At 69.1% G+C, this 56,827-nt stretch carries 53 protein-coding genes and 1 tRNA gene (2 of these 54 only partly in view); 30 read left to right on the top strand and 24 right to left on the bottom strand.

What is annotated here, in order from left to right:
- A protein-coding gene (locus tag JWS13_RS09445) for a sigma-70 family RNA polymerase sigma factor (protein ID WP_124390409.1) crosses the window boundary here: on the top strand, nt 1-730 show its 3' portion. Its footprint begins 5 nt before the window's first position; 730 of the gene's 735 nt are visible here — the last part of the coding sequence; the start codon falls outside the window, past its left edge; its stop codon occupies nt 728-730.
- Entirely contained in the window at nt 727-1,008 is a 282-nt protein-coding gene (gene rsrA / locus JWS13_RS09440) for a mycothiol system anti-sigma-R factor (RefSeq protein ID WP_072937642.1), read from the top strand. The genes JWS13_RS09445 and rsrA overlap by 4 nt, the downstream gene beginning before the upstream one ends.
- Nucleotides 1,009-1,078: 70 nt before the next feature.
- Here the strand turns inward: rsrA and JWS13_RS46425 are convergent, their stop codons facing one another.
- Nucleotides 1,079-1,153 (bottom strand): 50S ribosomal protein bL37, encoded by a 75-nt coding sequence (locus tag JWS13_RS46425; protein WP_022597109.1) that lies wholly within the window; start codon nt 1,151-1,153, stop codon nt 1,079-1,081.
- Nucleotides 1,154-1,247: 94 nt separating this feature from the next.
- Here JWS13_RS46425 and JWS13_RS09435 point away from each other — a divergent pair, with 94 nt between their 5' ends.
- Nucleotides 1,248-1,463: a biotin/lipoyl-binding carrier protein gene (locus tag JWS13_RS09435; protein ID WP_005240095.1), complete on the top strand. Its 216-nt coding sequence runs from the start codon at nt 1,248-1,250 to the stop codon at nt 1,461-1,463.
- A 20-nt stretch (nt 1,464-1,483) separates the two neighbouring features.
- A complete protein-coding gene (locus JWS13_RS09430; protein WP_206005381.1) occupies nt 1,484-2,986 on the top strand; it encodes a sensor histidine kinase in 1,503 nt (500 codons plus the stop codon).
- Between the two features lie 60 nt (nt 2,987-3,046).
- On the opposite strand, the gene JWS13_RS09425 is transcribed toward JWS13_RS09430, so the two are convergent.
- Together JWS13_RS09425 and JWS13_RS09420 are read right to left on the bottom strand one after the other, a co-directional pair.
- Complete coding sequence (locus JWS13_RS09425; RefSeq protein ID WP_073359278.1) at nt 3,047-3,301, bottom strand: WhiB family transcriptional regulator; 255 nt, start codon at nt 3,299-3,301, stop codon at nt 3,047-3,049.
- Nucleotides 3,302-3,540: 239 nt separating this feature from the next.
- Nucleotides 3,541-4,497, bottom strand: coding sequence for a diacylglycerol/lipid kinase family protein (locus tag JWS13_RS09420; protein ID WP_124390368.1), 957 nt, complete (start codon nt 4,495-4,497; stop codon nt 3,541-3,543).
- 76 nt (nt 4,498-4,573) lie between these two features.
- Here JWS13_RS09420 and JWS13_RS09415 point away from each other — a divergent pair, with 76 nt between their 5' ends.
- Nucleotides 4,574-5,011, top strand: coding sequence for a hypothetical protein (locus JWS13_RS09415; RefSeq protein ID WP_124390367.1), 438 nt, complete (start codon nt 4,574-4,576; stop codon nt 5,009-5,011).
- Between the two features lie 42 nt (nt 5,012-5,053).
- On the opposite strand, the gene JWS13_RS09410 is transcribed toward JWS13_RS09415, so the two are convergent.
- Together JWS13_RS09410 and JWS13_RS09405 are read right to left on the bottom strand one after the other, a co-directional pair.
- Nucleotides 5,054-5,533, bottom strand: coding sequence for a GNAT family N-acetyltransferase (locus JWS13_RS09410; protein WP_206005380.1), 480 nt, complete (start codon nt 5,531-5,533; stop codon nt 5,054-5,056).
- A complete protein-coding gene (locus JWS13_RS09405; protein WP_160097588.1) occupies nt 5,530-6,141 on the bottom strand; it encodes an acid phosphatase in 612 nt (203 codons plus the stop codon). Before JWS13_RS09405 ends, JWS13_RS09410 begins: the two co-directional genes overlap by 4 nt.
- A gap of 69 nt (nt 6,142-6,210) precedes the next feature.
- Here JWS13_RS09405 and JWS13_RS09400 point away from each other — a divergent pair, with 69 nt between their 5' ends.
- Nucleotides 6,211-7,008 carry a ParA family protein gene (locus JWS13_RS09400; RefSeq protein ID WP_124390364.1) on the top strand — a complete coding sequence of 266 codons (798 nt, stop codon included), beginning with the start codon at nt 6,211-6,213 and terminating at the stop codon, nt 7,006-7,008.
- Here the strand turns inward: JWS13_RS09400 and JWS13_RS09395 are convergent.
- Both JWS13_RS09395 and JWS13_RS09390 read right to left on the bottom strand, forming a co-directional pair.
- On the bottom strand, nt 6,980-7,810 hold the full coding sequence (locus JWS13_RS09395; protein WP_206005379.1) for an SDR family oxidoreductase: 831 nt from the start codon (nt 7,808-7,810) through the stop codon (nt 6,980-6,982). The genes JWS13_RS09400 and JWS13_RS09395 overlap by 29 nt on opposite strands.
- An 18-nt stretch (nt 7,811-7,828) precedes the next feature.
- On the bottom strand, nt 7,829-8,650 hold the full coding sequence (locus JWS13_RS09390; protein ID WP_206005378.1) for an NAD(P)H-dependent oxidoreductase: 822 nt from the start codon (nt 8,648-8,650) through the stop codon (nt 7,829-7,831).
- A gap of 100 nt (nt 8,651-8,750) precedes the next feature.
- Between JWS13_RS09390 and JWS13_RS09385 the strand changes: the two genes are divergently transcribed.
- Both JWS13_RS09385 and JWS13_RS09380 read left to right on the top strand, forming a co-directional pair.
- On the top strand, nt 8,751-9,737 hold the full coding sequence (locus tag JWS13_RS09385) for a GlxA family transcriptional regulator (RefSeq protein ID WP_206005377.1): 987 nt from the start codon (nt 8,751-8,753) through the stop codon (nt 9,735-9,737).
- Between the two features lie 95 nt (nt 9,738-9,832).
- Nucleotides 9,833-10,207: a VOC family protein gene (locus tag JWS13_RS09380; RefSeq protein ID WP_206011554.1), complete on the top strand. Its 375-nt coding sequence runs from the start codon at nt 9,833-9,835 to the stop codon at nt 10,205-10,207.
- A gap of 9 nt (nt 10,208-10,216) precedes the next feature.
- Here JWS13_RS09380 and JWS13_RS09375 read toward each other — a convergent pair whose 3' ends face one another.
- Nucleotides 10,217-11,431, bottom strand: a complete 1,215-nt coding sequence (locus JWS13_RS09375; protein WP_206005376.1) for an Rv3212 family protein — start codon at nt 11,429-11,431, stop codon at nt 10,217-10,219.
- Between the two features lie 9 nt (nt 11,432-11,440).
- Nucleotides 11,441-13,045, bottom strand: a complete 1,605-nt coding sequence (locus tag JWS13_RS09370; RefSeq protein WP_124390359.1) for a DEAD/DEAH box helicase — start codon at nt 13,043-13,045, stop codon at nt 11,441-11,443.
- Between the two features lie 322 nt (nt 13,046-13,367).
- Here JWS13_RS09370 and JWS13_RS09365 point away from each other — a divergent pair, with 322 nt between their 5' ends.
- Nucleotides 13,368-14,048, top strand: coding sequence for a ferritin-like fold-containing protein (locus JWS13_RS09365; protein WP_124390358.1), 681 nt, complete (start codon nt 13,368-13,370; stop codon nt 14,046-14,048).
- 146 nt (nt 14,049-14,194) lie between these two features.
- Nucleotides 14,195-14,425, top strand: a complete 231-nt coding sequence (locus tag JWS13_RS09360) for a DUF3107 domain-containing protein (RefSeq protein ID WP_015890119.1) — start codon at nt 14,195-14,197, stop codon at nt 14,423-14,425.
- A gap of 85 nt (nt 14,426-14,510) precedes the next feature.
- Here the strand turns inward: JWS13_RS09360 and JWS13_RS09355 are convergent, their stop codons facing one another.
- On the bottom strand, nt 14,511-15,182 hold the full coding sequence (locus JWS13_RS09355) for an HTH-type transcriptional activator FasR (RefSeq protein ID WP_015890120.1): 672 nt from the start codon (nt 15,180-15,182) through the stop codon (nt 14,511-14,513).
- Between the two features lie 224 nt (nt 15,183-15,406).
- Between JWS13_RS09355 and JWS13_RS09350 the strand changes: the two genes are divergently transcribed.
- The 3 genes from JWS13_RS09350 (at nt 15,407) to JWS13_RS09340 (ending at nt 18,816) form a co-directional block, all read left to right on the top strand.
- Nucleotides 15,407-16,543 carry a DUF3152 domain-containing protein gene (locus JWS13_RS09350; protein ID WP_206005375.1) on the top strand — a complete coding sequence of 379 codons (1,137 nt, stop codon included), beginning with the start codon at nt 15,407-15,409 and terminating at the stop codon, nt 16,541-16,543.
- 135 nt (nt 16,544-16,678) lie between these two features.
- Nucleotides 16,679-17,863 carry an adenylyltransferase/sulfurtransferase MoeZ gene (gene moeZ, locus JWS13_RS09345; RefSeq protein ID WP_015890122.1) on the top strand — a complete coding sequence of 395 codons (1,185 nt, stop codon included), beginning with the start codon at nt 16,679-16,681 and terminating at the stop codon, nt 17,861-17,863.
- A gap of 98 nt (nt 17,864-17,961) precedes the next feature.
- A complete protein-coding gene (locus tag JWS13_RS09340; protein ID WP_072937656.1) occupies nt 17,962-18,816 on the top strand; it encodes a TIGR02569 family protein in 855 nt (284 codons plus the stop codon).
- Here the strand turns inward: JWS13_RS09340 and JWS13_RS09335 are convergent.
- Nucleotides 18,813-19,481, bottom strand: a complete 669-nt coding sequence (locus JWS13_RS09335) for a FadR/GntR family transcriptional regulator (RefSeq protein ID WP_206005374.1) — start codon at nt 19,479-19,481, stop codon at nt 18,813-18,815. The two genes, JWS13_RS09340 and JWS13_RS09335, sit on opposite strands and share 4 nt — an antisense overlap.
- Before the next feature lie 11 nt (nt 19,482-19,492).
- Between JWS13_RS09335 and JWS13_RS09330 the strand changes: the two genes are divergently transcribed.
- The 6 genes from JWS13_RS09330 (at nt 19,493) to JWS13_RS09305 (ending at nt 27,188) form a co-directional block, all read left to right on the top strand.
- The gene (locus JWS13_RS09330; protein WP_206005373.1) at nt 19,493-20,743 is read left to right on the top strand and encodes a CynX/NimT family MFS transporter; all 1,251 of its coding nucleotides are present in this window, start codon (nt 19,493-19,495) and stop codon (nt 20,741-20,743) included.
- 131 nt (nt 20,744-20,874) lie between these two features.
- Nucleotides 20,875-22,287, top strand: a complete 1,413-nt coding sequence (locus JWS13_RS09325) for an MFS transporter (RefSeq protein ID WP_206005372.1) — start codon at nt 20,875-20,877, stop codon at nt 22,285-22,287.
- A 52-nt stretch (nt 22,288-22,339) separates the two neighbouring features.
- Nucleotides 22,340-24,850, top strand: a complete 2,511-nt coding sequence (gene nirB, locus JWS13_RS09320) for a nitrite reductase large subunit NirB (protein WP_206005371.1) — start codon at nt 22,340-22,342, stop codon at nt 24,848-24,850.
- An 81-nt stretch (nt 24,851-24,931) separates the two neighbouring features.
- A complete protein-coding gene (gene nirD, locus JWS13_RS09315; protein ID WP_043825757.1) occupies nt 24,932-25,333 on the top strand; it encodes a nitrite reductase small subunit NirD in 402 nt (133 codons plus the stop codon).
- Nucleotides 25,330-26,487, top strand: a complete 1,158-nt coding sequence (locus tag JWS13_RS09310) for a uroporphyrinogen-III synthase (protein WP_206005370.1) — start codon at nt 25,330-25,332, stop codon at nt 26,485-26,487. Before nirD ends, JWS13_RS09310 begins: the two co-directional genes overlap by 4 nt.
- Nucleotides 26,484-27,188 (top strand): sirohydrochlorin chelatase, encoded by a 705-nt coding sequence (locus JWS13_RS09305; protein ID WP_206005369.1) that lies wholly within the window; start codon nt 26,484-26,486, stop codon nt 27,186-27,188. Before JWS13_RS09310 ends, JWS13_RS09305 begins: the two co-directional genes overlap by 4 nt.
- A gap of 9 nt (nt 27,189-27,197) precedes the next feature.
- Here JWS13_RS09305 and JWS13_RS09300 read toward each other — a convergent pair whose 3' ends face one another.
- Together JWS13_RS09300 and JWS13_RS45970 are read right to left on the bottom strand one after the other, a co-directional pair.
- Entirely contained in the window at nt 27,198-28,946 is a 1,749-nt protein-coding gene (locus JWS13_RS09300; RefSeq protein WP_206005368.1) for an NTP transferase domain-containing protein, read from the bottom strand.
- A 22-nt stretch (nt 28,947-28,968) separates the two neighbouring features.
- A complete protein-coding gene (locus JWS13_RS45970; protein WP_257890675.1) occupies nt 28,969-29,094 on the bottom strand; it encodes a hypothetical protein in 126 nt (41 codons plus the stop codon).
- 61 nt (nt 29,095-29,155) lie between these two features.
- Here JWS13_RS45970 and yczR point away from each other — a divergent pair, with 61 nt between their 5' ends.
- Together yczR and JWS13_RS09290 are read left to right on the top strand one after the other, a co-directional pair.
- A complete protein-coding gene (yczR, locus tag JWS13_RS09295; RefSeq protein ID WP_206005367.1) occupies nt 29,156-30,601 on the top strand; it encodes a MocR-like transcription factor YczR in 1,446 nt (481 codons plus the stop codon).
- 140 nt (nt 30,602-30,741) lie between these two features.
- Complete coding sequence (locus JWS13_RS09290; protein WP_206005366.1) at nt 30,742-32,007, top strand: lipase family protein; 1,266 nt, start codon at nt 30,742-30,744, stop codon at nt 32,005-32,007.
- 12 nt (nt 32,008-32,019) lie between these two features.
- On the opposite strand, the gene JWS13_RS09285 is transcribed toward JWS13_RS09290, so the two are convergent.
- Nucleotides 32,020-32,328, bottom strand: coding sequence for an MGMT family protein (locus JWS13_RS09285; protein ID WP_072937666.1), 309 nt, complete (start codon nt 32,326-32,328; stop codon nt 32,020-32,022).
- Complete coding sequence (locus JWS13_RS09280) at nt 32,328-33,113, bottom strand: alpha/beta fold hydrolase (RefSeq protein WP_206005365.1); 786 nt, start codon at nt 33,111-33,113, stop codon at nt 32,328-32,330. Before JWS13_RS09280 ends, JWS13_RS09285 begins: the two co-directional genes overlap by 1 nt.
- 56 nt (nt 33,114-33,169) lie before the next feature.
- On the opposite strand from JWS13_RS09280, the gene JWS13_RS09275 reads away from it, so the two are divergent.
- Together JWS13_RS09275 and JWS13_RS09270 are read left to right on the top strand one after the other, a co-directional pair.
- Nucleotides 33,170-36,466, top strand: a complete 3,297-nt coding sequence (locus tag JWS13_RS09275) for an ATP-dependent helicase (RefSeq protein ID WP_206005364.1) — start codon at nt 33,170-33,172, stop codon at nt 36,464-36,466.
- Nucleotides 36,463-39,834, top strand: a complete 3,372-nt coding sequence (locus JWS13_RS09270) for an ATP-dependent helicase (protein WP_206005363.1) — start codon at nt 36,463-36,465, stop codon at nt 39,832-39,834. Before JWS13_RS09275 ends, JWS13_RS09270 begins: the two co-directional genes overlap by 4 nt.
- On the opposite strand, the gene JWS13_RS09265 is transcribed toward JWS13_RS09270, so the two are convergent.
- On the bottom strand, nt 39,812-40,210 hold the full coding sequence (locus tag JWS13_RS09265) for a DoxX family protein (RefSeq protein WP_124390343.1): 399 nt from the start codon (nt 40,208-40,210) through the stop codon (nt 39,812-39,814). The two genes, JWS13_RS09270 and JWS13_RS09265, sit on opposite strands and share 23 nt — an antisense overlap.
- Before the next feature lie 121 nt (nt 40,211-40,331).
- Between JWS13_RS09265 and JWS13_RS09260 the strand changes: the two genes are divergently transcribed.
- Entirely contained in the window at nt 40,332-41,399 is a 1,068-nt protein-coding gene (locus JWS13_RS09260) for a potassium channel family protein (RefSeq protein WP_124390342.1), read from the top strand.
- A 20-nt stretch (nt 41,400-41,419) separates the two neighbouring features.
- The gene (nudC, locus tag JWS13_RS09255; RefSeq protein WP_206005362.1) at nt 41,420-42,331 is read left to right on the top strand and encodes an NAD(+) diphosphatase; all 912 of its coding nucleotides are present in this window, start codon (nt 41,420-41,422) and stop codon (nt 42,329-42,331) included.
- Here the strand turns inward: nudC and JWS13_RS09250 are convergent.
- Complete coding sequence (locus tag JWS13_RS09250; RefSeq protein WP_015890142.1) at nt 42,328-42,582, bottom strand: mycoredoxin; 255 nt, start codon at nt 42,580-42,582, stop codon at nt 42,328-42,330. The two genes, nudC and JWS13_RS09250, sit on opposite strands and share 4 nt — an antisense overlap.
- A gap of 80 nt (nt 42,583-42,662) precedes the next feature.
- On the opposite strand from JWS13_RS09250, the gene JWS13_RS09245 reads away from it, so the two are divergent.
- Nucleotides 42,663-44,801 carry an ATP-dependent DNA helicase UvrD2 gene (locus JWS13_RS09245; RefSeq protein ID WP_206011553.1) on the top strand — a complete coding sequence of 713 codons (2,139 nt, stop codon included), beginning with the start codon at nt 42,663-42,665 and terminating at the stop codon, nt 44,799-44,801.
- 451 nt (nt 44,802-45,252) lie between these two features.
- Nucleotides 45,253-45,594, top strand: a complete 342-nt coding sequence (locus JWS13_RS09240) for a WhiB family transcriptional regulator (RefSeq protein WP_241032143.1) — start codon at nt 45,253-45,255, stop codon at nt 45,592-45,594.
- Between the two features lie 41 nt (nt 45,595-45,635).
- On the opposite strand, the gene JWS13_RS09235 is transcribed toward JWS13_RS09240, so the two are convergent.
- The 3 genes from JWS13_RS09235 to JWS13_RS09225 form a co-directional block, all read right to left on the bottom strand.
- On the bottom strand, nt 45,636-46,973 hold the full coding sequence (locus tag JWS13_RS09235; RefSeq protein WP_206005361.1) for an ABC1 kinase family protein: 1,338 nt from the start codon (nt 46,971-46,973) through the stop codon (nt 45,636-45,638).
- Complete coding sequence (locus JWS13_RS09230; protein WP_241032142.1) at nt 46,973-47,863, bottom strand: hypothetical protein; 891 nt, start codon at nt 47,861-47,863, stop codon at nt 46,973-46,975. Before JWS13_RS09230 ends, JWS13_RS09235 begins: the two co-directional genes overlap by 1 nt.
- 119 nt (nt 47,864-47,982) lie before the next feature.
- On the bottom strand, nt 47,983-49,398 hold the full coding sequence (locus tag JWS13_RS09225) for a zinc-dependent metalloprotease (protein ID WP_206005359.1): 1,416 nt from the start codon (nt 49,396-49,398) through the stop codon (nt 47,983-47,985).
- Between the two features lie 113 nt (nt 49,399-49,511).
- On the opposite strand from JWS13_RS09225, the gene JWS13_RS09220 reads away from it, so the two are divergent.
- Nucleotides 49,512-50,534, top strand: coding sequence for a YlbL family protein (locus JWS13_RS09220; RefSeq protein WP_206005358.1), 1,023 nt, complete (start codon nt 49,512-49,514; stop codon nt 50,532-50,534).
- Between the two features lie 3 nt (nt 50,535-50,537).
- Here JWS13_RS09220 and JWS13_RS09215 read toward each other — a convergent pair whose 3' ends face one another.
- Nucleotides 50,538-51,149: a PPA1309 family protein gene (locus tag JWS13_RS09215; protein ID WP_206005357.1), complete on the bottom strand. Its 612-nt coding sequence runs from the start codon at nt 51,147-51,149 to the stop codon at nt 50,538-50,540.
- A 154-nt stretch (nt 51,150-51,303) separates the two neighbouring features.
- Between JWS13_RS09215 and JWS13_RS09210 the strand changes: the two genes are divergently transcribed.
- Nucleotides 51,304-54,285: a UPF0182 family protein gene (locus tag JWS13_RS09210; protein WP_206005356.1), complete on the top strand. Its 2,982-nt coding sequence runs from the start codon at nt 51,304-51,306 to the stop codon at nt 54,283-54,285.
- A gap of 78 nt (nt 54,286-54,363) precedes the next feature.
- Here the strand turns inward: JWS13_RS09210 and JWS13_RS09205 are convergent, their stop codons facing one another.
- Together JWS13_RS09205 and JWS13_RS09200 are read right to left on the bottom strand one after the other, a co-directional pair.
- Complete coding sequence (locus JWS13_RS09205; RefSeq protein ID WP_206005355.1) at nt 54,364-54,936, bottom strand: transglycosylase family protein; 573 nt, start codon at nt 54,934-54,936, stop codon at nt 54,364-54,366.
- 478 nt (nt 54,937-55,414) lie between these two features.
- Nucleotides 55,415-55,747 carry a transglycosylase family protein gene (locus JWS13_RS09200; protein ID WP_124390333.1) on the bottom strand — a complete coding sequence of 111 codons (333 nt, stop codon included), beginning with the start codon at nt 55,745-55,747 and terminating at the stop codon, nt 55,415-55,417.
- Nucleotides 55,748-56,186: 439 nt separating this feature from the next.
- Here JWS13_RS09200 and JWS13_RS09195 point away from each other — a divergent pair.
- Nucleotides 56,187-56,263, top strand: a tRNA-Met gene (locus JWS13_RS09195).
- 105 nt (nt 56,264-56,368) lie between these two features.
- Here JWS13_RS09195 and JWS13_RS09190 read toward each other — a convergent pair.
- On the bottom strand, nt 56,369-56,827 hold the 3' end of the coding sequence (locus JWS13_RS09190; protein WP_206005354.1) for an acyl-CoA synthetase. It continues 1,176 nt past the right edge of the window; only the last 459 of its 1,635 coding nucleotides appear in the window; the start codon falls outside the window, past its right edge; it ends in the stop codon at nt 56,369-56,371.

The raw sequence follows: 56,827 nt of genomic DNA, 5'->3' as shown, positions 1-56,827 counted from the left end.
CTCGGTAATCGAGCCCACGTCGCGTCTGCAGTTGGCGGTAACGTTGACGCCCACGGCGACCGAAGGGATCAGCGTGCAGGAACATGACCGTCCGACGGCAGAGAAGGCCGAGCCACAGGACGAGTTGATCGCGCGTTTCGAAAGGGATGCGCTCCCACTTCTGGATCAGCTGTACGGCGCTGCTCTGAGGATGACCCGGAACCCGGCGGACGCCGAGGACCTCGTGCAGGAAACGTACGTGAAGGCCTACACGGCGTTCCGTTCGTTCCGTGAGGGCACCAACCTCAAGGCGTGGCTGTACCGGATTCTCACGAACACGTACATCAACTCGTACCGCAAGAAGCAGCGCCAGCCCGCGCAGTACCCGACCGACGAGATCACCGACTGGCAGCTGGCGGCGACGGCGGAGCATTCGTCGACCGGGCTGCGGTCCGCCGAGGTCGAGGCACTGGACGCGCTTCCCGACGACGACATCAAGGAAGCCCTTCAGGCGTTGCCGGAGGAATTCCGGATGGCCGTCTACTACGCCGATGTCGAGGGCTTCCCCTACAAGGAGATCGCCGAGATCATGGGCACCCCGATCGGGACCGTGATGTCGCGACTGCACCGCGGGCGCAAGCAGCTCCGGGGTCTGCTCGCCGACGTCGCACGCGAACGAGGCTTCAACCGTGGCGGCACCGACGTGGCCGGCGACAGTGTAGTGAGTGCGGAGCAGGAGGTTTCTCGGTGAGCGAGCAGGACGAATTCGAGCAGCTCGACTGCTCCGCCGTCATCGCGGACGTCTGGCTGATGCTGGACAGCGAATGCGACGAGGCCTCGCGGGCGCGGCTGCAGCGGCACCTCGACGAGTGCGGGTCGTGTCTCGAGGCGTACGGGATCGAGGAGAAGGTCAAGAGCCTTGTGAACCGCAAGTGCGGCGGTGAGCACGCACCGGAGAGCCTGCGTCAGAGGCTCTCCATCGAGTTGCGGCGGACGATCCTCATCACGAATACCGAACCCGAGTCGTAACCCGTCAGAACAGCAATCAGGGGCCGGAAAGCATCGCTGCTTTCCGGCCCCTGGTGCGTTCTACGGCGCGTCAGGCGTTGGGACGCTTGCCGTGGTTTGCGGCGTTGCCCTTGCGGCTGCGCTTCTTACGACCACGCTTACCCATGAGTAGATCTCCCTTCTTTTCACCACAGTCTTCCACGTGTGGTTGGGTGTCCTTGCAACAGGGCTTTCTCGACACCCGGGAGTGAAGGATCACAATGGCAGAAGACGTGCGCGCCGAAATGGTTTCGACGGTGTATCAGGTTGTGGTGAGCGCGGGTGACGAGGTGAAGGAAGGCGACACCCTCGTCATCCTCGAGTCGATGAAGATGGAGATCCCCGTCATCGCCGAAGAGCCCGGCACGGTCACCTCGGTGGACGTCAAGGTCGGCGACGTGATCCAGCAGGGTGACCTGATCGCAGTCATCTCCTGAGCTGACTGACACACCCCACGATGTCGACCCTGAGCGATCTGCTCGCCGAACACACCGACCTGCCCGGCGAGGCCGTCGACCACCTCCAGCGCGTCGTCGGCGAATGGCAGTTGCTCGCCGACCTCTCCTTCGCGGACGTTCTGCTGTGGGTCGGCGCGGACTCCGCGGCCACCAACCCGGCCGGCACCGTGATCTGCGTCGCGCACTGCAGGCCCACCACCGCGTCGACCGCGTTCCCGGAGGACGTCGTCGGGACCGTCGTGTCGGAGTCGGAACACCCGCAGGTGCTGCAGGCGCTGCTCGAGGGCAATGTCGTGCGCCCCGAGGACGGCGGCGGGCACGCGGGTCTGCCGCCCCGCGGCGAAGCGGTCCCCGTCCGGTGGAACGGCGAGGTGATCGCCGTCCTGAGCCGGGACACCAACCTGTCGCACCAGCGGGCGCAGAGTCCGCTCGAGGTCGCGTATCTCGACTGCGCCGAGGACCTGTGCCAGATGATCAGCGACGGCACGTTCCCGATCCGTGAGGCCCGCTCGGACACCAACTCGAGCCCCCGCGCCGGCGACGGCTTCATCCGCCTGGACACCGACGGCAGCGTCGTCTACGCCAGTCCCAACGCGCTGTCGGCGTACCACCGGATGGGCCTGAGCTCGGACCTGATCGGCCAGAACCTCGCCGCCACCACGCGATCACTCGTGACGGATCCGTTCGAGTCGCAGGAGGTCGCCGGGTACATCCGCGACACGATCGCCGACAAGCCGGGCCGCCGGATGGAGATCGAGGCCAGGGGAGCGACCGTCCTGCTGCGGGCCCTGGTTCTCAAGCCCGGCGGGAAGCGGGTCGGCGCCGCCGTCGTCGTGCGGGACGTCACGGAGGTGAAGAGGCGGGATCGCGCCCTGCTCAGCAAGGATGCGACGATCCGCGAGATCCACCACCGGGTGAAGAACAATCTGCAGACCGTGGCGGCGCTGCTGCGGCTGCAGGCCCGCCGCACCAACAACGAGGAGGCCCGTCAGGCGCTCAGCGAATCGGTGCGGCGTGTCACGTCGATCGCCCTCGTGCACGACACGCTGTCGATGTCGGTGGACGAGGAGGTGGACCTCGACGAGGTCGTCGACCGGCTCGTGCCGATCCTGTCCGACGTGGCGACGGTGAGCACGCCGATCAAGGTCCGCCGGGAGGGCAGCTTCGGGGTGTTCTCCGCGGAGCGGGCCACACCGCTGGTGATGGTGCTGACCGAACTAGTGCAGAACGCGATCGAGCACGCCTTCGAACCGGGCGCGGCCGGCACGGTCACTATGCGGGCGGAGCGGTCGGCGCGCTGGCTGGACGTCGTGATCCACGACAACGGCAGAGGATTGCCGCCCGGTTTCAGCCTCGAGCGGTCCGACCGGCTCGGCCTGCAGATCGTCCGGACCCTGGTGGCCGCCGAGCTGAACGGTTCGCTGGGGCTGCACCCGGGCGCGGAGGGTGGAACGGATGCCGTGTTACGCGTACCGCTGGGCCGTCGTGGACCGCGGTACTGACCGGCGGGCAAGCAAAAGGCCCGGCACCATGTGGTGCCGGGCCCGTCTCCTTCTCAAGTATCAGACGGTGGTGCGGGCACGCGTCCGAGCGTTGCGGCGCTTGAGTGCGCGACGCTCGTCTTCGCTCATGCCGCCCCACACACCGGCGTCCTGGCCCGACTCGAGTGCCCACGAGAGGCAGTCGGCGGTCACCGGGCAGCGGTTGCAGACAACCTTGGCATCAGCAATCTGCGCGAGAGCCGGACCGCTGTTGCCCACAGGGAAGAACAACTCGGGGTCTTCGTCGCGACAGATTGCCTTGTGGCGCCAGTCCATCCTTCTGCTCCTTAACTGGGTGCGTCGTGCACCGTTTCGTCTTCATGAGTTCATGTGTGCGTAGAGAATGTTTCCGCACTGTTGCTTGTGAATGCTTTCACGAACTGGCGGGATGTCAATAGAAAACCGCCGCACCGTGGGGGAGCTCACGTAGTTAGGCTGCCCTTCGAGGCGCGCCGTCCTTTTTACCCTGCGCCGGTGCTTCCCGCTAGGTGAAAACGGGGATTCTCGAGAATTGTTCAGGGTCGCGGCGGCGCGACGACATCCAGCGCGTCGGGCACCGACACGAACTCCACCACGTTCCGAAGTCCGATGTAGTCGCCGTCCATCTGCAGTCCGATCGGCTCCGACGCGGAGATCCGCACGCACGGCACGTCGTCGACCCGGACGAGTTTCTTCGCCTTCGGGCGGGTGCCGGGGGACAGCAGTTGGCGGGCCACCCGCAGGGTGGTGAGGATCGCGGTGGACCGCATCGCGAACACACCGAGGCCGGTGTCGTAAGTGGTGTCGGGATTGGTGTGGACTTCCCGCTTGTTCAGATACGTCCAGGGACTCGCGTTCGACACGAAGGCGTAATGAACGCCCTCGACGGGATCGCGGTCGGGAACCTCGACGGTGAGGGTCGGCTCCGCGTACTTCGACCGGAAGAACACGCGCACCGCCGCGCGGACGTATTGCGCCGGTGTGGCGGGGCGCCCGTTCTTGCGGTGCATGTCGACCGCCTCACACACCTGGGCGTCCCAGCCGACGCCCGCGTTGAACGTGAACCAGCGGTGGTCGCAGTGGGCGAGCCCGATCCTGCGCCGCTGCCTGTTGGAGAGGAGATCGATGAGCTGGTTGGTGGCGTCCACGGGGTCGGGCGCGATGCCGAGCGAGCGGGCGAACACGTTCGCAGACCCGCCGGGGACGACGGCGATCGGGGGTATCGGCCCCACCGTCACCGCGCTCATCGACTTCGGGTCCGGGGTGCCGAGGAGCCCGTTGACCACCTCGTTCACGGTGCCGTCGCCGCCGTGGACGATGATCAGGCCCATTCCGTCGACGCAGGCCTGCTGCGCCAGTTCGGCGGCGTGCCCACGGTGCGTCGTGTGCGCGACCGTCAACCGCACCCGGCTCGACAGCGCGTGCGCGAGCAGGTCCCGCCCGGCCGGGGTCGTCGATGTGGCATTGGGGTTGACGATCAGCAGCGCGCGCACGGGGCCCAAGCCTAGCCGGGGCGGCACGTGTCACCGTCCGAGGCCGCCGGCGGCTGGGTGTTCTAGGCTGGCCGACGTGCCGAAGCCGTCTCTCAGCAAGTCCACGCCCACCACGGTCCGCGCGGCGGGCGCCCTGGTGTCGCTCGAGGGCGCGGTGGCGGTCGGTGTCGCCGTGGTGCTGGTCGTCCGGGGGCTGCTCGGGCACGACCAGAGCGTCAGCAGCGGATACGGCACCGCGGCCTGGTTCGCCATTCTCGGTGGCGCCGTGCTCGCTGCCGGGCTCGCCCTGATCTTCGGCAGGCGCTGGGGGCGGGCGATCGCGATCGTCGCCCAACTGCTGCTGCTTCCCGTAGCGTGGTCGCTGCTCACCGATTCGCACCAGCCGTTTTTCGGCGTGCTGCTCGGCGTCGTCGTAGTGGGAGCCCTCGGGTGCCTGTTCAGCAGCCCGACATCGAAATGGATGGCGGCCGAGTACGGCGAGGAAGCCGACGCCGACAACCCGTCGGAGCGCTGACTCACCGGGCGCGGAGCGCTAACTCACCGCGCGCGCGGAGCGCTAATCCACCTCGGACGCGAGGCGGCCGAGCGGATCGCCGGTGAGCCGGTACGTGGTCCACTCGTCCTGCGGGTGCGCGTCGAGGGACTCGTAGAACGCGATCGACGGCTTGTTCCAGTTGACCACCGACCACGACAGCCGCGTGTAGCCGTTGTCGACGCACTCCTTCGCGAGTGTGGCGAGCAGGGCCTTGCCGTGACCGGACCCGCGTTCGGATGGGCTGACGAACAGGTCCTCGAGGTAGATCCCGTGCGTTCCGTCCCATGTGGAGAAGTTCCGGAACCACACCGCGATCCCGACGACCCGGTCGTCGTCGTTCGTCGCGACGTGGGCGAACGTGGACGGCTGCGGACCGAACAGGGCGTCGTCTATCTGGTCGTCGGTGACGGTGCACTTGTCGCGGGCCCGCTGATGTTCGGCCAGTTCGTAGATCATCGCGGTGATCGCGGAGACGTCCTCGGGTACAGCGCGTCTGATCATCGGGCACCTTCCGTCGTCACGTTGTGGCTGACCACCTGTTGCGCCCCGTGCTCGAAGCCGAGGACGGAGTACGCGCCGGGTGACATGGCGAACCGTCGCCCCTCGCTGATGGGGAGCTCCGCCCAGCGGGCGATGAGCGCGCGGGAGAAGTGGCCGTGTCCGACGAGGATCACGTCGCGGTCGACGAGTTGCGAATGCGCGACGGACAGGACGAGGTCGCAGCGGGTGTGCACCTGCTCGGCCTGTTCGCCGCGCGGACACGGGTGCGTCCACACGGTCCAGTCCGGCACCTGCTGCCTGATCTCGGGCGTCGTCATGCCTTCGTAGATGCCGTAGTCCCATTCGGCGAGCGCGTCCCAGGTGCGCTGAATTTTCAAACCCGCCAGCTGCGCCGTCTCCTGGGCGCGTTGCCGCGGGCTGACGATGACGAGGGGGTCGCGCAGGGCGAGGGCGTCCATCGCCGGACCCACCTGCCGCGCCTGGGACTCACCCAGTTCGGTGAGGTGGACGTCGGTCCGGCCGGTGTGTTTGCCCCAACGGGCCCATTCCGTTTCGCCGTGCCGGAGGAGGACGATCCGACGGCCGCGCGGCGAATCACTGGGTGGCATCCATCCATCATGTCAGTCAATCTGCGTGTATGGCTCGCCTCCGGCGACGAAGTAGGTAAGGATCGAGCCGTGACAACGGTTCTTGCAGTGGCAAATCAGAAGGGTGGGGTCGCGAAGACCACCACGGTCGCCTCTCTCGGCGCAGCGCTCGTCGGGCTGGGCCAGAAGGTTCTGGTGGTGGATCTCGACCCGCAGGGGTGCCTGACCTTCTCCCTGGGGCACAACCCGGACCGCCTGGACGCCTCCGTCCACGAGGTGCTGACGGGTGATCTGGGGGCGCGCGAAGCGGTGATCGACACCGAGGACGGGGTCGCGCTCCTGCCCGCGACGATCGACCTCGCGGGCGCGGAAGCGTTGCTGCTCATGCGTCCCGGTCGTGAGTTCGCGCTCAAACGCGCTCTGGCGCCGCTGCTGGACGACTACGACACGGTCATCATCGACTGTCCGCCGTCGCTCGGTGTGCTCACGCTCAACGGGCTCACGGCGGCGCAGTCGGTGCTGGTGCCGCTGCAGTGCGAGACGCTCGCCCACCGCGGTGTGGGGCAGTTGTTGCGGACGGTCACCGAGGTGCAGCAGATCACCAACCCCGACCTGGTGCTGCTCGGCGCGCTGCCGACGCTGTACGACGCGCGCACGACCCACAGCCGCGACGTGCTGTCCGATGTGTCCGACCGCTACAACCTGCCGGTCCTCGCGCCGCCGATCCCGCGGACGGTGCGGTTCGCGGAGGCGACGGCGTCGGGTGCCACGGTCCTGGCGGGGCGCAAGAACAAGGGTGCCCAGGCGTACCGGGACCTCGCCGAGAACCTCGCCAAGCACTGGGCGGGATCCGAGCTCGCTACGTTTTCGCCTGGAAGTGCCGAGTAAGTTCCTCCGGCGTGGGATTCCACGCGGCGGGCCAATCCTGTTGGCGTAGTTGGGCATCCGTGCCTCCGTCGGCGAACACGACGCTTCCGCAGAACAGTGTCGACCCCGGTCCCAGCAGGAATTCGACGAGTGCGGCGATCTCGTCCGGGCGGCCGCGTCTGCCGAGCGGCACCGGATAGAAGTCGAGGGCTTTCGCCAGTTCGGGGTCGAGGTCGTCCCCGCTGGTCATCGGCGTGTCGATCATGCCCGGCGCGATTGCGTTGAGCCGGATTCCGTTGCCGATCCAGTCGGGCCGCACCGCTTCCCGTCTGATCCACCAGGCCAGCGCCAGCTTGGATGCCGGGTACGCGGGGATGGCGGTCACCTCGTCGCCGATCCGCACCGCCTCCGCCTCGTCGCCGCGCAGGCATGCGGTCACCAGATCTTCGGGAACGCCGGGCTGGGTGGTGGTGCTGCTCGACGAGATCACCACCACCGAGGCGCCGTCGGCGCGTTCGAGCGCGGGTTTCAGGGACATCACGAGTTCCACGGCCCCGAAATAGTTGACGGCGATCAGCTTGCCGCCGGGGACGTGGGACAGCGATCCGAGTCCGGCGCAGCAGACGAGGCCGTCCACGACGCCGCCGCTCCTTTCGGTCACGGCGGCGGCGGCCGCGGCCCGGCCGCCGGGGGTCGACAGGTCGGCTGTCACGTCGGTGTGTGCGAGGTCGACGCCGATGACGGTGTGGCCGCCGGCCTCGAGGGTGCGGCGACTCGCCGCCCCGATGCCCGAGGCCGCGCCGGTGATTACATAGGTTGCCATGACGTGAATTAGAACACGTTACACCGCGCAGTGGGTGGGGACTTCGGCGTCCGATCCGCGTGTCCCGGACTCCGCGTCGGTGTAGTGGGCGCGCAGACCCGTGACGCCGGGTGCCCGGTCCTCGCGGAGCACGAACCGGTCGTCGTAGTCGCCGCCGTTCTGTGAGCGGAAGGGCAGCGGCGTGTCGGTGAACAGGCCGGACACGCGCTCGATCAGGCGGGCCGCGACGCCGGGGTAGTGCTCGGCGGGCAACCGGTCCGCGCTGTCGATCAGGACGGGCGGCAGCACGGACATCCCCGTGTACCAGAAGATTCCGTGGTGGATGGGGAACAGGACCTCGTCCATCTGGCCGTTGATTCCGCGTGGGCCCGCGCTGTCGGCGCTGCCGCCGAAACTGACGACGGTCATCGCCCGCTTGCCGGCCAGGGTCCCCTCGCCGTACCGCCGGGTGGAACCGTCCTCGCGGCGGATCCCGTATCCGTAGCCTTCGACGAACACCCGGTCGAACCAGCCCTTGAGGATCGCGGGCATGCCGTACCACCACAGCGGGAACTGCACGATCACCGCGTCGGCCCACCCGAGTTTGCGCTGCTCGGCGAGGATGTCGGGAGCCAGGGTGCCCTCGGCCAGTGCCCGCCCGGACCGCGCCCCGACCAGGAGGCGGCCGCTCGGATCGTGCGCGAAGTCGTCCGCGGTCACGACGGGGTTCCATCGCATCTCGTACAGGTCGGAGGTCCGGATCTCGTGGCCGGCGCCGCGCAGGGCCGCGAGGGCGTCGCTGCGCAGTGCCGCGTTCAGGGACTTCGGTTCGGGATGTGCCGATACCCACAGGATCTTCATGGTTCACCTTTCGCTCGGTCGCCTTCGACCCTTCCGATCATGGATCCGCGTACGTCGCCGCACCAGTGGCCGGTGAGACACTATGTGAAATAATCGGGCCATGTCCGAATCGAGAGGTGACCGGGCCGGGCGACGGCATCGCGTGGTCGTGTTCGTGCGCGACGGCCTGCTCCCGATCGAATTCGGAATCGTCCACCGACTGTTCGGCGAAGCGCGATCGCGGGACGGCGAACCGCTGTACGAGGTCCTCACGTGCGCCCTCGCTCCCGGCCCCGTCCGGACCGACACCGACGTAACGCTGTCGGTCGAGCACGGCCCGGCGCTGCTCGGCACCGCCGACACGGTCGTCGTCCCGGCATCCGATCAGGATTACGACCCGCCGGCGGACGGCGGGCTGCCCCGCCACCTCGCGGACGCCTTCGCACACATCCGGCCGGGCACCCGGGTGGCCTCGATCTGCACGGGTTCGTTCGTCCTCGCGGCCGCCGGCCTGCTGGAGAACCGGCGTGCCACGACGCACTGGAAGTCGGCGGACGCGTTCCGGCGGCTCTACCCGGACGTGCACCTGGACCCCGGCGTGCTCTACACCCACGACGGCCCAGTACTCACCGCCGCCGGCGTCGCATCTGGAATCGATCTGTGCCTGTACATGATTCGTGTCGACCACGGCGCGTCGGTGGCCAACGAGGTGGCGCGCGGAACGGTCGTGCCGCCTCATCGCAGCGGCGGTCAGGCGCAGTTCGTCGCGGCGCCGGTCCCGGAGGCCGACGGTGCGTCGACGTCGGGAGCGCGGGCTCGCGCGCTGGCCCGGCTCGATCAGCCGGTGTCGCTGCGGGAACTGGCTGCGGGGGAGTCGATGAGCGTGCGCACATTCACCCGGCGATTCCGCGCCGAGACGGGGATGTCGCCGACGCAGTGGATTCTCGAGCAGCGGATCACCCGCGCCCGTGAACTGCTGGAGAACACCGACCTGCCGGTGGACGACGTGGCCGGGGCCGCGGGATTCGGCACCGCGACCTCCTTGCGGCAACACCTCGCGCGCACCGTCGGCGTCTCACCCTCCGCGTACCGCGCTACCTTCCGCTGACGGGAGAGCGGCGTGCCCATTCGTCCAAGTGCAGCGCGGTGCCCGGCGCTAACGTCGGGACCATGACGGACACGCCTCGGAACAACACCCTGACGATGCGGGCTCAGCCGCTCCTCGCCGTCGACGACGTCGAACGCGCAGGCGAGTGGTACCGGAAGGTCCTGAACGCGCGCAGCGGCCACGGTGGACAGGACTACGAGCAACTCCTCGTCGACGGGCACATGATCCTGCAACTGCACCGACTCGACGAGGGCCACCACCACGGCACCATCGGCGATCCGTCGCTTGCGCGGGGAAACGGGGTGGCGATCTGGTTCGAGACGACCGACTTCGACGGCACCGTCGCGCGGGTGCGGGAGGCGGCAGCCGACGTGGTCACGGACGTGCACGTCAATCCCAATGCAGGACATCGCGAGATCTGGCTCCGCGATCCCGACGGCTACCTCGTGGTGTTCGCCGAACCCGCCTGAGCGGCGACCTCAGCGCAGCGCCGCCACACCGTCGCCGCGCTGTTCGAGCACGACGTCGCCGGCCACGGTCGTGATGATCGGCCCGGTCGTGGTGTCCCGCGCGACCGGGATCGTGCGCAGCAACGCGCCGTTCGACAGATCGAGCACGGCGATCCCGGATTCCACCGGAACCAGCAGGTTCCCGGCCATGACGGCGCCCGGGCCGAGAGCGCCGGGGAAGGTCCAGCGGGGAACGAGATCGGACGCGCCGAGCGCGACGACATCCGAACCGGTCCACCAGGTGACGATCGAACTGCTCGCCGACGTGACCGGATCCGGTCCGATCTTCAGGGCGAGCGCGTATTCCGACACGGCGTTGCCGGTGCCGTCGAACAAGCCGATCCGTGGTCCGGTCGTCCTGCCCGCGGGCAGGTAGACGGCCGTGGTCTCGCCCGACACCCCGAGGATGCGCGCACCCTCGACGCCGGCGTCGACACCCGCCAGGACGCTGGACCCGTACTCCTCGGGTTCCTGATTGTCCTTCGGCGAGGGATTCATGACTGTCAGCCGATCGGCCACCTCGCCGGGGCAGCGCTCGAGCACGGACAGCTTGCTGCTGCTCGAACCGGCGTCGATCAGCGTGCATCCGCTGCGGGGCTGCTTCTTGGGGTTCACCGGTGCGTCCACCCGCCCGTACTCGACGGTGCGCACGAGGTCGGAGCGCCACAGTTCCAGACGGCGGTCGCCGAGCGACGCCACATAGGTTCCGTCGGCCGTCAGCGTCACCGCGGGATCGGCGTCGCTGTTCCGCTGCGCCAAACGCTCACCGGTGCCGCCGTCGAGTTCGGTGACCTGGGAGCATCCGCGGTCGTCGCGGTAGACGGCCACGACCTTCTCCCACGACGCCGTCACACCACACAGGTCGAGGTCACGCTCGTACCGCCACAGTTCGGTACCCGACATCCGGTCCCGGCCCACGACGTCGCCGCCCTCGGCGGTGACGACGGCACCGCCGACGACGAGAGGCGCGGTGGTGGCGGAACTGGCGGAGTCCCAGATCGGGCTCAGTGTCTCCGGGACCGTCAGGGCCGTGACGAGCGCGGGCGGCGGCTCGGCGGCGGTGACCGAGGTGGTGCCCCGGGCATCGCTGCGGAACCACACCACGGTGAGGGCGACCACGACCGCGACGGCGATTCCGGCAGCGACGACGAGATCGGCGCGCGAGCGCCGCTCAGGTGCGAGCACGGTGGTTGGTTACTCCGCGTTCGTCGCGGCGGCGCCGACCTTCGTGGTTCGGCGGCGCCGGCGCCGGCGGGGCTTGGAACCCTCGCCGTCGGCGTCCGTGCTCGGCGCTGCGGATTCGGGTGCCGTCGGCTCCGGCGACTTGGGGCCCACGGAATCCGCGGGACGGCCACCACGCGTGCGGCGACGGGTGCGGGTGCGTGCCGGACGCTCCGTGCGCTCGGCCTTCTCACCCTGCTCGGTATCGGTGTTCTCGCTCTGCGCGGGCGCGGCCTTCTCGACCCGGGGGCGCTTGATCGTGCCGGTCGCCTCGGCCGGGATCGACAGTTCCTCGTACAGGTGCGGGGAGCTCGAGTACGTCTCGACCGGATCCGGGATACCGAGGCCGAGAGCCTTGTCGATGAGCTGCCAGCGGGGGATGTCGTCCCAGTCCACGAGCGTCACGGCGATGCCGGTGCGGCCCGCGCGGCCGGTGCGGCCGATCCGGTGGACGTACGTCTTCTCGTCCTCCGGGCACTGGTAGTTGATGACGTGGGTGACGTCGTCGATGTCGATACCGCGGGCCGCGACGTCCGTCGCGACGAGCACGTCGATCTTGCCCGACCGGAACGCCTTGAGAGCCTTCTCGCGGGCAACCTGGTTGAGGTCGCCGTGCACGGAACCGACGGCGAAACCGCGCTCGGCGAGTTCGTCCGACACCTTCTGCGCGGTCCGCTTGGTGCGGGTGAAGATCATCGTCGCGCCGCGGCCGTCGGCCTGCAGCACGCGGGCCACCATCTCCGCCTTGTCGAGCGCGTGCGCCCGGTAGATGTGCTGGCTCGTGCGGTCGTGGACCGCCGAGTCGTCGGCCTGCTCGGCGCGGATGTGCGTCGGCTGGGTGAGGAACGTGCGGGCGAGCGTGATGATCGGTCCCGGCATGGTCGCCGAGAACAGCATCGTCTGGCGCTTGTCCGGCACCATGTTCAGAATGCGCTCGATGTCGGGCAGGAAGCCGAGGTCGAGCATCTCGTCGGCCTCGTCGAGAACGAGCACCTCCACCTTGCCGAGGATCAGATGACCCTGGTTGGCGAGATCGAGCAGACGGCCGGGGGTGCCCACGACGACGTCGGCGCCCTTCTGGAGCGTCGCGATCTGGGTCTCGTACGGGCGGCCACCGTAGATGGCGAGGACCTCGAGCGGCTTGTTCTTCTCGCCCTTCAGGTACTTCGCGGCACCCTCGAGGTCCTTGGTGACCTGGATGCACAGCTCGCGGGTGGGGACGATGACCAGCGCGCGGGGAGTGCCGTCGAGTGCGGCCGTCCCGGTGGTGCCGGTGGAGATGCGGTGGAGCAGCGGGACGCCGAAACCGAACGTCTTGCCCATGCCCGTGCGGGCCTGACCGATCAGGTCGTCGCCGGCGAGGGCGAGGGGGAGCGTCAGCTCCTGGATGGCGAACGTCCGCTCGATGCCGATCTCGTCGAGAGCGCGGACGATCTCGTCGCGAACTCCGAGTTCGGCGAAAGTGGGGGCGACGTGCGTGGAGTCGAGTTGCGCCGACAGTGTGGTCTCGGTGGCGTCGTCTTCATGGTCGACAGTGATCTTGCTCAGGGGTCTGGCCTTCCTCGTAGCTGCACGCACGCACGAGGTAAGGGCCAGGCCGCTGGTCGGCCCGATTTCCCAGTCGACGCTCGTCGATGTCCTCTTCCGAGTCGATCCTGCCTCTGCCTCAGCGCTGAAATCGAAGATTTCGGCGAGGCGCGGCTGGGACCGTCGATCAGGTGCGCGCACATTATCGGTGGGAACCGCCGATCGGATCGTGATAGATCATCACTCGAACCGCGTTCTCCATGGAGACGAACGTGGTGACGAGCGGTTGCCCACGATCATTGTAGCCGGAGAACGCTCCACAACTGGTTACGCATGGCAAACATCACTGCCCGACGCACTAGGCTGTGGCGCCATGGAGCCCAACACCCCTGCATCCACTGATTCCACGATTCCCGCTGATCACCCCGGTGTCAGTGAACTCTTCGCGGTCCTCGCGTACGGCGAGATCTCCGCGTTCTACCGGCTGTCCGAAGACGCGCAGATGGCGCGGACCCTGCAGGGCAAAGTGGCGCTCGCAAGCATGGCGGCCGCCGAGATGGGCCACTTCGAGATGCTCGAGAAGGCGCTGACCGCACTCGGCTTCGACATCTTCGAGGCGATGGATCCGTTCGTCCGCGCCCTCGACAACTACCACGCGTCCACCACCCCCTCGACGTGGCTCGAGGCACTGGTGAAGGCGTATGTCGGTGACGGGATCGCGGCGGACTTCTACCGCGAGATCGGCCACTCGATGCCCGCCGAGGTCTCGCGGACCATCGAGGAGGTGCTCTCGCAGACCGGCCACTCCGAGTTCGTCGTCCACGAGGTGCAGCAGGCGATCAAGGCCAGCAACCGCGACAAGGACCGCCTCATGCTGTGGGGCAGGCGACTGCTCGGCGAGGCCATCACCCAGGCGCAGTTCGTCCTGGCGCAGCGGGAGGCGCTGACCGAACTCGTCATCTCCGCGTCCGGCGACCTCAACGGCGTCGTCGCACTGTTCGACCGCATGCAGGAGATGCACGCCGAACGCATGGCCGTGCTGGGGCTCGTCTAGACGGCACCGCCGTCGGGGCTGGTCTAGACGGCACCGCCGTCGGGCGTGTTCGCTCAGGGCACAGCCCACAGACGCGCACCGGCGGCGGCCACTGCATTAGCCTGGCCAGGACAGCTGATGTTTCTCGGAGAGTTCGGAGGTTGACCGTGGAGGTCAAGATCGGTGTAATCGACAGCCCGCGTGAGCTCATCGTCAGCAGCGAGCAGACCCCGGACGAGGTCGAGACATTGGTCTCGGGCGCCCTCACCGGTGGCGACGGGATCTTGTCTCTGGAAGACGACAAGGGGCGTAAGTACCTCATCCAGTCCAGCAAGATCGCCTACGTGGAGATCGGCCCGTCCGATATCCGCAAGGTCGGGTTCGCACCGACGAAGTGAACGCAGTCGGAGTCGCTCCGACCACGTGAACACACGAGAAAGGGCCCGCAGTCGAATCGACTGTCGGGCCCTTTCTCGTGGGATGTCAGCGCTGTTCGGGATGCAGCGGCACGCGGGACAGACCGCCCCACGCGAGCGTGACCGTCGTGTCGACCGCTTCTTCCTTCGGGATCGGGCGCGCCGCCTCGAGCCAGTACCGCGCGGTGAACTGGCTGGCGCCGACGAGGCCGACGGCGAGGATGCGGGCCCGGTAGGGGTCGAGACCGGAGTCGTGGCTGACGAGGTCGAACACGGCGTCGACGCACGCCTCGGTGGCCTGCTCGACGCGGCTCTGCACCTGCGGCTCACCCATGAGGTCGGACTCGAACACGAGCCGGAAGCCCTGCGAGTCGTTGTCGACGAAGTCGAAGAACGCCTGCACCGCGGCACGGACACGCTGCTTGTTGTCGGTGGTCGAGCGCAGCGCCTGCCGGACACCCGAGATCAGGCTGTCGACGTAGCTCTGCAGCACGGCCACGTACAGCTCGAGCTTGCCGGGGAAGTGCTGGTAGAGGACGGGCTTGCTCACACCGGCGCACTCGGCGATCTCGTCCATACCGGCAGCGTGGTATCCGCGTGTGACGAAGACCTCGCTGGCTGCGGCGAGTAGCTGCAGTCGCCGGGCGTCGCGGGGGAGTCGCGTGCTGCGACGGGCCCCGGTGCCCTTTCCGGTGTTGGCATCGCGATCGGAGTTCGTCCGATCCGCGAGTTCAGTCATAGCGCTTCCAATCTGCACAAGTATTCCGCGTCACATTCTGTGTAACTGTGTGAACGATACCCGCGCGTAGTGAACCGTTCATGGTGGACTCGCAGGACTCGCCCGGTCAAGGATATTGCCTGTCCGGTAACTGGGGTACCGCAGGGGTTCGGGGCACCTGGTGATCCGGGTAGCCGCGACGTTGCGGGTCGCATCCACGTGACACGCCGAATGACCTGCGGACGGTGCACTGGGACGAGGCGGTGCCGGACTGTGAGATTCTGGGCTGCGTGACTGACCGAGGAGGACCGCGTGTTCGCGGCCGGGCTCCCCAGAGTTCCGAGGACGGGGAGCGACGACCGCGAAGCATCGACCAACGTGACGTCGGTCCCCGCGCCTCGCAGTCGGCACCGGAGGCGCAGTCGCATCAGCCGCTCCGCGCGCAATGGGACCCGACCAGCCGCGACGTCGGCCGTCCCCGCAACCCGCGCCCCGAACGGCAGGCCCGGAAGCAGAGCCGGATCGGCCGGTTCGTCTCCACCTACGGCTGGCGGGCGTACGCGATCCCGATCCTGCTGGTGGTCACCGTGCTCGTCGTGTTCGACGCGGTCCGGGACACCGGCGGCGGCGAGACGACAGCGGAGACCGATTCCCCCGGATTCGGCACCCTGTCTCGCGACACCGACGGTTCCAGCGTCATCGGGGTCCCGCCGGAGGCCGACGGAAACTTCGCCGCCGAACTTCCCTCGGGCGCGTTGCCCGAGGGCGGTCCGTTCACGGCGGTGGGCGCCGGCACCTGGCACGTGGTTCCCGGCAACGGAGTGAAGGTCGGGCAGGGGACCGAACGCGAATTCACGTACAGCGTCGAGATCGAGGACGGCGTCGACACGTCCGGATTCGGCGGCGACGAGTCGTTCGGCCGGATGGTCGACCAGACGTTGTCGAATCCGAAGAGCTGGACGAAGGACCCACGTTTCGCGTTCCGGCGCGTCGACCAGGGGGATCCCGACTTCCGGGTGTCGCTGACGTCGCAGATGACCATTCGCGAGGCGTGTGGCTACGACATCCAGTTGGAGGTGTCCTGTTACAACCCGGGCATCGACCGTGTCGTCCTCAACGAGCCGCGCTGGGTGCGCGGCGCCATCGCGTTCCAGGGCGACATCGGGTCGTACCGGCAGTACCAGATCAACCACGAGGTCGGGCACGCCATCGGCTACCAGGACCATCAGCCGTGCGAGACCGAGGGCGGCCTCGCGCCGGTGATGATGCAGCAGACGTTCGGGACGGCCAACAACGACATCGCGCAGCTCGACCCCGAGGGTGTCGTGCCGATGAACGGGCTGACCTGCCATTTCAATCCCTGGCCCTTCCCGCGGGCATGAGTCTGGACCGGTCCCGCGCGACTGCGGGCGGGAGGGGAAGAATGGACCTTGTCGGGGCGTTGAAGTCAATGCTGTCCGACACATCGGAAGCCGTCGCGCAATCGTCAGGAGTGGGCCGTGTCGCTTGACCGTTCTGTGAAGACCACCGAGGCGCTGCCGCCGCTGGTGGAACCGGACGCCGAACTTTCCCGCGACGAGGTGGCGCGGTACAGCAGGCACCTGATCATTCCCGACGTCGGCATGGCCGGCCAGAAGCGCCTGAAGAACGCGAAGGTCCTCGTCATCGGCGCGGGCGGCCTCGGCTCACCGGCGCTGCTGTACCTCGCCGCCGCCGGGGTCGGGACGCTCGGCATCGTCGAGTTCGACGAGGTCGACATGTCGAATCTGCAACGCCAGGTGATCCACGGCCGCTCCGACGTGGGCCGCCCCAAGGGGGAGAGTGCGCGCGACTCGATCCGCGAGATCAACGACAACGTCGACGTCCGGTTGCACGAGTTCCGGCTCGAGCCCGACAACGCCGTCGAACTGTTCGAGCAGTACGACCTGATCCTCGACGGCACCGACAACTTCGCCACCCGGTACCTAGTCAACGACGCTGCCGTCCTCGCGCACAAGCCGTACGTGTGGGGCTCGATCTACCGCTTCGAAGGCCAGGCGTCCGTGTTCTGGGAGGACGCGCCGAACGGCCGCGGACTCAACTACCGCGATCTGTACCCGGAGGCGCCCCCGCCGGGGATGGTGCCGTCGTGCGCCGAGGGCGGCGTGCTCGGTGTGCTGTGCGCGTCGATCGGCTCGATCATGGCCACCGAGGCGGTCAAGCTGATCACCGGCATCGGCGAATCGCTGCTCGGACGGCTGATGGTCTACGACGCGCTCGACATGACGTACCGCACCATCGCGTTGCGCCGGGATCCGGCGCGGACTCCCGTCACCGAACTGATCGACTACGACGCGTTCTGCGGGGTGGTGTCCGACGAGGGGCAGGCCGCGGCGGCCGGTTCGACGATCACGGCCACGGAGCTGCGCGACCTCCTCGACTCCGGCAAGGAGATCGAACTGATCGACGTGCGCGAGCCCGTCGAATGGGACATCGTGCACCTCCCCGGTGCGGTGCTGATCCCCAAGGACCGCATCCTGTCGGGGGAGGCGCTGTCGGAGCTCCCGCAGAACAAGCCGATCGTGCTGCACTGCAAGACCGGCGTCCGGTCGGCGGAGGCGCTGGCCGCGCTGAAGAAGGCCGGGTTCTCCGACGCGACCCATCTGCAGGGCGGCGTGATCGCGTGGGCGAAGCAGGTGGACACGAGCCTGCCCGTCTACTGACCCCTGCCCGTCGGCCGGCCCGGTCGTGGCGTGATTGACGTCGCCGGGCCAGCGCGCCTTGCGCTGTCACCGGCCCACCCGGCGGTAGCGTTGAGTACGTGAGCACCGGCCAACCCCCTCAGCACGTGTGCTCCACGTTCGGCCTCCGGGAAGTCGAGCCCATCCCACTCGGTGCGGACTGGGACGGCGGGTGGCTCTGTGGAGACGTAGTCCTGTCAGCCGTCGCCGACCACGCGCGCGCCGCGTGGTCCGCCAAGGTCCGCGAGACGCTCGAGGTGGAAGGGGTGCGGCTCGCTCGTCCCGTGCGGTCCACCGACGGCAGGTACGTGGTGTCCGGGTGGCGCGCCGACACGTTCATCGAGGGCACACCCGAACCGCGTCACGACGAGGTCGTGTCGATGTCGGGGCGGTTGCACGCCGCCACCTCGCAACTCGACCGTCCCCGGTTCCTGGTGCAGCCCCCGGTCGCGCCGTGGGCGGAGGTCGACGTGTTCGTGGCGGCGGACCGGGCGGCGTGGGAGAAGATCCCGCTGCGCAGTGCGAAGGGCGCCGAACAGCTCGAGACCCCGTCCCCGGACGGCCGCAAGAGTCTCGAGCTGATCACCGGGCTGGCGACGCTGCGCAAGCCCGTCACGTGCCCGGATCAGCTCGTCCACGGCGACCTGTTCGGCACCGTTCTGTTCGCCGGTGCGCTGGCGCCGGGGATCACCGACATCACGCCGTACTGGCGTCCGGCGTCCTGGGCGGCGGCGGTGGCGGTGGTGGACGCCATCTCCTGGGGCGGGGCCGACGAGGCCCTCATCGGGCGGTGGGAAGACCTGCCCGAGTGGCCGCAGATGCTGCTGCGGGCGGTGCTGTTCCGGCTCGCCGTCCACGTGCTGCACCCGCGGTCGACCGCGGAGGCGTTCCCCGGACTCGCCCGCACCGCCGACGTGGTGCGTCTCCTGCTCTAGGTGGTGAGCAGCTCGGCGAACAGGTCGCGGGCGGCAGTGGTCGCCGCGGACTCGTCGCCGTCGACGATCGCCTGGATCAGGTGCCGGTGCTCGTCGTGGAATCCCGCCCCCGTCGCGTGCACGTGCCGGTCGACGGTCTGGGCGATCGACGGCAGCAGCGAGTCGTAGAACTCGAGGTACACGGCGTTGTGACTCGCCTCGACGATCGCACGGTGCAGGGTGACGTCGGCCTCGACGGCGGCCTCGGTGTCGGACTCGGCCCAGCATCGGAACCGCTCGTCGAGCAGGCTCTGCAGTCGGGTGATGTCGCCCGGGGTGCGTCGCCGGGCGGCGAGGGCGGCGGCGGTGACGTCCAGTGCCTGCCGCAGTTCCGTGACGTCGCGCTCGTGCGCGCCTGCGAAGTACTTGCCGAGCGTGCCGCCGACGTCGGAGGTCGCGACGACGTACGTGCCCGATCCCTGCCGCCGTTCCAGCAGCCCGGTGTGGACGAGGGCCTGCACTGCCTCACGGACGGTGTTGCGTCCCGTTCCGGTGAGTTCGGACAGCGCCGGCTCGGTGGGGATCTTCGCGCCCACCGCCCACCGTCCACTGCAGATCTCGTCGCGCAACTGCTCGGTCACCTGTGAGATGAGACTCGAGCGACGCACGGGTTTTCCAAAGGTCATCCTGTCATCCTATGATTTCTCTCGTGACTCTTCTACGCGGCCGCCTCCTTGTCTTCTGCGCGATCGCCATGTCGGCTCTCGTACTGAGACTTGCGGTGACCTCGTTCACCCCGCTGGCCTCGCAGATCCGGGAGGACATCGGATTCTCGCCCACCGTGGTGGGAGTGTTCGGGATGGTGCCGACGGCGATGTTCGCGCTGTTCGGCCTGGGAACGCCGCTCATCGCCAAGCGGTGGGGTCTGGAGCGGACCGCGCTGGTGGCGATGGTGATGGCCGGAGTCGGCATGCTCACGAGGGCGCTGATGAGCGACACCTGGTCGTTGCTGGCGCTGTCGGCGCTCGCGCTGGCCGGCATGGGAATCGGCAACGTGGTGATTCCGCCGCTGGTCAAGCGGTACTTCTCCGACCGGCTGGCCGTGATGAGTTCGGTGTACATCGTCGGGGTGCAGATCGGCACCATCGCACCGGCCTTCGTGGCCGTCCCGCTCGCCGAGGCGTTCGGCTGGCGCTTCTCGATCGGAGTCTGGGCGCTCCTCGGTTTCGCCGCGGCGCTGCCGTGGATCCTCCTGCTCTCCCGGGAACGACGTCGCACCGTGGTCGTCGCGGCGGAACCGCCGGCGGGTGTGCAGGCCGAACGCCCGCACGGGAAGGCCTGGCGGTCGCCCGTCGGCTGGGGGATGGCCGGCATGTTCGGAATGACGTCGATGATCACGTACTCGATGTTCACCTGGATTCCCGACATCCTCTCCGACGCCGGGGCGAGCGAGGCGTTCGGCGGCGCCATGGTGGGACTGTTCTCGTTCATGGGTCTCGTCGCCGCGTTCGGCGCCCCCACGCTGTGCGCCCGCATGCGCAACCCGTTCCCGATCGTGATCGGATGCGCGGTCTGCTACCTGGTCGCCTTCAGCGGACTGCTGTTCGCCCCGATGAGCGCGCCGATCCTGTGGATCGTGCTGCTCGGTCTCGGACCGAGCACGTTCCCCATGTCTCTGACGCTCATCAATCTCCGCACGCGCAGCCACCTCGGCTCGGCGACGCTGTCCGGTTTCACCCAGGGTGTGGGCTACGCCGTCGCGTGCCTGGGACCGCTGCTGTTCGGGGTGTTCCACGACGCCTCCGGCGGATGGACCGTATCGTTCGGATTCCTGACGGTCGGCGTGGTGATCCTGCTCATAGCGGCGTTCCAGGCGTGCAAGCCGCGGATGCTCGAGGACAGCTGGCACGTCGAATCCGAGCCTGTGGACGCTCTTCGACACGTCTAGGAAACATGCAGGAAACCTCACATCGCCCCAGTTGAAAAGTGAGGATCAGTTGACGTTGCGGTCACCGACCGCAGCACCGCCGCAACACCGGTTTTCTACCTTTGGGTCTCCCACACAACGAGGAGGCCCGGGTGAAGAAGCACTACATCGAGCACTGGGACGCGGAAGACGTCGACGCCTGGGAGGCGGGCGGCAAGGACATCGCCAAGCGGAACCTGATCTGGTCGGTAGTCGCTGAGCACGTCGGCTTCTCCGTCTGGTCGATCTGGTCCGTCATGGTGCTGTTCATGCCGACCGACGTCTTCGGGATCGACGCGGCGGGCAAGTTCTTCCTCGTCGCCGTCCCCACTCTCGTCGGCTCGATCCTGCGGATCCCGTACACGGTCGCGACGGCCCGCTTCGGTGGCCGCAACTGGACCGTCTTCAGCGCCCTCGTCCTGTTCGTCCCGACGCTGTTCACCCTCTACCTGATGATGAACCCGGGGGCGTCGTACACGACGTTCATCCTCGTCGCGGCACTCGCCGGCGTCGGCGGCGGCAACTTCGCCTCGTCGATGACGAACATCAACGCGTTCTACCCGCAGCGGCTCAAGGGCTGGGCACTCGGTCTCAACGCGGGCGGCGGCAACATCGGTGTCCCGGTGATCCAGGTCGTCGGTCTGCTCGTGATCGCCACCGTGGGCAACACGGACCCCTGGATCGTGTGCGCCGTCTACCTGGTCTTCATCGCCGTCGCCGCGGTCGGAGCGGCCCTGTTCATGGACAACCTCGGCAACCAGAAGTCCGATCTCCGGGCGATGGCCAAGGCGCTGAAGTTCTCCGACTCGTGGGTGATCGCCTTCCTCTACATCGGCACGTTCGGATCGTTCATCGGATTCAGCTTCGCGTTCGGCCAGGTGCTGCAGATCAACTTCCTCGCCGGTGGCGCCACGCCCGCCGCGGCCGCACTGCACGCCGCGCAGATCGCCTTCATCGGACCGCTGCTCGGCTCCATCGCCCGCCCGATGGGCGGCAAGCTCGCCGACCGCATCGGCGGCGGCAAGATCACGCTGTACACGTTCGTCGCCATGGCGCTCGCCGCCGCAGTGCTGGTGACCGCGGGCACCGTCGACGACGGCACGCCCGGCGCGGCCACCGCAGGAGTACTGGTGGCGTTCGTGTTCGGCTTCATCACCCTGATCCTGCTGGCCGGCATCGGGAACGGCTCGGTCTACAAGATGATCCCGTCGATCTTCGAGGCCAAGGCGCAGGGGCTCGAAGGCGTCAGCCGAGAGGCCAAGGCGGCGTGGTCGCGGGCGATGTCCGGGGCCCTCATCGGATTCGCCGGCGCCATCGGCGGCCTCGGCGGCGTCGGAATCAACCTGGTGCTCCGCGCGTCCTACGGCGGCACCGCGAAGTCGGCGACCATGGCGTTCTGGGTGTTCCTCGCCTTCTACCTCGCCTGCATCCTCGTCACCTGGTTCGTCTTCCTGCGCCGCCCGTCCGTCACCCGTGGTCTCCCCGTCACCGACGGCGACGACGAAAAGGTGTCCGTCTCGGCGTGACCTCCCGCAGTACCGCACGAACTCGAGTAATTCAGCTAGAAGGAGCGACGGCATGAGCCGCAAGTCAGCAGTGGTCATCGGACACGGAATGGTCGGACATCGATTCGTCGAGGCGTTGCGGGCACGCGACGAGTCGGACGACTGGTCGGTGACGGTGCTCTGCGAGGAGCCCCTCCCCGCGTACGACCGAGTGGGACTGTCTTCCTACGTGGGGGCGTGGGATCCCAAGGAGCTTGCGCTCGCGGGTAACGACTACCCGGACGACGCCCTCGTCGACCTCCGGATCGGCCGCAGGGCCGCGACCATCGACCGGGAGTCCCGCAAGGTCACCACCGATTCGGGTGAGGTCGTCGGGTACGACGCCCTCGTCATGGCCACCGGTTCGTATCCGTTCGTGCCGCCGATCCCCGGCCACGACCGGCCGGAGTGCTTCGTCTACCGCACGCTCGCCGACCTCGACGGCATCCGGAAGCGTGCCGACGCGGCCGGTCCCGGCGCCGTCGGTGTCGTGGTCGGCGGCGGCCTGCTCGGACTCGAGGCCGCGAACGCCCTCAAGTTGATGGGCATGACCCCGCACGTGGTCGAGTTCGCCCCCCGGCTGATGCCGCTGCAGGTCGACGAGGGCGGCGGCGCGCTGCTCGCCAACCTCGTGACCGACCTGGGCCTCACCGTCCACACGGGCGTCGGCACCGCGGGAATCACCGAGGGCCCGGACGGGATCAGCGTCGAACTGTCCGACGGCTCGGTGATCGAGGCTGCGCTGCTGGTGTTCTCCGCGGGTGTGCGGCCGCAGGACCAGCTGGCCCGCGACGCGGGACTCGAGGTCGGCGAGCGGGGCGGGATCATCACCGATCTCGGTTGCCGCACGTCGGACGAGAACATCTACGCGGTCGGCGAGTGCGCCGCGGTGGAGGGCCGGTGCTACGGCCTCGTCGCTCCCGGCTACACCACCGCGGAGATCGTCGCGGACCGGTTGCTGGGCGGGGCGGCGGAGTTCCCGGGCGCCGACCTGTCGACCAAGCTCAAGCTGATGGGTGTGGACGTCGCCAGCTTCGGCGACGCCCACGCTCAGACCCCCGGCGCGCTGGAGGTGGTTCTCAGCGACGCCGCCAAGGGCACCTACGCCAAGCTCGTCGTGTCCGACGACGCGAAGACGCTGCTCGGCGGCATCCTCGTCGGCGACGCCTCCGCGTACGCGTCGCTGCGACCCCTCGTCGGCCGCGAACTGCCCGGCGATCCGGCCTCGCTCATCTCGCCCGCGGGGGAGAAGCCCGGCGCCGGATCCCTGCCCGACGACGCCGAGGTGTGCTCCTGCAACGGCGTCACCAAGGGCTCGATCTGCGGGGCCATCGCCGACGGCGCCTGCGACATCGCGCAGGTCAAGAGTTGCACCAACGCCGGAACCACGTGCGGTGGCTGCCTGCCGACCATCAAGCAGCTGCTCGCGTCGTCCGGAGTGGTGATGTCGAAGGCGCTGTGCGAGCACTTCGAGCAGTCCCGCGCCGAGCTGTTCGAGATCGTGCAGGCCACCGACACGCGCACGTTCTCCGCGCTGATCTCGAAGTACGGAACGGGCTCGGGCTGCGACATCTGCAAGCCCGTCGTCGCGTCGATCCTGGCGTCCACCGACTCGGACCACATCCTGCACCGCAACCAGGCGGGACTGCAGGACACCAACGACCACTTCCTGGCCAACATCCAGAAGAACGGCACCTACTCGGTGGTGCCGCGGATGCCCGGCGGCGAATGCACGCCCGAACAGCTCATCGTCATCGGTGAGGTGGCCCGCGACTTCGGCCTCTACACGAAGGTCACCGGCGGTCAGCGCATCGACCTGTTCGGCGCCCGCGTCGAGCAGCTGCCCGCGATCTGGAAGCGTCTCGTCGACGCCGGCATGGAGTCGGGCCAGGCGTACGGCAAGTCGCTGCGCACCGTGAAGAGCTGCGTCGGATCCACCTGGTGCCGGTACGGCGTGCAGGACTCCGTGGGTATGGCGGTCGACCTGGAGAACCGGTACCGCGGTCTGCGGTCCCCGCACAAGATCAAGTTCGGTGTGTCGGGCTGTGCCCGCGAATGCGCCGAGGCACGCGGCAAGGACGTCGGCGTCATCGCCACCGAGAACGGCTGGAACCTGTACGTCGGCGGTAACGGCGGCCAGTCCCCGAAGCACGCCCAGCTGCTCGCGGGCGGGCTCGACGACGAGACCCTGATCCGCTACATCGACCGGTACCTGATGTTCTACATCCGCACCGCCGACCGGCTCCAGCGCACCGCGCCGTGGGTCGACTCGCTGGACGGCGGACTCGACCACCTCAAGGCCGTGGTGTGCGAGGACAGCCTGGGCATCGCCGCCGAGCTCGAGGCGGCCATGGCCAAGCACGTTCTCGGTTACAAGGACGAATGGGCGGGTGTGCTCGAGGACCCGGAGAAGCTGTCGCGGTTCGTGTCGTTCGTCAACGCACCCGACGAGGCCGATCCGACCGTCGCGTTCGACGACACGGGTGTCCGGAAGGTCCCGGTGCTGATGGGAATGCCGAAATTCGCAGCTTCTACATCGGAGTAATCCCCGCTTAACGCTGCGGAAACACCCACCACGAACTATGTATCCAAGCACGGATACACACCAGCCCGAAGGAGGACTGTGATGACCGTCGTCGACATGAACGTCCACAGTGCCAGTGGAACCAGGTTCGAAAGCGTCAAGTCAGGCCGTCTCGAATGGACGTCCGCGTGTCCGCTCAGCCAGCTGATCCCCGGTCTCGGGGTGGCGGTGCTGCTGCGGGGCGGAGAGCAGGTGGCACTGTTCCTTCTCGAGGACGGATCCCTGCACGCCGTCGGCAACATCGACCCGTTCGGGCGCGCCGCCGTGATGTCCCGCGGCCTCGTGGGAGACCGGGCCGGGGAGCCCACCGTGGCGTCGCCGCTGCTCAAGCAGGTGTTCTCGCTGGTCGACGGTCGCTGCCTCGACGACGAGTCGGTGCGGCTGCCCGTGTACGACGTGCGGGTGTGGGCCGGCGTCGTCCAGGTCCACAGCACGCACGCGTGAACGACGCGACGCCGCTGTGCGGGTTCACGATCGGGATCACGGCGTCCCGGCGTGCGGAAGAGTTCGCCACGCTGCTGACGCGGCGGGGTGCCACCGTGGTGCACGCTCCGGCCATCCGCATCATCCCGTTGGCCGACGACACGGAACTCGAGCGCGTCACGCGCCAGATCATCGACAACCCGCCGGAGATCGTCGTCGCGACCACCGGGATCGGTTTCCGCGGCTGGATGGAGGCCGCGGACGGCTGGGGTGAAGCGGAGGAGCTGGGCCGGGCGTTGGCCTCCAGCCGGCTGTTGGCCCGCGGACCCAAGGCAAAGGGGGCGATCCGGGCGGCGGACCTGCGGGAAGAGTGGTCACCCGCGTCGGAGTCGTCGGCCGAAGTACTCGATCACCTCCTCGGCGAGGGTGTTGAAGGCAAGCGCATCGCGGTCCAGTTGCACGGCGCCACCACGGAATGGGAGCCGGTTGCGGACTTCTGTGAGGTGCTCCGCTGTGCGGGCGCCGACGTGATCGCCGTCCCCGTCTACCGGTGGACGCCGCTCGAGGACCAGGCCCCGATGGACCGGATGATCGAACTGATCGCCTCCGGCGGTCTCGACGCGGTCAGCTTCACCAGCGCACCGGCGGTGGCCTCGCTGCTGACCCGCGCCAAGGAGACCGGAATGATCGAGATGGTGCTGCACTCGTTCCGGCACCGGGTGCTCGCCGCCTGCGTCGGACCGGTCACCGCCGGACCGCTCCGCGAACTCGAGGTTCCGACGACGATGCCGGCACGCTCGCGGCTCGGTGCGCTCGCCCGGCACATCGCCGACGAGCTGCCGCGGCGGGCGAACAAGATTCACACCGCCGGACACGAGCTGAGCATCCGCGGCGGATGCGTCGTCGTCGACGGCGAGGTGCGTCAGCTGCCGCCCGCCGCGATGTCGCTGATGCGCACGCTCGGCGCCCGGCCCGGCCGGGTCGTCCCCCGGGACGAACTGCTCGCCGCACTGCCCGGTGGTGGCGGCGACACCCACGCGGTGGAGACGGCAGTGGCCAGACTGCGCGCGTCCCTGGGCGCACCCAAGGCAGTCCAGACGGTGGTCAAGCGGGGATACCGCCTCGCGCTCGATCCCGTCGACTGCGCCGATTCACGTGAGGAGGGACAGCAATGAACGAGACAGCACTGGTACTGGTGGCACACGGAACGCGGAGTCCCCGGGGCGTGGAGATGATCGCCGCGCTCGCCGACGCTGTCGCCGAGCAGGTCGGACCCACCCGAGTGTCTTTCGTGGACGTTCTCGGGCCTTCACCCGCCGAGGTGCTCCGCGACATCACCGGGCCCGCCGTCGTGGTGCCGGCGTTCCTCGCGTCGGGCTACCACGTCCACACCGACGTTCCGCGGGAGGTCGCCGACAGCGGCCATCCCTCCGTCGCCGTGACCCGGGCTCTGGGACCGGACCCCGTTCTCGCGGACGTCCTGCTGCGGCGTCTCGTCGACGCGGGCTGGCGGCCCGGCGACGCGGTCGTGCTCGCCGCGGCCGGCTCGTCCGACCCCCGGGCGCTCCGCGACGTCCGGCGCGCCGCGGCGATGCTGTCGGAACTCGTCGCGTCGAGGGTCCGGATCGGCTACGTGGCGACCGCGCAGCCGCGCGTCCCCGACGTGGTCGCCGGATTGCGGGCCGACGGCGAGCAGCGGGTGTTCATCGCGTCGTATCTCCTGGCCCACGGACTGTTCCACGCCCGCCTCGCCGATGCCGGTGCGGACGGGGTGGCCGAGCCGCTCGGCGTCGATCCGGCGATCGTCGATCTCGTCGCGGACCGCTACCGCAGCGGAATCCCGGCCGCGGTGCGCGCACTGTCGTACCAGCGCTGAACCGTCCGCTCAGCGCGGTAGCGGCACCAGCTCGGCGAGATCGCCGTCGACGGCCCCCGCCGGGACCAGCGCCAGCGCCTCGCGGTCGATCAGGCCCGCGAGATGCGCGGTCCGGATTCCGGGGTCGACGCGCCACGTGCCGTCCGGTTGCGGGACGGCGGGCAGGATGCGGGTGGCGTCACCACTGACCTCGGACGCATTCGCGATGCGCCCCAGCTCAATCGGTGCCGGGGTGCGACCGGTGAGCGCGGCCACGATGGACGGAACCGTGGTCAGCAGTGTCACGACCGCGGCGTACGGGTTGCCGGGCAGCCCGAGCACCACCCGGCCGTCGGGCAGCAGGGCGGTCACCTGGGAACCGCCCGGGCGGCACCGCACCCTCCCCACGACGATCCGGGCGTCCGCGCGGTCGAGCGCCGCACGCAGCTGGTCGGCCGCGCCGCCGCCGGTGGCCCCGACGATCACGATCAGGTCGGGCCGGCGGACTTCCCGGAACAACTCGTCGAAGCTGTCGGACGTGTCCCGCAAGTGCGTGTCGGCGACCGTGTGGATTCCGCACCACGAGAGAAATTGGGGGAGAACGGGCCCCAGGGCATCTCGGGTCTGCCCGCGCCGCAGCGGGCCGTCGCGCCGGATCTCGTCTCCCGTCACCACGACGTGCGCGCGGACCGGTCCGCGGACCCCGGCGGTGGTTACCTCGGCGCTTGCGGCCGCGGAGACGAGCGCGGGTGTGACGGCCGTTCCCTCCGCCGCGAGCCGGTACCCCTCGTGCCAGTCCTCGCCGCGACGCCGCGCGTCGTCGCGCACCGGGGCGTCCTCCCGGCGGGACAGTCGTGGCCCCTCGGAAGTGTCTGTCGTCACGGCGAATTCGTCCCGCACAACGGTGGAGGCGCCGGTGGGCAGATGCGCGCCGGTCGCGATCCGCGCCGCCTCACCTTCCGTCAGTTCCAGTTCCTCGTCGCTGCCGGCGTACCGGATGGCGTCGCGCAGCACCCACGGACCGTCGCCCGCGACGGCGTACCCGTCCATGGCGGACACCGCGATACGCGGCAGGGCTTCGGCGGCGAGCAGCGGCTCGGCCAGCGTGGCGCCGAGCGACGTGCCGAGCGCCGCGGCGCGCGGTGGCAGTGGGGGGACCGCGGCCAGGATTGCGGTCCGGGCCTCGGCGACAGTGACGGGCACCGCCGCGGCCGTGCTGCGGGCCCGCTCGACGTCCTCCGGTGTGTCGCAGTCGGTGACGCCGCGGAAGAGCACCGTGTCGAACGATTCCGGGACGAGGGCCTTCATCGGCTGGTTCACGGCCGAGCCGAGCGCGCGGAGCCGGTCGGTGAGCGCGCCGACGCGCCACGCGGACAACAGGAACTGCAGGCGGCCCGACTCGTCGACCGCGAACACCGTGTCGGCGTCCTGCACGGCGGCGGCGAGGGCCTCCGCCATCGCCGGTTCCGCGAACGGCAGGTCCGACGCGAGCAGGATCACCCGGTCGCCCGGGTCGGCGTCGAGTACGGCCAGCCCTGCGGCCACCCCCGCGACCGGGCCCGCGCCCGGCGGCGTCTCCTGCGTCTGGAGCACCGTCGAATCGAGGTCGGCGCGGCGAGGTCCCACGACGACGATGCGCTCACAGTCGTCGACCGCGTCGAGAGCGGTGTCGAGCATCCGGCGTCCGCCGACCACCACGGCCGGCTTGTCGACGCCGCCCATTCGAGTGGCTCGTCCACCGGCGAGGACGATCGCGTGAACGGGCGCGGCAGAGTTCATTCCCTCATGCTGCCGCACACCCTCAGTCGCTGTGCAGGTGGCTGCGTGGAGGACCGGCGAGCCCGGACCGTCCGCCCTGCGCCGTGCTGACGCAGAGCCAGGCCACCGACGCCAGGCTGAGGGCCAAGAGGATTCCAATTACCAGCATGTATCGATTGTCGGCCCGAAGTGGACTGCGATATTCAGTCCTCTGTGGAAAAGTGGCCTGTATGAGCAGTGAACCGGTCCGAACCGTCTCCGCGGCCGAATTGGCGGTGCTGCTCGGTGCGGCGCCCGCAGGCGGGCAACCGCTGTACCGCGGGCTCGCCGACGCCCTCCGCGAGAGGGTCGCCGACGGATCCATGGCCGTCGGAGTCCGGCTGCCCGCCGAACGGGCCCTCGCGGAGGAACTCCGGCTCAGCCGGGTGACCGTCAGCGCCGCCTATCGCGAACTGAGAGAGGCGGGTTGGGCGTCGGCGCGGCACGGATCGGGGACATTCGTGGCGATGCCGTCCGGTCCGCCTGCCTGGGGGAGCATGGTCGGGGCGCCGGTCGACGGTGTGATCGACCTCGTCAACGCCGCACCGGCGGCCGCCCCCGAACTCAGGGAGGCGTACCTCGACGCCGTCGACGAGTTGCCCCACTTCATGCCCCAGCACGGATACCACCCCGGGGGACTGACCACACTCCGGGCCGCGATCGCAGACCGCTACACGCGCCGTGGTCGCCCGACCACGACGGACCAGATCCTCGTCACCGGGGGCGCGGGCGACGCCACCGAGGTGGTGTTCGAGGCGCTCGTCGAGGCGGGCGACCGCGTCCTGATCGAACACCCGACGTATCCCGGCGCGGTCGAATCCGTGCAGGCGGCCGGCGGCAGACCCGTTCCGGTGCCGATCGACGCGACCGACCCGGACGCGTTCGTCGCCGAAGTGGACCGAGCCGCCCGGCAGAGTGCCCCCACGGTGGCGTACGTGATGCCGGACTTCTCCAATCCGTCGGGAGCAAGGGCGACCCCCGACGGCAGACGGCGGCTGGCCGCGACCCTCGCCCGCCACGGAGTGGTGACCGTCGTGGATGAAGTGGCGGCCGACATCGTGCTGGACGGTCCGGACGACCTCGAGCCGTTCGGCGTCCCGGTCCCGGAATCGGCGACCGTGGCGATCGGCAGCCTCAGCAAGACCGTGTGGGGAGGTATCCGCATCGGCTGGGTGCGTGCGGAGGCTGCCCGCACCGCGCAGATGGCCAAGATCATGGCCCGCAGGCAGTTGTCGGTCTCCGTGCTGGATCAGCTTGCGGCCGTGCGCCTGTTCGCCTGGCACGACCGGCTGGTTGCGCAGCGCCGCCGTGACCTCCGGGTGCAGCGGGACGCGCTCGCGGCGGCGGTCGACGAGCGGTTGCCCGAGTGGAGTTACGTGCTGCCCGCCGGGGGACTGTCCCTGTGGTGCAGGCTTCCGGCCGGTGCGAGTTCGACGGACCTCGTCGCGGCCGCGCGGTCGAGGGGGCTGCTGCTGGCGCCGGGGCCGCGGTTCGGCACCGGCCATCTGTTCGACGACCATCAGCGGATGCCGTTCACGCGGCCGGTGTCCGAACTGACCGCCGCTGTGAATGTCCTTGCCACGCTGGTCGTGTCCGCCGACGCCTCGATGTCCGTGACGCCGGCGCTCGTCGTGTGACGCGCGGGTGTGTCACGGAAAAGTATCTGTGAATCGAAGTATCGGTCAGAGACCTGTTCGGTACCGGGAAAGGGGCGGATCTTTATCGACGCTCTGGCATAGTGATGCCGTCGACCCGTCGCTGAAATGTGGGGTATGTCATGGGCTCGTTGTTCCGCAGATCCTTCGGCACCGCCGTAGTCGGCTCGGTCCTCGCCCTGACCGCCGCCCTCGTCGGCGCTGGAACTTCCGCGGCACAACCGCTGGTTCCGTTGCCGCCCTTGCCGACACCGCCCGCTGCCGACGCGATCTTCCCGGTCGCCGACCCGGACCCCTTCTACATTCAGCCCACGGACATCGCCGACCACGCTCCGGGCGACGTGCTGAAGATCCGCCAGTTGCCGCCGTCGTACTACTTCCCCGGTAGTGCGATGTGGGAGTTACTGTTCCGGACCACCGACTCCGAGGGCAGGCCGATCGCGGCGAACACCACGTACGTGCTGCCCCCGAACCACGTCCCGGACGGCCCGCTGGTGTCGTATCAGCACATCATCAATTCGCTGGGCAACAAGTGCAAGATCGTCACCGAGCTGTACACGACCGACCCGCTGCACCAGATCCGGGAGGCGGCAGGCCTCAACATCGCTCTCGCGCGCGGGTGGGCGGTAGCGCTGCCCGACCATCTGGGACCGCGGATGGCGTACGGCGCAGCCAAACTCGGTGGCCAGATCACGCTCGACGGCATCCGAGCCGTCCAGCGGGTCCCCGAACTGCAGGTACAGAACAGCAAGGTCGGACTGGGCGGGTACTCCGGTGGCGGCATGGCGACGGCATGGGCGGCGGCGCTGGCGCCGAGCTACGCCCCCGAACTGAACATCGTCGGCGCCGCCGAGGGCGGAACCCCGATGAACCTGGTGAAGATGGCGGAGGCGCTGGGCACCAACCCGCACCCCGCGTTCGGTCTCGCGATGGCCGCCGCACTGGGTCTGGAACGCGAATACCCGGATCGCATCGACGTCAGCGGCCAACTCAACGACGAGGGCCGCCGGATGAAGCAGATGATCGGCAACGGATGCACCAACGAGATCATGCTGTTCGGAATCGGGCACAGCGCTTCGGAAATGACCGACAACCAGAACTTCATGGACGACCCGGAAGCGTGGAAGGTGATGGAGGAGAACAGCCTGGAGCTGTACCCGGGCGTGCCCACCGTACCGATCTTCGAATGGCACAGCCCGACGGACGCGCTGATCCCTGTCGACTCGATCGACACCACCCTGCGGCGGTACTGCGACGCGGGCACCCCGGTGCAGACGCTGCTCACGCCGACACCCGACCATCTGTCGGCGGCGGCGCTGGGACTGCCCCAGGGGCTCGACTGGATGGACGCCCGGTTCCGCGGCGACCCCGCGCCGAGCACCTGCTGAGGCGGGTGACCGTCAGCCGGGCGGATCGAACCGGTACCGCGCCGCCGCGAGATCCACGCGGCCGTCCCGGATGGGCACGCCCTCGAGTTCGAGCTTCGCGATCTGCTTGTGCGCGAGGTGCGGCGCCGGCCGCCCCGACGCGCCCAGCACGCGGTGCCAGGGGAGGTCGGCGGAGTCGGTGCGCATGATCCAGCCCACTGTCCGCGCACTGGACAGCCCGGCCGCCGCGGCGATGTCGCCGTAGGTGGCCACCCGGCCGGGCGGAATCGACGCGACCAGCGCGCGGACCGCCTCGACCTGTTCTTCCGTCGTCGCGACCATCAGAGAAGTGTGCGGATGAGCTCGGCCACCTCGTCGGGCCGGGCCTGCGGCACCATGTGATCGCAGTCGAGGTCGACGGCGGTGAGGTTGTCGCCCAGGTGGTCGACGAGGGCCTTGCGGAACTCGGGTGTGACGTACGGCGGCTGCACCTTCGACGCCTGCACGAGCACGGTCGGCAGATGCGCGGGCGGCAGGACCGCCTCGCGGGCCAGTTCGCCCCACGCCGTCACGACGGCCGGGGTGGACAGTCGCCAGTTGACCCGGCCGTTCTCGAGGGGCACGAGGTGTTCGGCGATCTCGTCCTCGAGGACGTCGCGGGCCACCTCCCCCCACGAGCCGTGCAGCTTGTCGGACCGGGCCTCCTCGACGTCGGTGTAGTCGGGGGAGGAGATGGTGAGATCGGCCACCGACCGCATCTGCGCGGGATCGAGCCCGATCGCCGGGTCGAGCAGCACGAGGCCGCGGACCCGGTCGGGGACGGTGCGTGCCAGGTGCAGCGCCAGGGCGCACCCGAACGAGTGGCCCACCACCAGGACCGGTCCCCGGGCGTGCGCGTCGAGGGTGTCGACGAGGCTCGCGACATGGGCCTCGAGGTTCCACGGCGGCGACCACGTCGAGCGGCCGTGCCCGAGCAGGTCGGGGGAGATCCACCGGGCGCCGGGAAGCTGGTCGGTGGCCAGCGCCTCCCACCGTCTGCCGTGACCGGTGAGTCCGTGCAGGGCGAGGATCTCCGTGCCGTCCTCGGCGCCGAACAGGTACGTATTCAGTGCTGACACCCGACCCATGATGCCGGATCGGGCCGCCGCCGGAGATGTCGGACCGTTCTGGTGGAATGCTGCCCATGACGGAATCGGCGGTGCGCACCAGGACGTCGGCTCCCCGGGCCCGGCTCGTGCACCGCCCGAGCCCCGACCGCCCGGCCCGGGTGTGGGACGACTCCACGCAGCGCGTCCTCACCGCACCGCCCCTCGGCCTGGGCTGGAATCCGTGGCAGGTGCTCGGCGGCCCGGGAACCGGCAAGACGTCGCTGCTCGTCGACGTCGCGGTGAACCGGATCGCCGGCGGTGAAGACCCGGAGTCGGTGCTCGTCCTGACGCAGTCGAAGCGTGCGGCGGGCCGCGTGCGTGAAGACGTCACCGCCGCCCTCATCGGTCACGACGAGCATCACGGGCCCCGGGCCACGCGCGAACCGCTCGTCCGCACCGTCCACTCCTACGCGTTCGCGGTGCTGCGGTTGCAGGCCGCCGCCCACGGCAATCCGCCGCCGCGCCTCATCACCGGCGCCGAGCAGGACGCCGTCCTCCGCGAGATGCTGCAGGGCGACATCGAAGACGGCGGCGAGATGTGGCCCGACCGTCTGCGTCCCGCACTGGCGCTGGGCGGCTTCGCCGTCGAACTGCGCGACCTCATGTTGCGCTCGAGCGAGCGCGGTCTCGGCCCGGAAGATCTCATCAAGCTGGGTCGGCGGCACGACCGCTCCGAGTGGGTGGCGGCGGGCAGGTTCGCCGCCCGGTACGAGCACGGCATGCTGCTGCGCGGAGCGGTGGGTGTCGAGGCCCCCGAGGCCACGGCTCCGGCGCTGGACGCGGCCGAACTCATCGGTGCGGCCCTCACCGCGTTCGCCACCGACCCGGACCTGCTGCGCGCGGAACGGGCCCGGGTGCGGCACCTGCTCGTCGACGACGCCCAGCACCTCGATCCGCAGGCCGCGGAACTGGTCCGGCTCGTCGGCACCGGTACCCGCACCACGGTCGTGGCGGGTGACCCGGACCAGTCGATCTACGGGTTCCGCGGGGCCGACCCCACGTTCCTCGCCGACCTGGCCGACAAGGGCGACCCGCGGCAAGTGCTGCTACCGGTCAACTTTCGCAGTTCGGCGGAGGTCGCGACCACCGCGGCCCGGATCACGTCCCGACTGCCGGGGCATTTGCCCCACCGGATCTGGACCCCGTCGCGGGACGGCGGCAGGACGTCGGTCCGGGTCCTGGGCACCGCGGCGAAGGAGGCGGCGCTGATCGCCGACACCCTGCGCCGCGCCCACCTCCTCGACGGGGTGCCGTGGTCGGAGATGGCGGTGATCGTGCGCTCGGTTCCGCGGGCGCTGGCTCCGCTCCGGCGGGCGCTGCTCGGTGCGGGTGTGCCCGTCACCACCGCGGCGTCCGAGTTGCCGCTGGCCCGTCAGCACGGCGTGTCGGGGCTGATGCTGGTGCTGCGGGCACTGTCGGGGCAGGAATTCACCGGCGAGGACGCCCTCGCCCTGCTCGCAGGCCCGGTCGGCGGCGCGGAACCCGTGGCGCTCCGGCGTCTTCGCCGGGGTCTGCGGCGCGCCGAGCTGGCCTCCGGCGGCGACCGCGACTCCGCGGAGTTGCTCCGTCTCCTGCTGGTCGGCGAGACGGACAGCACCCGCAGGGTCACGGCGAAGCTGACCGACGTCGAAGCGGCGTCCCTGAACCGGGTGCTGTCCGTACTGCGGAAGGCGAGGGTTCCGCTGGGGCGCGGGCGCGGCATCGAGGACGTGCTGTGGGCGGCGTGGCAGGCCACCGGACTCGAACGTCGCTGGGCGGCGGCGTCCGCCCGCGGCGGTCCGATCGGGGCGCAGGCCGACCGCGACCTCGACGCCGTGGTCGCCCTGTTCGATGCCGCGGCGAGTTACGTCGACCGTCTCCCGCGGTCGCAGCTCGCCGGGTTCGTCGATTACCTGACCGGGCAGGCGATTCCCACCGCACGCGCCGTGTCCGTCGTTCCGGGCGACGCCGTGTCCGTGCTCAGCGCCCACTCCGCCGCCGGCCGCGAATGGGACGTCGTCGCCGTCGCGGGGGTGCAGGAAGGGCTGTGGCCGAGCCTGCGGGCCCGAGGAAGCCTGCTCGGCACGGAGGCGCTGATCGACCTCACGGGCGGCGTGTCCGACGGCAGCGAGACCGCCGCCGACCGGATGTCGCGTACTGCGCCGCTGCTGGCCGAGGAACGCAGGCTGTTCCTGGTGGCGTGCAGCCGGGCGAGGCGGAGTCTGCTCGTCACCGCGGTCGACTCGGCCAGCGGCGACGCCGACCTCGTCCACTCCCGTTTCGTCGACGAACTGCTCGCCGGAGACCAGGATCCGGACGCGGAGGACGCGGTCGTGCCTGCGGAGGACCCGGCGACCCGGGTCCTGGCCCTGCCCGCCCTCGTCGCCGAACTGCGCAGCGTGGTCTGCGATCCGGACGTCGCCGCATCCGACCCCGCCCGCCAGGACCGCGCCGCCCGCCAACTCGCCCGGCTCGCCGAAGCCGGAGTGCGCGGCGCCCACCCGGACCAGTGGTACGGCACCGCCGAACCGAGCACCGGCGTGGCGTTGTGGAACGCGGAGGACGGGCCGGTGTCGCTGTCGCCGTCCACCGTCGACCTGCTCAACACCTGCCCGTTGCGGTGGCTGCTCGAACGCCACGGCGGCCGGGACGGCGACAACACCCACGCCATCGCCGGAACCCTGGTGCACACGCTGGTGCAGGCGCTCGCAGGCCGCATCCCACCCGATCAGGTGGAACGCGCGCTCGAGAACGCGTGGGAATCGATCGATCTCGGCTCCCAGTGGTACTCGCGGCGCGAACTCGACCGCACCCGGGACATGCTCGCCACGTTCACCGCCTGGCTCGGGAACACCCGGTCCGAACTCACCGAGGTCGGCGTCGAGGTGGCCGTCGACGGCGTCCTCGAGCCGCGGGAGGAGGGTTCACCGAAGATCCGGTTGCGGGGGCGGATCGACCGGCTCGAGCGCGACGCAGAGGGCAGGCCCGTGATCGTCGACGTGAAGACCGCCCGCTCACCCGTCACCAAGGACGACGCCCAGCAGCACGCCCAGCTGGCGGCGTACCAGGTGGCGGCGGCCACCGGTGCGATCGACGGGGAGCCGGCGTCGAATCCCGGTGGGGCGCGGCTGGTCTTCGTCGCCAAACCACACAAGAAGGAAGGCGCGACGCAGCGGGTGCAGGCACCGTTGTCGGGGGAGGACCTCGAGACGTGGCTCGCGGTCATCCACGCGGCAGCCGCCGCCACCAAGGGGCCGGAGTTCCTCGCCCGCGTCAACGACGGATGCAGGCACTGCCCGGTGCGGACGAGTTGTCCCGCGCACGACGAGGGACGGCAGGTGACGTCGGAATGACCATCCGCATCGATCCGGTGGAACTCGCGATCGGACTGGGACAGCATCCGCCGACCCCGGAACAGGCCGCGGTCATCGCGGCCCCCCTCGGCCCGACCCTCGTCGTCGCGGGGGCAGGCGCGGGCAAGACCGAGACGATGGCGGCCCGCGTCGTGTGGCTGGTGGCCAACGGGGTCGTCGACCCCGAGGCGGTGCTGGGCCTGACGTTCACCCGCAAGGCGGCGCAGCAGCTGACCGCCCGGATCAGGAGACGCCTTGCCCGGCTCGCGGGTTCGGACCTGCTCCGAAGGGTCGATCCGAGCGGCGACCTGCGATCGCGCATCCTCGCCGGCGAACCGGAGGTCAGCACGTACCACTCCTACGCCGGACGGCTGCTGTCGGAGCACGGGCTCCTGCTGCCCATCGAACCGTCGGCGACGCTGCTGTCGGAGACGGAACTGTGGCAGCTGGCGCACCGGGTGGTGAGCTCGTGGGACGGCGACCTCGACACCGACAGGAATCCGGCGTCCGTCACCGAGGCCGTGCTCGCGCTGGCCGGGCAGCTCTCCGAGCACCTCGTCGAACCGGACGATCTGCGGGAGGCGCACACCGAACTCGACAAGCTCGTCCACACCCTGCCCGCCGGACCGCGGCAGCGCGGCGGTCCCGGCAAGGAACTGCTCGACATCCTCGACACCCAGCACCGCCGGGTCGAACTCCTGCCGCTGGTGCAGCGGCTCGCGGACACCCTGCGACGGGAAGGCGCGCTCGACTTCGGCAGCCAGATGTCGCTGGCGGCACGCGTGGCCGCGGACCACCCCGAGGTCGGCCTCGCCGAGCGCACCCGTTTCCGGGTGGTGCTGCTCGACGAGTACCAGGACACGGGACACGCGCAGCGGGTGTTGCTGTCGTCGCTGTTCGGCGGCGGCCTCGACGGCGAACTCGCGCTCACCGCGGTGGGCGATCCCATGCAGTCGATCTACGGCTGGCGTGGAGCGTCGGCCGCCAACCTGCCCCGCTTCGCCACGGATTTCCCACTGACGAACGGGGATCCGGCGCCGACGCTGGAACTGCTCACCAGCTGGCGCAACCCGCCGGAGGCCCTGGCGCTGGCCAACATGGCGTCGGCGTCCCTGCGGGAGCGGGGTGTGGCGGTCAGCATGCTGCGGGCGCGGCCGCAGGCCGTACCCGGGGACGTGCGGCTGGCCCTCACCGGCGACGTCGTGCAGGAACGGGAATGGGTGGCCGACCGCATCGCCGAACAGTACGCGGACGCCGCGGACCGGGGCGATGATCCGCCGACCGCCGCGGTGCTGATCCGCCGCAACGCCGACGCGGCACCGATCGCGGAGGTGCTGCGGTCGCGGGGTCTGCCGGTCGAGGTGGTCGGTCTCGGCGGTCTGCTCCACACGCCCGAGGTGGCCGACGTCATCGCGATGCTCCGGGTCGTCGCCGACCCGATGGCGGGCAGTGCCGCCGTCCGGATGCTGACCGGGGCTCGCTGGCAGATCGGAGCCGCCGACCTGACGGCGCTGTCGCGGCGAGCGTCCGAACTGGCCATCGGAACGGGCTACGGCACCACCGGCGCCGTCACGGATTCGGCCGCCCTGGCCGACGCCGTCGGCGAGGCGCTGCCCGGTGAACACGCGGAGCAGGCGGGGCTGGCGGACGCGCTGGCGGATCCCGGCCCCGCCGAACGCTATTCGCAGGTCGGCTACGCACGGATCACCGCGGTGGCGGCGGAGTTGGCGTCCCTGCGCGAGCGGATCGGGCAGCCGCTGACCGAACTGGTGGCCGAGGTCGAACGGGTGCTGGGGATCGGCATCGAAGCGCAGGCGCGAACGCGGCAATCGGCGCGGGGGAGTGCCGGGCGTGAACATCTCGACGCCTTCGCCGACGTCGTCGCCGGTTACGCGAACCGCACGTCGGCCACCGTCACGGGACTGCTCGCCTTCCTGTCCGCCGCGGAATCGGTCGAAAAAGGCCTGGCGCCCGGCGAAGTCGAGGTGGACCCGCACCGCGTCCAGGTGCTGACCGTGCACTCGGCGAAGGGGCTGGAGTGGGAAGTGGTGGCGGTGCCGCACCTCACGGCCGGCGTCTTTCCGTCGCGGACCGCGTCCGGGTCCTGGCTCGGTGCGCTCGGCGAACTGCCGCCGTCGCTGCGCGGAGACCGGGCGCGGCCGGGGGAGTCGGCCGACGGCGTGCCCGTCCTCGACCTCGAGAACCTGTACGACCGGAAAGACCTCGAGGAGGCCGTGAAGGCGCACAAGTCGGCGCTGGCGGCCCGCCGACTCGACGAGGACCGCCGGTTGTTCTACGTCGCCCTCACCCGCACGGAACGGGTGCTGTTCGCGTCGGGTCACCACTGGGCAGAATCGGGAACCGAGCCGAAGGGGCCGTCGGAGTTCCTCACCGAACTGCGCGACACGGTGACGGACGAGCAGCACGAGGGCATCGGCACCGTCGATCTCTGGGCGCCCGCACCCGAACCCGAGGAGCAGAACCCGCTGACCAGCACCCCCAAGTCGGCGGTGTGGCCGCGGGATCCGCTCGGGCTCCGCCGGGAGTCGGTCGAGCGCGGTGCGGCGCTGGTCGTCGCGGCGCTGAAGAACGTCGGCAAGCAGGCGCCGGCGGACGAGGACGACGATCCCGAGAACTGGGCGGCCGACGTCGACGCCCTCCTCGCGGAGCGGGAAGCGCGTGCGAACGCCCGCACCGAGGTGGTGTTACCCGGCCAGCTGTCGGTGAGCCAGCTCGTCGAACTCGAGGCCGACCCGGACGCCCTGGCCGCCCGGCTGCGGCGGCCGTTGCCGTTCCCGCCGAATCCGCTCGCCCGGCGCGGCACCGCGTTCCACGCCTGGGTCGAGCGCCGCTTCGGGGCCACCCGGCTGCTCGACCTCGACGAGCTGCCCGGTGCCGCCGACACGGGTGCGGGCCCGGATGCCGACCTCGCGACGTTGCAGGACGCGTTCCTGCGCTCGCCGTGGGCCGACCGCAACCCGACGGAGGTCGAGGTGCCGTTCGAGACCTCGGTGGCCGGGACCGTGTTGAGGGGACGGATCGACGCGGTGTTCACCGACCCCGACGGCGGATGGACGGTGATCGACTGGAAGACCGGTGCCGAACCGAGCGCGGCCAACGAGAAGGCCGTCGTGATGCAGCTCGCCGCGTACCGGCTGGCGTGGGCCGAACTGATGGACGTTCCGATCGAGCGGGTGCGCGCCGCATTCCATTACGTGCGGACCGGACGGACGATCGCGCCGGACCGTCTGCCCGGCGCCGACGCGCTCGCCCGTCTCCTCCGTACCGCCGGCGCCGGTGGTCCCGACGACGGTGGTCCCGACGACGGTGGTCCCGAGGACGACCTCAGGCGTGACGCCGAGCTTTGAGGGCCTCGGTGACCAACGGGATCTGCAGCGGAAGACGCAGCAGCGCACCGGTTTTCTGCACGGTCGTCGTCTTCGGGCTCTTCAGCCAGTCCGCTGCCATGTTGATGTTGGCGGGGAAGACGGCGACGAACAGCAGTGCGGCGAGACCGCCACCGAGCCTGCGCGTGCGCGGCACGGCCAGCGCGGTGCCGATGGCGAGTTCGGCGACCCCGGACACGTAGGTGTAGGTGCGGGCGTCGCCCGGCAACTGTGTGGGGACCGTGGAATCGAAGAACTTCGGGGCGACGAAGTGCATCGTGCCCGCGCCCAGCAGCAGTGCGGCGAGACGGAGTGCGGGCTTCTGGCTCGGTCTTGGTGTGACGCTCTCTCGTTGCATGACGCCAGCTTGCCCGAACCACCCGGTTCGCGACAACGAGGCTCCGCCGTGTGTCCGGTGGGACAATCGGGGTTAGGCTGCCAGCCGATGTCGGAGTTCAGTGCAACGTGGAGACAAACATATGGCCGGTAGGCTGCGTGAGAGATTGACCAGGTCGGACACCCTCACCGACCGGCCGGACTTCGCGTTGGTGGGTGTGCTCCGGATTCCGGAGTTGCAGACGAGTCCGGCGCGGGCGATCTACCGCCGGGTGGGGATCGCCCTGGCGGCGTTGGCGTTGGCGGTTCTCATCGTCTACATCGACCGGGCGGGCTACCGCGACGTGCAGGACAACGAACTGTCGTTGCTCGACTGCATCTACTACGCGACGGTGTCGTTGTCGACGACGGGATACGGCGACATCACGCCGTTCACACCGTCTGCGAGGCTCGTCAACGTCCTCCTGATCACGCCACTTCGAATCTTCTTCCTCATCGTCCTGGTCGGTACGACTCTCTCCGCGCTCACGGCGAGCTCCCGGCAGGCGTTCAAAATTCAGCGTTGGAGGCAGCACGTGCGCAATCACACCGTGGTGATCGGCTACGGAACCAAGGGACGCACCGCGATCGACGCGATGCTCGGCGACGACGTTCCGCCGTCGGAGATCGTGGTGGTCGATACCGACCACGCCGTGCTCGACTCGGCGGCCAGCAAGGGCCTCGTCACGGTCCACGGATCCGCCACCAAATCGGACGTGCTCCGGTTGGCGGGCGCACAGAACGCGTCGGCCATCATCGTCGCCGCCAACCGCGACGACACCGCGGTGCTGGTGACGCTGACGGCGCGCGAGATCGCCCCGAAGGCGAAAATCGTCGCCGCGATCCGCGAATCCGAGAACACGCATCTGCTCCGGCAGTCCGGCGCCGACTCGGTGGTCGTGTCCTCCGAGACCGCGGGCCGGCTCCTCGGCATCGCCACGAAGACGCCGAGCGTCGTCGAGATGATGGAGGACCTCCTGACACCGGAGGCGGGTTTCGCGATCGCGGAACGTCCCGTGGAGCGGGACGAGATCGGCGGCTCCCCGCGTCACCTCGCGGACATCGTGCTCGGTGTGGTGCGGGACGGCCGGTTGATCCGGGTCGGCTCGCCGGAGGTCGATTCGATCGAGGAGAACGACCGACTGCTGTACATCCGTCGGGTCGCCAACTGATCGGCAGTAGTGTCGACGGCGTGACTGCATTCCGGCTCAACGACACCCCGCTCCTGTCCCGCTCCGCCGTCGGGCGGGCCGAGGAATTGCGTTCGGACACGGACGCGCTGCGAGCGGGCTGGCGAGATGCGCTGCTGCTGCGCGTCAATCACCGCGGACAGGTGCGGGTGGGGGACGACGGTCTGGTGTTCGCGGATGCCACCGAACTCGGCCCCGAACCGAAACCGGGGGCCGTGTTCCTCGGCATCCGCAAGGACCGGCACGTGTGGGCGGTGCGGGTGCAGGCGCTGACCGGCGAACTGGCCGATCTCCGGATTCTGGGCGGCACGCTGGACGACGCCGACGCGGGTGTGCTCACCGGCGCCCTCGCGATGCTCAACTGGCACGACAGCGCGGGTTTCAGTGCGCTCGACGGCGCGGCGTCGGAGCCGACGATGTCGGGGTGGTCGCGGATCTCGACGAGCACCGGGCACGAAGAATTTCCCCGTACCGATCCGGCGGTCATCTGCCTCGTGCACGACGGCGGGGATCGTGTGCTCCTGGCCCGGCAGCCCACGTGGCCGCCGCGGCGGTTCTCGATCCTGGCCGGATTCGTCGAGGCCGGTGAATCCCTCGAGACGTGCGTCGTCCGGGAGATCAAGGAAGAGGTGGGCGTCGACGTCCGTGACGTGCGCTACCTCGGCAGCCAGCCGTGGCCGTTTCCCCGTTCGGTGATGATCGGGTTCGCGGCCGTCGGCGATCCCGACGCCCCGCTGACGTTCGCGGACGGCGAGATCGCCGAGGCCCGGTGGTTCACCCGGGACGAGGTGCGCACGGCACTCGAACTCGGCGACTGGGCGTCGGACACCGACGCCACGCTGCTGCTCCCGGGCTCGATTTCCATCGCGCGCGGAATCATCGAGTCCTGGGCTGCGGCAGCGACGGAGTCCTAGACGCCGAGAAGCTGCTTGACCTGTGCCAACGACGGGTTGGTCGCGGTGCTGCCGTCGGCGAACTTGACGGTGGGAACAACGTGGTTGCCGCCATTGACGCTGCCGACGAACTCCGCCGACGCCGGATCGTCCTCGATGTCGATCTCCACGTAGCCGATGCCGGATTCGTCCAGCTGCGTCTTCAGGCGCCGGCAGTAGCCGCACCAGGTGGTGGAGTAGATGGTCAGGGCGGGGGTGTCGGTAGCAGTCACGGCGCATATAACACCACGAGTCCGCCGTGTGTTCCCACTGCGGTGTTCGTCCGCTTCGCGCCGTGTCGGTTGCCCCTGTCATGATGGACGCCATGTCAGCAGCCGGCGCAGCAGAGGTGACGACTACCGGTCTCGATCCCGAACAGTCCGCAGCGGTCCTCGCTCCCCGGGGGCCGGTGTGCGTGCTGGCGGGTGCCGGAACAGGCAAGACCCGGACCATCACCCGGCGGATCGCGCACCTCGTGGCCAGCGGGCACGTCGCCGCGGGGCAGGTGCTGGCGGTCACGTTCACGGCGCGCGCGGCAGGCGAGATGCGCGGGCGGCTGCGCAGCCTGGGGATCGGCGACGGGGGAGCGCAGGTCCAGGCGCGCACGTTCCACGCCGCCGCGCTGCGGCAGTTGCGGTACTTCTGGCCGCAGGTGATCGGCGACACGGAATGGCGGCTGCTGGACCGCAAGTTCGCGGTCGTGTCGTCCGCCGCCGGACGGGTCGGGCTGTCCACCAGCACGGAGAGCATCCGGGACCTGGCGAGTGAGATCGAGTGGGCCAAGGCGTCGCTGATCGCGCCCGAGGACTACCCGCGTGCGGTGGCGAAGTTGCGCCGGGAGGCGCCGGTCGACGCCGCGAAGGTCGCCGAGGTGTATCACGGCTACGAACAGCTCAAGGCCCGCGGCCAGGACGGGATGCTCCTCGATTTCGACGACCTCCTGCTCCACACGGCGGCGGCACTCGAAGAGCATTCGGCGGTCGCCGAGGAGTTCCGCGACCGTTACCGCTGCTTCGTCGTCGACGAATACCAGGACGTCACCCCGCTGCAGCAGCGTGTCCTCGACGCCTGGCTCGGGGAGCGGGACGACCTCACCGTCGTCGGCGACGCCAACCAGACCATCTACTCGTTCACCGGCGCCACACCGAACTACCTACTCGACTTCTCGCGCCGGTTCCCCGAGGCCACCGTCGTGCGCCTCGAGCGCGACTACCGGTCGACCCCCGAGGTCGTGTCGATGGCGAACCGGGTGATCGGAGCGGCGCGCGGCCGGATCGCGGGCACCCGTCTGCAACTGATCGGGCAGCGCGACTCCGGGCCGGAGCCGAGTTTCGTCGAGTTCGACGACGAACCGGCCGAAGCAGCCGGGGTGGCGCGCACGATCAAGCGGCTCATCGCGTCCGGCACCCCGGCGGCGGAGATCGCGGTGCTGTACCGGATCAACGCCCAGTCCGAGGTGCACGAGCAGGCGCTGACGAAACTCGACATCCCGTACCAGGTGCGCGGCGGCGAGGGCTTCTTCACCCGCACCGAGGTGCGTCAGGCCGTGGCGGCGCTGCGCCAGGCCGCGGGCCGCGACGACCTACCCGACGCGGTCGGCGCCGACCTGGTCACGCTCGTCCGTGCCGTCCTCGTCCCGCTCGGGCTGACGGACGCCGAACCGGCGGGTGCGCAGGCCCGCGAGCGGTGGGCCTCCCTGTCGGCGCTCGTCGCGCTCACCGAGGAACAGCTGACCCAGGATCCGGAGTTGACCCTCGACGCGCTGCTGCGCGAGCTGAGTCTGCGGGCGGAGGCGCGGCACCCACCCGTCGTGCAGGGTGTGACCCTCGCGTCCCTGCACGCCGCGAAGGGGCTCGAATGGGACGCCGTGTTCCTCGTCGGCCTCACCGACGGAACGCTGCCCATCCAGCACGTGCTCGGCGACTCCAACTCGGCGCCCGACGAAGCCGCCGTCGAGGAGGAACGCCGGTTGCTGTACGTCGGGGTCACCCGCGCCCGCGAGCACCTCCAGATGTCGTGGGCGCTGTCCCGGAACGAGGGCGGCCGCAAGTCGCGGCGCCGTTCGCGGTTCCTGCACGGACTTATCCCCGAAGACTCGCCTGCCTCGCGGATCGCGGCGCCCGTCAAGAGCAACAAGAAGCGTCCACGGTGCCGGCTCTGCGGAAAACAGCTGATCGGGACGACCGCGACCATGCTCGGTCGCTGCGAGGGATGCCCGTCGAACATCGACATGGAACTGCTCGAATCGCTGCGGTCGTGGCGGCTCGAGAAGTCGAGGGAGCTGAAGGTCCCGGCGTACGTGGTGTTCAGCGACAACACGTTGACGGCTCTCGCCGAGCAGCGGCCGCAGGACGACCGCGGACTCGTCGCGATCCCCGGGATCGGTGCGAAGAAGCTCGAACAGTTCGGTGAAGACGTCCTCGGTGTGATCAAGGGAAGCGGCAGTCACTGAACGACTCCCGAACGGGTGGGAAGTAGCACGCATCACTGCAGGTCAAAAATAGGTTGTGCGGTTCTGGAGAATTGCCTACTGTGGTTTCAGTGCGCGGGGAGACCCGTGTGGTTCACATCGGATCGAGAAGAAATGGAGGTGGCGGTGAAATGACAAAGTTCCAAGCACATGAGACGGCAGTCGCTGCTGCCTCCGCGTTGTTCGGCATGAACGCGGCGGAACCGGCACCGGCGATTGTCTGGTCGGCAGCCCGTCGTCGTCCCGCAACAGCAGTCGAGTCCGTGTATCGGAGTTGTCGAGGAACTCCTCGATAGATCAACTCCCACCGTCTTTTCAAGGCCACGGACCCGCATCGCGGACCGTGGCCTTCGTAGTTCGAGCACCTTTTCCGCTCGCAGCCTCGGCTCTGGTTCGCACCATTTTCATCGAACCGAAGAGATCAACCGTCGCAATGAGAGCAGAGGAGAACGACGTGTCTACCGTGACATGCCGAGGGGTATCCGAAACCTCAACCGCCACAAGCGGATTTGTTCAGATAGCTACCGCACGTGGTGACCTGCCGTGCCGGGTCGACGACCCCGACCTGTGGTTCGCGGACACGCCCACCGAGCTGGAGCAGGCGAAGGCGCTGTGCGCGTCCTGCCCGATCCGCTCCCGCTGCCTCGACGCTGCCCTCGATCGAGGTGAGCCGTGGGGAGTGTGGGGTGGGGAGATCTTCGACCAGGGTGTCGTGATCGCCCGCAAGCGTCCGCGTGGACGTCCCCGCAAGACGCCGGCGCTGGTGTGCGCGTAGCACCTGTGAGTACTTCTTAACCGCCCGCGGTTAAGAAGTACTCACAGGTCGGGGTCGACGAAGCCGGGGAGCCACCGCGTGAGGATCGCCATGTACGGCGCGTACGCGTCCAGTTGAGCGCAGATCCCCACCGAGCCGACGAGAACCCGGAAGATCATCAGATACTCGGCGGGCAGATTCAGTGCCCGGGCGGTTCGGAACTGCGCACTGTTGAAGTCGGTTGCGGACCCCGCAGCCTTCTGCAGCCAGGCGCGGGTGAAGTGGAAGGATTCGGTGCGGATCGGATCGGTGACGGGACGCAGGTAGTCCGCGATCTCCTTGTCGGTCACCGTTCTGCCCGGCAGGACGAATCCGTTGGCGTGCAGCAACTCCGTCAGCTCGTCGAACTCCTCGTGGACCGCCAGCCGGACCATCGCCCCGAGCACCGGTGGAAGTCCGTGCGGAAACGGCGCTGCGGCACCGAAATCGATGACCCCGAGGCGGCCGTCGCTGTGCAGCATGAAGTTACCCGGGTGCGGGTCGCAGTGGAGCAGGCCGACGCGGGCGGGGGAGGCGAAGTGGAACTCCGCGAGCAGTGCGCCTGCGGTGTTGCGTTCCTCGGGGGTGCCGCCGGCGATGATGGCCGACAACGGTTTCGCCGACATCCATTCGGTGACCACCACCTTGGGGGCACTCGCGACGACGTGCGGAATCGCGAACTTCGGGTCCCCGTCGTACACCTTCGCGAAGCGGCGCTGATTGTTCGCCTCGATCCGGTAGTCGAGTTCTTCTTCGGTGCGGGCGGTGAATTCGTCGATGACCGGCCGCACGTCGACGCCGGGCATGACCGAGGCGAACAGTCCCGCGAACCGGCCGAGTGTCTTCAGGTCGGCGCGCAGAGCCTCGTCGGCGCCGGGGTACTGAACCTTGACGGCCACGTCGCGGCCGTCGGCCCACACGGCGCGATGCACCTGGCCGATGCTGGCCGATGCGGTCGGGGTGTCGTCGAACGACTGGAACCGCTCCCGCCACTTGGTGCCCAGTTGCTGGTCGAGCATCCGGTGGACGGCCTTCGCGGGCAGCGGAGGTGCCTGCGCCTGCAGCTTGTTCAGCGATTCACGGTAGGGTTCCGCGAACTCCTCGGGGATCGCCGCCTCCATGACGCTGAGCGCCTGCCCCAGTTTCATGGCGCCGCCCTTGAGTTCGCCGAGGACGGCGAACAATTGCTCGGCGGCCCTCGCGCTCAGTTGGGCGTCGATCTCGTCCTTGTCACCGCCGGTCAGTTTGCGGCCGAACCCCATCGCGGCACGCCCCGCGATCCCCAATGGGATGCTCGCGAGTTTCGCGGTGCGGGCAGAACTCCTGCGGGGGATGTCGGGCACCCCACCATCATGCATCATCACCGGAGGCGGTTCGATTCGCCCACGGCGGGCGCCAGATACGTGCAGCTGCAACTCGCCTGCCTCGGCCAGCGCCGCGTCACCAGCCGGTGCGCGCCCAGATCGATCTCGAGCGTCGCGTCGAGACTGCTGGGCGGCGCGCCTCTGGGGGCGGACAAGACGGCCTCGAGTTGGCCGAGTGCGACGGCGGTCGTGGCCATGATCACGGCGGGACTCGCGTGCCCGACCGTCCCGAGGAGCTGAGCGGACAGGTGCGGCCAGTCCTCGTCGTACGCGGCGCGGAGGAGGTCGGCGCACCGCAGGCAACTCGTGTGGCCCGGAAGAACCAGCGGACCGACCACACCGCGACCGTCCCGCAGCCGGACTTGCAGGTGCGGTATCCCGTTCTGGACCAGGTCCGCGGCGAGGCGAGGGTCCGCCACCAGATCGTCCGCGAGCACGACGCAGAGGGCGTTCCACCGCCGGACGTCGCCGTCGGCGGAGTAGCGGAACGAGCGGGAGACCCGGATGCCGGCGTCGGTGAGCCCGGCGGACACCGCATCCGACAGCGGTCCGCGCCCGTGCACGCGGATGGTGATCGTGTCCGCGATCGGGGACGTGCCTGCGACGTCGATGAGACCGGCGCGGTCGAGATCGCCGAGCAGCTTCGACACGTCCGTGGGCGCCAGGCCGTACCCGACCGCCGTCCACAGGATGTGCGGCCGCGTGTTCCGGCCGTCGAGCAGCCGGACGACGGCGAGCAGTTGATCGGTGCGGACACCGGGCGGCGGGGAGAGGACGAGTGCGCGTTCGGGATCCCAGCCGAACTGCACCCGCCCGTCGGGGCGGACGAGTACGGCGATCCGGGGGTCGAGGGTGACACCGATGGGGTGCGGGTGCGGAATGGTCACCCACCGAGGATTCCAGGCCACGACCGGCCGCCGCCCAGGAAAAGACGAGTTGTCCACAGGCCGAAACACGCTCCGGCCTGCGGACTTCCCGCTACTTACACATTGGTGCAATCAGGGGGTCAGGACTCCGGTTCGTCGTCCTTGCCGGACTTGCCGCGTTCGGCCTCCTCGGCCCGCTCGCGGGCCTCCGTCGCCATCGGATTGTCGAAGTCGCCGCCGTCGCCGCCGCCGAGCACCCGCTGGACGAACGCGTCCGGGCTGTCGAGATCGGACGAGTCGGGCAGCAGGTCGGGGTGGGCCCACACGCCGTCACGGGCGTCGACGGTCGACTCGGACGTGAGCCGTGTCCACAGCTGCGCGGCCTCGCGGACCTTGCGGGGACGCAGTTCGAGTCCGACGAGCGTCGCGAACGTCTGCTCGGCGGGTCCGCCGGTCGCGCGCCTGCGGCGGAGCGTCTCGCTGAGGGCCGCGACGCCGGGGAGGCGGTCGTTCAGCGCCGACGCGACGACGACCTCGACCCAGCCCTCGATGAGGGCGAGCAGCGTCTCGAGTCGCTCGAGCGCCTGCTTCTGCTCGGGTGTGGTCTGCGGTTCGAACGCACCCTGCTGCAGGATGTTCTCGAGCTGCGACGGATCGGTCAGCGCGGACGGGTCGAGCCCCTTCGCCATGTCCTCGATGGCGGAGAAATCCATGGTGATGCCGCGGGCGTACTCCTCGACGGTGGCGAGGAGACGCTGACGCAGCCACGGGACGTGGCTGTACAGGCGCTGGTAGGCGGCCTCACGGGCGGCGAGGAAGACGAGGATCTCTCGGTCGGGCTGTTCGAGCCCCTTGCTGAACCGCTCCACCGCGGCGGGAAGCAGTGCGCCCGTGCCGGCCGGACCGAGCGGGAGACCGATGTCGGTGGAGGTGAGCACCTCCTTCGACAGCTGGCCCAGCGCCTGGCCGAGTTGGGAGCCGAACGCGAGGCCACCCATCTGGCTCATCATGCCGAGCATGGGGCCCGCCATCTGCTGCGCCTCTTCGGGGAGCCCCTGCACCCACATGCCCGACACCTTCTCCGCGACCGGGTCGCACAGCCGCTTCCAGGTGTCGAGGGTGTTGTCGAGCCAGTCGTTGGGCGTCCACGCGACGGTCTTCGACGCGCCCGCGGGCAGCGTCGTCGCGGCGTCCAGCCACAATTCGGCGAGCCGCGAGGCGTCGGCGATCGCCTCCGAGTTGCCCTGTGTGATCGGAGCGACGGACCCCATCTGCTGGCGGGCGAGTTTCTTCGCGATCTCGTAGTTGACCGGGCCGGTCTGCTCCCCGGAGCCCATCGACGTGCCCATCCCGCTCAGCATCTGGCCGAACTGGGTGAGCATCTGGCCGAGGGCGGCCGGGTCGAAGCCCCCGGCGGGAAAACCACCCGCCCCGAAACCGAAGTCGCCGGAACCGCCCGCGTTCTTGTCGCGGTCGGGCCCGTTCTGATCCCCCGTGTTCTTGTCACGATCGGGATCGTCGTCGGGTTTGGAGAAGCCGAAGGGCGGATTGCTCATGACTCAACGGTACAAGGCGCATGGTTCGGTGGCTGCCGACCGCGTCACGCTGACGGCGAACACGCGGACGGCCGACAGCGGTGCCCGCCGGTTCGCGCTCTACGCTGGTCCAGGTGAATCGACGGATCGTGACGCTTCTGGCTGCGCTGGCCCCGATCGTGGTACTCGGCATTCTCGGCACCGTGATCAAGGTGCCGTTCGTGGCTCTCGGGCCGGGACCCACGTTCAACACCCTCGGCGAAGTGGGTGGTGAGCAGGTCGTCGCCATCGAGGGAACGGACGTGGACGACACCACCGGCCACCTCAACATGACGACGGTCGCCGTGCGCGACGACCTGAACGTGTTCGAAGCGTTCGGACTGTGGGCCAGCGGGCGCCAGGGCATCGTGCCCCGCGAGGAGGTGTACCCGCCGGACAAGTCGAAGGACGAGGTCAAGCAGGAGAACGACGCCGACTTCCAGCAGTCGGAGGACAGCGCCGAACTCGCGGCGCTCCACTTCCTGGACAAGCCGGTGGACCTGCGGATCGCGAAGGTCGGTGAGGACGGCCCCTCCCAGGGGCTGCTGCGCGAAGGCGACGTGCTGGTCAGTGTCGACGGAAAGCCGGTGTCGACGGTCGGCGGCGTGCAGGAGGCGGTGGCCGACGTGCCCCCGAACACCGAGGTGCCGATCGTGATCCGGCGTGACGGCGCCGAGACCACGGTGCGGGTGGTGCTCGGTGCCCGCCCGGACGACGAGGCCAAGGGCTACCTGGGGATCACGCCGGAGGAGGTCCCGGACGTCCCGTTCACGATCGACTTCAACCTCGCCGACGTGGGCGGCCCCTCGGCGGGACTCATGTTCACGCTCGCGGTGATCGACAAACTCAGCCCGGGCGAACTCAACGGAGGCAAGTTCGTCGCCGGCACCGGCACGATCGACTCCGACGGCGACGTCGGCCCCATCGGAGGCATCAAGTACAAGTTGATCGCCGCGTCCGAGGCGGGCGCCGAGACGTTCCTGGTGCCGGCGAAGAACTGCGACGAGGCACGCCAGGGCGCACCCGACGGGCTCCGGCTGGTGAAGGTCGAGAACCTCGACGGAGCCGTCGACGCGCTCGAGGCCGTCAACGCCGGAGCCGACGCGCCGCACTGCTGACCGTCAGTTATCGTCCGTCGCGTCGAGGGTGGCGTACAGCGCGCTGACGAGATTCGGCGCCAGATCCTCGTAGGTGAGCAGTTCGATTCCGGCGTACGGGTCGGCATCCTCGTCGGGGCGCAACTGCATCAGGCACAGCGAGGGTCCGTCGCGCAGCACGGCGGCGATGAGGCGGGCGGACCGGCGGTCGGGATGCGACTCGGCTGCGGCCCGCGCGGCGTCGTCGGCGGCGTCGCGGTCTGACAGCAGCGGGACGAGTGCGTCGTCGAGATCGGATTCCGCCTCGGGGGGCAGGACGACGATCTCCTGGACGAGGGCGCACCCGACCACGCCGTCCGGCCAGCTGGTGGTGGCGAGGAATTCGTCGAGTGCGCGTGACCCGCCGTCGATGTCGCCCGGGAACGGATCCTGTTCCACCGGGGTCAATTCCGCACCGTCGGCGAGTTGGTCGAGCAGGCTCGGTTCGGCGGCCGCCAGGAGTTCGGTCGGGACGAGTGCGAACATCTGGGGCGGCTGATCCCACCCTCCGGCATCGACGAATTCGACCACCTCACGCACACAGCGGGCGAGGGCGTCCGGCTCTCGGTTCACATTCTCTTCACTCACAGGACCCATCTTCGCACCCCCGGAACAGGACCGACGGCGGCAACTCTCGGTTGTTACGTAGAGTGGGACGAAACGGTCACGCCCTCGCTGTTCGGGTGTGGACGACCGAACGGTGCAGTTGACCGCGGCGCGCGAGCGTCGCCGAGTTCTTGGAGTGTGGCACGTGGGCATGCGGCCCCCCGCAGGTTTACCGTCGTTGTCCAAACGCAGTCGAGTGCTGCTGGTGCTGGCGCTTGTCGTCGCGGCCCTGCTGCTGGTGGGTCCTCGGCTGATCAGCACGTACACGGACTGGTTGTGGTTCGGTGAGGTCGGATTCCGTGGTGTCTTCACCACGGTCCTCGTCACCCGACTGCTGCTCTTCCTCGTCGTGGGGGTGGTGGTCGGCGGAATCGTCTGGCTGGCACTGCTGCTCGCGTACCGTTCGCGGCCGGTGTTCGTCCCGGTGTCGGGGCCCAACGATCCCGTGGCGCGGTACCGCACCACGGTGATGACCCGGCTGCGCCTGTTCGGACTTGCCATTCCGATCGCGGTGGGACTGCTCGCCGGCCTGATCGCCCAGTCCAGCTGGGTGACGGTGCAGCTGTTCATCAACGGCGGCGCGTTCGGCGTCGCCGATCCCGAATTCGGCCTCGACGTCGGCTTCTACACGTTCGATCTGCCGTTCTACCGGTTCGTCCTGAACTGGCTGTTCGTCGCGGTGCTGCTGGCGTTCTTCGCGAGCCTGGTGACGCACTACATCTTCGGTGGGCTCAAGCTCGCGGGCCGGGGCGGGGCGCTGACCAATGCGGCGCGAGTCCAGTTGGCAGTGCTCGCGGGAACGTTCATTCTCCTCAAGGCAGTCGCGTATTGGTTCGACCGGTACTCTCTGCTGTCCAGCAGCCGCAAGGAGCCCACGTTCACCGGTGGTAGCTACACGGACATGAACGCGGTGCTGCAGGCGAAGCTGATCCTGCTGGCCATCGCGGTCATCTGCGCGGGCGCGTTCTTCGCGGCGATCTTCCTGCGCGACCTGCGGATTCCCGCAATGGCCACAGCCCTTCTCGTGCTCTCGTCGATCCTGGTCGGCGCGGTGTGGCCGCTCGTGGTGGAGCAGTTCTCGGTGCGCCCCAACGCCGCCGACAAGGAGAGCGCGTACATCGAGCGGAACATCGCCGCCACCCGGCAGGCGTACGGCATCACCGACGACAAGGTCGAGTACCAGGACTACCAGGGGTACGGGACGACGCCGCCGCGCGACGTGCCCGCCGACGTGACGACCATCGCGAACACCCGACTGCTCGACCCGAACATCCTGTCGCGGACGTTCACCCAGCAGCAGCAGCTGAAGAACTTCTACGGTTTCCCGCCGACGCTCGACATCGACCGGTACGACATCGACGGGGAGATGCGCGACTACATCGTCGCGGCCCGCGAGTTGTCGTCCAAGAGCCTGACCGGCAACCAGACGGACTGGATCAACAAGCACACCGTCTACACACACGGCAACGGACTGGTCGCGGCCCCCGCGAACCGGGTGAATGCCGCAGCGGGCGAGTCCGCGGAGGAAGCCGCGAACAGCAACAGCGGCTACCCCGTCTACATGGTCAGCGACATCGCCTCCCAGGCCGCGGGCAATCAGGTCATCCCGGTCGAGCAGCCGCGCATCTACTACGGCGAGGTCATCGCCGACACCGATGCCGACTACGCGATCGTCGGTGGTTCCCAGGGTTCGGATCCGCGGGAGTACGACACCGACACCTCGCGCTATACGTACACCGGTTCGGGTGGTGTGCCGATCGGCAACTGGTTCAACCGGTTGGCGTTCGCGGCCAAGTACACCGAACGCAACATCTTGTTCTCCGGTGCCATCGGTTCGGATTCGAAGATCATCTACAACCGGGACCCCCGGGACCGCGTCACCCACGTCGCACCGTGGCTGACCGCGGACGGCGACTCGTACCCGGCCGTCGTCGACGGCAAGGTCGTGTGGATCGTGGACGCCTACACCACGCTGCAGGACTACCCGTACGCGCAGCGCAGTTCGCTCGACGGACTCGTCGAGGACAGCATCGACCAGAACACCGGCCGCCTGCTGCCCCGCAAGGAGGTGTCCTACATCCGCAACTCGGTGAAGGCCACCGTCGACGCGTACGACGGCACCGTGAAGCTCTACCAGGTGGACCAGAACGACCCCGTGCTCGATGCATGGATGGGTGTGTTCCCGGATGCGGTGCAGCCTGCGGACTCGATTCCGGACGAACTACGCGCGCACTTCCGTTATCCCGAGGACCTGTTCAAGGTGCAGCGCGAGATGCTCGCCAAGTACCACGTGGACGATCCGAAGGAGTTCTTCACCAACAACGCGTTCTGGTCGGTGCCGAGCGATCCCACGATCGACACGAGCGCGAACCAGCCGCCGTACTACGTGCTGGTCGGTGATCCCGAGACCGGGAAACCGTCCTTCAACCTGACCAGTGCGATGGTGGGGTACAGCCGCGAGTTCCTGTCCGCCTATCTGTCGGTGAAATCGGACCCGGAGAACTACGGCAAGTTCACGGTGCTGCAATTGCCGACGGACACGCAGACCCAGGGTCCGCAGCAGACGCAGAACTCGATGATCTCCGATCCGCGGGTGGCGTCGGAGAGAACGCTGCTCGAGAGATCGAACAAGATTCAGTACGGCAACCTGCTGACCCTGCCGATCGCGAACGGCGGCATCCTGTACGTCGAACCGATGTATACGGAGCGAAGTTCGACGGGCCCGAACACGTCGACGTTCCCGCAGCTGTCCCGAGTGCTGGTGAGCTACCGCGAGCCGCCGCCGAGTAACAGTGTTCGCGTCGGGTACGCCCCGACTCTGGCACAGGCGCTCGACCAGGTGTTCGGTGCCGGCACGGGCTCGGTGGCGACGGCACCCAGCGCCGAGGAGGGGACGCCTCCCGAGACGGGCACGACGCCGCCCGTCGACCAGGGTGCGGCCCCGGCAGCGCCCACCGCACCGGCGGCTCCGCCGTCCGGCACGGACGTCTCGGCGGCTGTGGCGGAGCTGGATGCGTCGCTCAACGCGTTGACGGTGGCGCAGCGCAGCGGTGACTTCGCGGCATACGGTGCAGCCCTCGCTCGGGTGCAGAAGGCGGTCGCCGCGTACGAGGCGATCCCGAAGTAGGGGCGTTTCACCGAGAAAGCGAACGAGGCCCTGTCATCCGAATCGGATGACAGGGCCTCGTCGTCTGCGAGCGGAAGATCAGCGCAGTGCGTCGACCAGCTGCGGGTTGGCGTTCACCAGCTGCTGGAACTGTTGTCCGAAGCCGTTCTGCTCGGCGACCTGACGCGCGGCGTCCAGTGCCTGCTGCGCGGCGGGCTGGACCGGGGCGGGCGTCTGGACCTGTGCCGGTGCCGGTGCCGCGGGGGCGGGCGCCGGGGTGGGCTCCGGTGCGGGTGCGGGCGCGGGCGCGGGGGCTTCGGCGACGTCGCCGCCACCGGTGGTCAGGTACTGACCGCACACCGGCCAGGCGCCCTGGCCCTGCGTCGCGAGAACATTCTCGGCGACACGGACCTGCTCGGCCTTGCTGGCGTTCGACGCCGAGCCGCTGCCGCCGTTGGCCTGCCACGTGCTCTGCGAGAACTGCAGGCCGCCGTAGTAGCCGTTTCCGGTGTTGATTCCCCAGTTTCCGCCGCTCTCGCACTGTGCGACGCCGTCCCAGTTGTGGGAGGCGGCGGAGGCGGTGCCGGTGCTCAGGCCGAGCGGGACGGCGACGACGGCTCCGGTGACGGCGATCCAGCCGAGGGCGCGCTTGCTGATGCTGTGATTGGTCATGCGGGGTCAATCCTCTCCGCGCTTGCTGGCGTGGCCGGCCTGCGGGCGACGACGTGTGCGTCGTCGCGCCGGGCTGCGATTTCTGTGCCGCGTCCCTGCCCCTCGAAGGTTTCGGGGATTCCGAACCCGCGGGGCAGAGCTAGCAGCGGCGGGTCGGCTTTCGCCCGGTTGTTTCGGGCCGAGAGCGACCGTACGGGAGCTTCGCCCGCAATTCACCTGGTGAAATCGATGGACAGGTGTCCGGCGTCGAGGGCGAATTTTCCCTGTTTCCGCAGTTCAGAAGCGCTTGATATCGTTTCGGAGTCGATTCGTTACACCGTTGTTATGTGGCGGGGATCACTACGAATTTGTGCAGCGGCTCACGCGTAAATGGCGGGGAAACGGATCTCGGTGGTGTAAGTCGATGCCCTGCAATGCAAGAGCGCCCTGCGCGCAGTCGTGCTGCGCGCAGGGCGCTCGGGCAAGTGTGGGGTGCGGATCAGAGGTACTGACCGCAGACCGGCCAGGCGCCGGGTCCCTGGGTCGCCAGGACGTTCTCGGCGACGGCGATCTGCTCCTCGCGTGAGGCGTTCGCCGGCGAGCCGGAGCCGCCGTTCGCCGCCCAGGTGCTATCGGTGAACTGCAGGCCGCCCGAGAAGCCGTTTCCGGTGTCGGCGGCCCAGTTGCCGCTGCTCTCGCAAGCCGCGACGGCGTCCCAGTCTCCGGAAGCGGCCGAAGCGGTGCCGGTGCTCAGGCCGAGCGGCACTCCGATGACTGCTCCGGTGAGTGCGACTGCGCCCATGGTCCGCTTGACGATGCTGGAATTGATCATGTGGTTGGTTCCTCTCCGCGCCTGCCGACGAGGTGGTCGTGTGGTGACGGCTGGTGTGCCGACCCGGTGGTCGATCTGTCCTCGTCCTGCCCCTCGAGGTGTCGGGATTCCGGATCCCGCTGGGGCAGGTCGAGCTGCGGCGGGTCGGCGTTGCCCGTTGGTTTCGGGCTGGCAACGAACGTACGCGGCGATCACGGAATGGTCACGGGCCGATTTTCTGTGACGGGCGTCCAAATACTGGGATGAACGCACCGTGTTTTCGCAGGTCGACCGACAAATTGCAGGTTGCGAAAACGTTACAGATATTCCCGAAATTGTGACGCAGGTCATAACTTTTAGGTAACGGATGTGACTCGGGTGGTGCTGAAAGGTTGCTGCACGGCCTCTTTTCGGGCGATTTGCAATCCGTTCGTTCGCTCGTGTAACTTTGTTCATGCAGCGCGGGGTGGAGCAGCTCGGTAGCTCGCTGGGCTCATAACCCAGAGGTCGCAGGTTCAAATCCTGTCCCCGCTACCACCGAAGAACCGGTGTCCTGGAATCCAGGGCACCGGTTCTTTTTTGTTTCCGTATTCGGTTCGGTGGGCAGGCGACGGAACGCCGAGTGGGATGCAGGCCGGTGGATCAGCCCTCCGTGACGTCCATCTCGATCAGGACGCGGCGCAGCAACTTGCCGGTCGCGTTGCGGGGAAGTTCCTCGATGAAGATGATCTCGCGGGGCACCTTGTACCGCGCCAGGTTCGACTTGACGTGCGCCTTCATTTCTTCGGCGTCCTTCGCGGACCCGGGGGCGGGCACGACGAAAGCCCTGAGGCGATGGCCGAACTCGGAGTCCTCGACACCGATCACGGCGGCCTCGAGCACATCCTCGCGGTCGGCGAGCAGGTTCTCGACCTCGAGCGGGTAGACGTTCTCGCCGCCGGACACGATCATGTCGTCGTCGCGGCCGTCCACGAAGAGCAGGCCGTTGAGGTCGAAGTGCCCGACGTCACCGGTCGACAGCAGGCCGTTGATGCGTTCCTTGTCGCGACCGTCCGTATAACCCGAGAAGCTGAGACCGCTGGCGACGAAGATGCGTCCGAC

The sequence above is a fragment of the Rhodococcus pseudokoreensis genome (assembly GCF_017068395.1).
GTDB lineage: Bacteria > Actinomycetota > Actinomycetes > Mycobacteriales > Mycobacteriaceae > Rhodococcus_F > Rhodococcus_F pseudokoreensis.
Note: the sequence above shows the minus strand (reverse complement) of the source record. Positions and strands in the feature narration are given on the sequence as shown.

Bases quoted from the DNA above. Each gene is read 5' to 3' on its own strand.
- JWS13_RS09435 (WP_005240095.1), top strand. From the start codon at position 1,248: ATGGCAGAAGACGTGCGCGCCGAAATGGTTTCGACGGTGTATCAGGTT.
- JWS13_RS09430 (WP_206005381.1), top strand. From the start codon at position 1,484: ATGTCGACCCTGAGCGATCTGCTCGCCGAACACACCGACCTGCCCGGC.
- JWS13_RS09425 (WP_073359278.1), bottom strand. From the start codon at position 3,301: ATGGACTGGCGCCACAAGGCAATCTGTCGCGACGAAGACCCCGAGTTG.
- JWS13_RS09410 (WP_206005380.1), bottom strand. From the start codon at position 5,533: ATGATCAGACGCGCTGTACCCGAGGACGTCTCCGCGATCACCGCGATG.
- JWS13_RS09405 (WP_160097588.1), bottom strand. From the start codon at position 6,141: ATGCCACCCAGTGATTCGCCGCGCGGCCGTCGGATCGTCCTCCTCCGG.
- JWS13_RS09395 (WP_206005379.1), bottom strand. From the start codon at position 7,810: ATGGCAACCTATGTAATCACCGGCGCGGCCTCGGGCATCGGGGCGGCG.
- JWS13_RS09390 (WP_206005378.1), bottom strand. From the start codon at position 8,650: ATGAAGATCCTGTGGGTATCGGCACATCCCGAACCGAAGTCCCTGAAC.
- JWS13_RS09385 (WP_206005377.1), top strand. From the start codon at position 8,751: ATGTCCGAATCGAGAGGTGACCGGGCCGGGCGACGGCATCGCGTGGTC.
- JWS13_RS09380 (WP_206011554.1), top strand. From the start codon at position 9,833: ATGCGGGCTCAGCCGCTCCTCGCCGTCGACGACGTCGAACGCGCAGGC.
- JWS13_RS09365 (WP_124390358.1), top strand. From the start codon at position 13,368: ATGGAGCCCAACACCCCTGCATCCACTGATTCCACGATTCCCGCTGAT.
- JWS13_RS09355 (WP_015890120.1), bottom strand. From the start codon at position 15,182: ATGACTGAACTCGCGGATCGGACGAACTCCGATCGCGATGCCAACACC.
- JWS13_RS09335 (WP_206005374.1), bottom strand. From the start codon at position 19,481: ATGACCTTTGGAAAACCCGTGCGTCGCTCGAGTCTCATCTCACAGGTG.
- JWS13_RS09330 (WP_206005373.1), top strand. From the start codon at position 19,493: ATGATTTCTCTCGTGACTCTTCTACGCGGCCGCCTCCTTGTCTTCTGC.
- nirB (WP_206005371.1), top strand. From the start codon at position 22,340: ATGAGCCGCAAGTCAGCAGTGGTCATCGGACACGGAATGGTCGGACAT.
- nirD (WP_043825757.1), top strand. From the start codon at position 24,932: ATGACCGTCGTCGACATGAACGTCCACAGTGCCAGTGGAACCAGGTTC.
- JWS13_RS09305 (WP_206005369.1), top strand. From the start codon at position 26,484: ATGAACGAGACAGCACTGGTACTGGTGGCACACGGAACGCGGAGTCCC.
- JWS13_RS09300 (WP_206005368.1), bottom strand. From the start codon at position 28,946: ATGAACTCTGCCGCGCCCGTTCACGCGATCGTCCTCGCCGGTGGACGA.
- JWS13_RS45970 (WP_257890675.1), bottom strand. From the start codon at position 29,094: ATGCTGGTAATTGGAATCCTCTTGGCCCTCAGCCTGGCGTCGGTGGCC.
- yczR (WP_206005367.1), top strand. From the start codon at position 29,156: ATGAGCAGTGAACCGGTCCGAACCGTCTCCGCGGCCGAATTGGCGGTG.
- JWS13_RS09290 (WP_206005366.1), top strand. From the start codon at position 30,742: ATGGGCTCGTTGTTCCGCAGATCCTTCGGCACCGCCGTAGTCGGCTCG.
- JWS13_RS09285 (WP_072937666.1), bottom strand. From the start codon at position 32,328: ATGGTCGCGACGACGGAAGAACAGGTCGAGGCGGTCCGCGCGCTGGTC.
- JWS13_RS09280 (WP_206005365.1), bottom strand. From the start codon at position 33,113: ATGGGTCGGGTGTCAGCACTGAATACGTACCTGTTCGGCGCCGAGGAC.
- JWS13_RS09275 (WP_206005364.1), top strand. From the start codon at position 33,170: ATGACGGAATCGGCGGTGCGCACCAGGACGTCGGCTCCCCGGGCCCGG.
- JWS13_RS09270 (WP_206005363.1), top strand. From the start codon at position 36,463: ATGACCATCCGCATCGATCCGGTGGAACTCGCGATCGGACTGGGACAG.
- JWS13_RS09265 (WP_124390343.1), bottom strand. From the start codon at position 40,210: ATGCAACGAGAGAGCGTCACACCAAGACCGAGCCAGAAGCCCGCACTC.
- JWS13_RS09260 (WP_124390342.1), top strand. From the start codon at position 40,332: ATGGCCGGTAGGCTGCGTGAGAGATTGACCAGGTCGGACACCCTCACC.
- JWS13_RS09245 (WP_206011553.1), top strand. From the start codon at position 42,663: ATGATGGACGCCATGTCAGCAGCCGGCGCAGCAGAGGTGACGACTACC.
- JWS13_RS09240 (WP_241032143.1), top strand. From the start codon at position 45,253: ATGAGAGCAGAGGAGAACGACGTGTCTACCGTGACATGCCGAGGGGTA.
- JWS13_RS09235 (WP_206005361.1), bottom strand. From the start codon at position 46,973: ATGATGCATGATGGTGGGGTGCCCGACATCCCCCGCAGGAGTTCTGCC.
- JWS13_RS09225 (WP_206005359.1), bottom strand. From the start codon at position 49,398: ATGAGCAATCCGCCCTTCGGCTTCTCCAAACCCGACGACGATCCCGAT.
- JWS13_RS09215 (WP_206005357.1), bottom strand. From the start codon at position 51,149: ATGGGTCCTGTGAGTGAAGAGAATGTGAACCGAGAGCCGGACGCCCTC.
- JWS13_RS09205 (WP_206005355.1), bottom strand. From the start codon at position 54,936: ATGACCAATCACAGCATCAGCAAGCGCGCCCTCGGCTGGATCGCCGTC.
- JWS13_RS09200 (WP_124390333.1), bottom strand. From the start codon at position 55,747: ATGATCAATTCCAGCATCGTCAAGCGGACCATGGGCGCAGTCGCACTC.